The 57,671-nt window shown below is 56.7% G+C and carries 41 protein-coding genes and 1 tRNA gene (2 of these 42 running past the window's edge); 21 read left to right on the top strand and 21 right to left on the bottom strand.

The window, feature by feature from the left end:
- The 4 genes from wecC to PGR91_RS04270 all read left to right on the top strand — a co-directional run.
- Nucleotides 1-943 carry the 3' portion of a UDP-N-acetyl-D-mannosamine dehydrogenase gene (gene wecC / locus PGR91_RS04285; RefSeq protein WP_118656280.1) on the top strand. It extends 275 nt beyond the left edge of the window, so only the last 943 of its 1,218 coding nucleotides appear in the window; its start codon lies beyond the left edge, outside the window; it ends in the stop codon at nt 941-943.
- Nucleotides 944-947: 4 nt separating this feature from the next.
- Nucleotides 948-2,093 (top strand): non-hydrolyzing UDP-N-acetylglucosamine 2-epimerase, encoded by a 1,146-nt coding sequence (gene wecB, locus PGR91_RS04280; protein WP_101571038.1) that lies wholly within the window; start codon nt 948-950, stop codon nt 2,091-2,093.
- Between the two features lie 186 nt (nt 2,094-2,279).
- The gene (locus PGR91_RS04275) at nt 2,280-3,719 is read left to right on the top strand and encodes a hypothetical protein (protein ID WP_118656278.1); all 1,440 of its coding nucleotides are present in this window, start codon (nt 2,280-2,282) and stop codon (nt 3,717-3,719) included.
- A 10-nt stretch (nt 3,720-3,729) separates the two neighbouring features.
- Nucleotides 3,730-4,941, top strand: a complete 1,212-nt coding sequence (locus PGR91_RS04270; RefSeq protein WP_101571034.1) for a DUF4493 domain-containing protein — start codon at nt 3,730-3,732, stop codon at nt 4,939-4,941.
- Between the two features lie 73 nt (nt 4,942-5,014).
- Here the strand turns inward: PGR91_RS04270 and PGR91_RS04265 are convergent, their stop codons facing one another.
- The 7 genes from PGR91_RS04265 to rpe all read right to left on the bottom strand — a co-directional run bounded on the left by PGR91_RS04265 (nt 5,015) and on the right by rpe (nt 14,470).
- Nucleotides 5,015-5,722 (bottom strand): M48 family metallopeptidase, encoded by a 708-nt coding sequence (locus PGR91_RS04265; protein ID WP_118656276.1) that lies wholly within the window; start codon nt 5,720-5,722, stop codon nt 5,015-5,017.
- Between the two features lie 9 nt (nt 5,723-5,731).
- Entirely contained in the window at nt 5,732-7,063 is a 1,332-nt protein-coding gene (gene argH, locus PGR91_RS04260; protein ID WP_055205502.1) for an argininosuccinate lyase, read from the bottom strand.
- Nucleotides 7,064-7,127: 64 nt separating this feature from the next.
- The gene (locus PGR91_RS04255) at nt 7,128-9,947 is read right to left on the bottom strand and encodes a M16 family metallopeptidase (protein ID WP_118656274.1); all 2,820 of its coding nucleotides are present in this window, start codon (nt 9,945-9,947) and stop codon (nt 7,128-7,130) included.
- 52 nt (nt 9,948-9,999) lie between these two features.
- Complete coding sequence (locus PGR91_RS04250; protein WP_118656272.1) at nt 10,000-11,061, bottom strand: M20 family metallo-hydrolase; 1,062 nt, start codon at nt 11,059-11,061, stop codon at nt 10,000-10,002.
- 4 nt (nt 11,062-11,065) lie between these two features.
- Nucleotides 11,066-11,809: a 23S rRNA (guanosine(2251)-2'-O)-methyltransferase RlmB gene (rlmB, locus tag PGR91_RS04245; RefSeq protein WP_118656271.1), complete on the bottom strand. Its 744-nt coding sequence runs from the start codon at nt 11,807-11,809 to the stop codon at nt 11,066-11,068.
- Nucleotides 11,810-11,856: 47 nt separating this feature from the next.
- Nucleotides 11,857-13,812: a ribosomal protection-like ABC-F family protein gene (gene abc-f, locus PGR91_RS04240; RefSeq protein WP_101571025.1), complete on the bottom strand. Its 1,956-nt coding sequence runs from the start codon at nt 13,810-13,812 to the stop codon at nt 11,857-11,859.
- A gap of 7 nt (nt 13,813-13,819) precedes the next feature.
- Nucleotides 13,820-14,470 carry a ribulose-phosphate 3-epimerase gene (gene rpe, locus PGR91_RS04235; RefSeq protein WP_118656461.1) on the bottom strand — a complete coding sequence of 217 codons (651 nt, stop codon included), beginning with the start codon at nt 14,468-14,470 and terminating at the stop codon, nt 13,820-13,822.
- Nucleotides 14,471-14,580: 110 nt separating this feature from the next.
- On the opposite strand from rpe, the gene PGR91_RS04230 reads away from it, so the two are divergent.
- The 8 genes from PGR91_RS04230 (at nt 14,581) to PGR91_RS04195 (ending at nt 24,296) form a co-directional block, all read left to right on the top strand.
- Entirely contained in the window at nt 14,581-15,924 is a 1,344-nt protein-coding gene (locus PGR91_RS04230; RefSeq protein WP_118656269.1) for a DNA recombination protein RmuC, read from the top strand.
- 263 nt (nt 15,925-16,187) lie between these two features.
- On the top strand, nt 16,188-17,018 hold the full coding sequence (locus PGR91_RS04225) for a prephenate dehydratase (RefSeq protein ID WP_055205506.1): 831 nt from the start codon (nt 16,188-16,190) through the stop codon (nt 17,016-17,018).
- Nucleotides 17,019-17,036: 18 nt separating this feature from the next.
- On the top strand, nt 17,037-18,206 hold the full coding sequence (locus PGR91_RS04220; RefSeq protein ID WP_118656267.1) for a pyridoxal phosphate-dependent aminotransferase: 1,170 nt from the start codon (nt 17,037-17,039) through the stop codon (nt 18,204-18,206).
- Nucleotides 18,203-19,042: a prephenate dehydrogenase gene (locus tag PGR91_RS04215; protein ID WP_055205508.1), complete on the top strand. Its 840-nt coding sequence runs from the start codon at nt 18,203-18,205 to the stop codon at nt 19,040-19,042. Before PGR91_RS04220 ends, PGR91_RS04215 begins: the two co-directional genes overlap by 4 nt.
- Nucleotides 19,043-19,099: 57 nt before the next feature.
- A complete protein-coding gene (locus PGR91_RS04210) occupies nt 19,100-20,161 on the top strand; it encodes a chorismate mutase (protein WP_055205509.1) in 1,062 nt (353 codons plus the stop codon).
- A gap of 251 nt (nt 20,162-20,412) precedes the next feature.
- A complete protein-coding gene (locus PGR91_RS04205) occupies nt 20,413-21,858 on the top strand; it encodes a WG repeat-containing protein (protein ID WP_055205510.1) in 1,446 nt (481 codons plus the stop codon).
- 72 nt (nt 21,859-21,930) lie between these two features.
- A complete protein-coding gene (locus PGR91_RS04200) occupies nt 21,931-22,788 on the top strand; it encodes a hypothetical protein (protein WP_055205511.1) in 858 nt (285 codons plus the stop codon).
- A 5-nt stretch (nt 22,789-22,793) separates the two neighbouring features.
- Nucleotides 22,794-24,296, top strand: a complete 1,503-nt coding sequence (locus tag PGR91_RS04195; protein ID WP_118656928.1) for a WG repeat-containing protein — start codon at nt 22,794-22,796, stop codon at nt 24,294-24,296.
- A gap of 76 nt (nt 24,297-24,372) precedes the next feature.
- On the opposite strand, the gene PGR91_RS04190 is transcribed toward PGR91_RS04195, so the two are convergent.
- From PGR91_RS04190 to PGR91_RS04175, 4 genes are all read right to left on the bottom strand, one after another.
- Nucleotides 24,373-26,547 carry a S46 family peptidase gene (locus PGR91_RS04190; RefSeq protein WP_118656930.1) on the bottom strand — a complete coding sequence of 725 codons (2,175 nt, stop codon included), beginning with the start codon at nt 26,545-26,547 and terminating at the stop codon, nt 24,373-24,375.
- Nucleotides 26,548-26,603: 56 nt separating this feature from the next.
- A complete protein-coding gene (locus PGR91_RS04185) occupies nt 26,604-28,586 on the bottom strand; it encodes a 4Fe-4S binding protein (protein ID WP_118656932.1) in 1,983 nt (660 codons plus the stop codon).
- 125 nt (nt 28,587-28,711) lie between these two features.
- Nucleotides 28,712-29,575: a histidinol-phosphatase gene (locus PGR91_RS04180; protein WP_118656934.1), complete on the bottom strand. Its 864-nt coding sequence runs from the start codon at nt 29,573-29,575 to the stop codon at nt 28,712-28,714.
- A gap of 7 nt (nt 29,576-29,582) precedes the next feature.
- Complete coding sequence (locus tag PGR91_RS04175) at nt 29,583-30,650, bottom strand: hypothetical protein (RefSeq protein WP_228385765.1); 1,068 nt, start codon at nt 30,648-30,650, stop codon at nt 29,583-29,585.
- Between the two features lie 233 nt (nt 30,651-30,883).
- Here PGR91_RS04175 and PGR91_RS04170 point away from each other — a divergent pair.
- The 8 genes from PGR91_RS04170 (at nt 30,884) to ccsA (ending at nt 40,801) form a co-directional block, all read left to right on the top strand.
- Nucleotides 30,884-30,957 (top strand) — tRNA-Arg (locus PGR91_RS04170).
- A 285-nt stretch (nt 30,958-31,242) separates the two neighbouring features.
- A complete protein-coding gene (locus PGR91_RS04165) occupies nt 31,243-32,541 on the top strand; it encodes a hypothetical protein (RefSeq protein WP_118656938.1) in 1,299 nt (432 codons plus the stop codon).
- 40 nt (nt 32,542-32,581) lie between these two features.
- On the top strand, nt 32,582-33,811 hold the full coding sequence (locus tag PGR91_RS04160) for an imelysin family protein (RefSeq protein ID WP_182424254.1): 1,230 nt from the start codon (nt 32,582-32,584) through the stop codon (nt 33,809-33,811).
- Nucleotides 33,812-33,848: 37 nt separating this feature from the next.
- Nucleotides 33,849-35,273: a di-heme oxidoredictase family protein gene (locus tag PGR91_RS04155; RefSeq protein ID WP_101571006.1), complete on the top strand. Its 1,425-nt coding sequence runs from the start codon at nt 33,849-33,851 to the stop codon at nt 35,271-35,273.
- Nucleotides 35,274-35,295: 22 nt separating this feature from the next.
- Nucleotides 35,296-36,546, top strand: coding sequence for a porin (locus PGR91_RS04150; RefSeq protein ID WP_118656942.1), 1,251 nt, complete (start codon nt 35,296-35,298; stop codon nt 36,544-36,546).
- A gap of 12 nt (nt 36,547-36,558) precedes the next feature.
- The gene (locus PGR91_RS04145; protein ID WP_055205520.1) at nt 36,559-37,272 is read left to right on the top strand and encodes a hypothetical protein; all 714 of its coding nucleotides are present in this window, start codon (nt 36,559-36,561) and stop codon (nt 37,270-37,272) included.
- A 10-nt stretch (nt 37,273-37,282) separates the two neighbouring features.
- The gene (locus PGR91_RS04140; protein WP_101571002.1) at nt 37,283-38,431 is read left to right on the top strand and encodes a Rid family hydrolase; all 1,149 of its coding nucleotides are present in this window, start codon (nt 37,283-37,285) and stop codon (nt 38,429-38,431) included.
- Between the two features lie 3 nt (nt 38,432-38,434).
- Nucleotides 38,435-40,801 (top strand): cytochrome c biogenesis protein CcsA, encoded by a 2,367-nt coding sequence (ccsA, locus tag PGR91_RS04135; protein WP_055205522.1) that lies wholly within the window; start codon nt 38,435-38,437, stop codon nt 40,799-40,801.
- Nucleotides 40,802-40,840: 39 nt separating this feature from the next.
- On the opposite strand, the gene PGR91_RS04130 is transcribed toward ccsA, so the two are convergent.
- From PGR91_RS04130 to PGR91_RS04085, 10 genes are all read right to left on the bottom strand, one after another.
- A complete protein-coding gene (locus tag PGR91_RS04130) occupies nt 40,841-43,438 on the bottom strand; it encodes a hypothetical protein (RefSeq protein ID WP_118656944.1) in 2,598 nt (865 codons plus the stop codon).
- Between the two features lie 182 nt (nt 43,439-43,620).
- Nucleotides 43,621-45,258, bottom strand: a complete 1,638-nt coding sequence (locus PGR91_RS04125) for a PCMD domain-containing protein (protein ID WP_101570997.1) — start codon at nt 45,256-45,258, stop codon at nt 43,621-43,623.
- An 8-nt stretch (nt 45,259-45,266) separates the two neighbouring features.
- On the bottom strand, nt 45,267-46,136 hold the full coding sequence (locus PGR91_RS04120) for a hypothetical protein (protein WP_101570995.1): 870 nt from the start codon (nt 46,134-46,136) through the stop codon (nt 45,267-45,269).
- 13 nt (nt 46,137-46,149) lie between these two features.
- Nucleotides 46,150-46,953, bottom strand: coding sequence for a hypothetical protein (locus tag PGR91_RS04115; protein ID WP_055205526.1), 804 nt, complete (start codon nt 46,951-46,953; stop codon nt 46,150-46,152).
- Nucleotides 46,954-46,961: 8 nt separating this feature from the next.
- A complete protein-coding gene (locus PGR91_RS04110; RefSeq protein ID WP_118656946.1) occupies nt 46,962-49,115 on the bottom strand; it encodes a PCMD domain-containing protein in 2,154 nt (717 codons plus the stop codon).
- Between the two features lie 18 nt (nt 49,116-49,133).
- A complete protein-coding gene (locus PGR91_RS04105) occupies nt 49,134-50,951 on the bottom strand; it encodes a DUF4493 domain-containing protein (protein WP_101570989.1) in 1,818 nt (605 codons plus the stop codon).
- A 32-nt stretch (nt 50,952-50,983) separates the two neighbouring features.
- Nucleotides 50,984-51,775, bottom strand: coding sequence for a DUF4493 domain-containing protein (locus tag PGR91_RS04100; RefSeq protein WP_055205529.1), 792 nt, complete (start codon nt 51,773-51,775; stop codon nt 50,984-50,986).
- Between the two features lie 22 nt (nt 51,776-51,797).
- Nucleotides 51,798-53,675, bottom strand: a complete 1,878-nt coding sequence (locus PGR91_RS04095; RefSeq protein ID WP_118656948.1) for a fimbrillin family protein — start codon at nt 53,673-53,675, stop codon at nt 51,798-51,800.
- A gap of 269 nt (nt 53,676-53,944) precedes the next feature.
- Entirely contained in the window at nt 53,945-54,760 is an 816-nt protein-coding gene (gene panB, locus PGR91_RS04090; protein WP_055205531.1) for a 3-methyl-2-oxobutanoate hydroxymethyltransferase, read from the bottom strand.
- Nucleotides 54,761-54,860: 100 nt separating this feature from the next.
- Nucleotides 54,861-55,406 (bottom strand): RNA methyltransferase, encoded by a 546-nt coding sequence (locus PGR91_RS04085; protein ID WP_055205532.1) that lies wholly within the window; start codon nt 55,404-55,406, stop codon nt 54,861-54,863.
- Between the two features lie 175 nt (nt 55,407-55,581).
- On the opposite strand from PGR91_RS04085, the gene PGR91_RS04080 reads away from it, so the two are divergent.
- On the top strand, nt 55,582-57,671 hold the 5' portion of the coding sequence (locus tag PGR91_RS04080) for a sodium-translocating pyrophosphatase (RefSeq protein ID WP_101570984.1). 121 nt of this gene lie beyond the right edge of the window; only the first 2,090 of its 2,211 coding nucleotides appear in the window; the start codon lies at nt 55,582-55,584; its stop codon lies off the right edge, out of view.

Here is a 57,671-nt window from a genome sequence, read left to right as displayed (position 1 = left end):
CGAGCCGGACGTTTCGTACGTGGAGGCCGCTACGCGTTCGGTCGTTCCGTTGCTGAAAGCGGGCGACCTTTTTATCATCGAATCCACTTCGCCGGTCGGAACGACCGACCGGATGGCGAGGCTGATCTTTTCGGAGCGGCCCGAGCTCGAAGGGCAACTGCACGTCGCCTACTGTCCGGAGCGGGTGCTGCCGGGCAACGTGTTGCACGAGTTGGTACACAACGACCGGGTGATCGGCGGGATCGACGAGGCTTCGACGCAGCGGGCGATGGCTTTTTACGCCCGTTTCGTGGAGGGCGCGCTGCATCCGACCAATGCCCGGACGGCCGAGATGTGTAAGCTGACCGAAAATTCGTCGCGCGACGTTCAGATTGCCTTTGCCAACGAACTTTCGCTGATCTGCGCCAAAGCGGGGATCAACGTCTGGGAATTGATCGAACTGGCGAACAAACATCCGCGCGTACATATCCTGCAACCCGGCAGCGGGGTGGGGGGCCACTGCATTGCGGTCGACCCTTATTTTATCACGGCCGATTTTCCGAGCGAGTCGCAGTTGATCGCCAAATCGCGCGAGATCAACAATTATAAGGCCTTCTGGTGCGCCGGGCAGGTCAAAGCCGCTATCCAGCGGTTCAAAGTGACGCAGGGGCGTCCCCCGCGGGTAGCCCTGATGGGACTGGCTTTCAAGCCGAATATCGACGACCTGCGCGAGAGTCCTGCCAAGTATATCGCTTCGAAAGTGATGGAGGGGGAGGATGCCGATTACCGGATCGTCGAGCCGAACGTGCGGGAGCATTCGGTATTCAAACTCGCCGATTACCGGAAGGCTTATGCCGAATCTGATATTATCGCTTTTTTGGTGGCGCACAAAGAATTTAAAACTCTGGAATATCGGGATGACGCCGTTATTCTCGATTTTTGCGGCGTTTTTAAAAAACAGTAACGGAATGAAAAAAATCATGCTGGTTTTCGGCACCCGGCCGGAGGCGATCAAAATGGCCCCGCTGGTCGGAGCGCTCCGGGAGCGTCCCGACCGGTTCGAAACGGTCGTCTGCGTCAGCGGACAGCACCGCGAGATGCTGGATCAGGTGTTGCGTCTGTTCGGGATCGTTCCCGATTACGACCTGAATATCATGAAGCAGGGGCAGGATCTCTACGATATTACGACGGCCGTGCTGGCCGGGATGCGCGGCGTGCTGGCCGAAGCGAAGCCGGACGTGGTGTTGGTGCACGGCGATACGACCACTTCCGCGGCCGCCGCGCTGGCGGCTTTCTACGCGCGGATTCCGGTGGGGCATGTCGAAGCGGGCCTGCGTACGCACGATATGTACAACCCATGGCCCGAGGAGATCAACCGTCAGTTAACCGGGCGGCTGGCGTCGTTTCACTTCGCGCCGACCTCGCTGGCCCGCGAAAACCTGTTGCGGGAGGGCGTTCCGGACGACCGGATATTCGTGACCGGCAATACGGTGATCGATGCGCTCCATGCGGTGGTCGGACGGATCAAGTCGGACGAGGCCCTGGCCGGGAGACTGGCAGGGGAGCTGCGGCGGGCGGGATACGATGCCGCGAGGCGATTGTCCGATCGCCGGCTGGTGCTGATTACCGGACACCGGCGGGAAAATTTCGGGGACGGCTTTTTGCGTATTTGTACGGCGATCCGGACGCTGACCGGCAGGTTCCCGGAGGTCGATTTCGTCTATCCGATGCACTTGAACCCGAACGTGCGGCGCCCGATCGGCGAGGTTTTCGGGACGGACGCGCCGCAGAACCTGTTCTTGATCGAACCGCAGGAATACCTGCCTTTCGTATACCTGATGGAGAAAAGCGCGGTCGTGCTGACCGACAGCGGAGGCATTCAGGAAGAGGCTCCGGGGCTCGGTAAACCGGTGTTGGTGATGCGCGAAACCACCGAACGGCCGGAGGCCGTGCAGGCCGGTACGGTCAAGTTGGTCGGTACGGACGAGGCCCGGATCGTTTCCGAGGTTTCCGCTTTGTTGACCGACCCCGTTTATTACCGGGCAATGAGCGAGGCCGTGAATCCCTACGGGGACGGGGAGGCCTGCGGACGGATCGTCCGGTTGCTGGAATAGACTGTTGGCAAAACCCGAAGTCGGGATATCTGTTTAGCGAAAAGCGCGACTATTTGCGTCTTTTCGGAATAATTTTACGGATGAATTTGTTATTTCAGAAAAAATAATTTAATTTTGATATTAAGGCCGTCTGGAACGGTTTTTGGGTCTGAATACGATATTTGCGCATCCTTAAATTTTTGACCTATGAAAAAGAGAATGAAATTGGTTTTGGCAATGATTCCGGCGCTGGCTTTGGGCGGTTGCAAGTCGGCTCTGGAAATTCCCGTCGTCGAGACGGGGTGGGATATTTACACCGGCGGACAGTACCGTTACGGACCTTCCATCATCGTCAACAAAGACGGCTCGGTCGATGCGTGGTTCGCCGCTCCGGGCGGTTATCACGACGACGGCAATCTGAAATTCGATGCCGATGCCGTCATGAAGCCGGTCGTGCTGGGCAAAGGCATGACGGCCGCCCAGCGGTTCGCCGAAACCAAACCGTTCTATTCGGTACGCGTGATCTGCCCGAATCAACAGGCGAAAAACGCATCGCTTACGTTCAGCCTGTACCGGTGGGATACCGACTATAAAACGACCCTGCGGCACCGTCCGGTGGCCACGCAGCGCTATGAAAATTATAAGGACAACCAGAGCCTGGAGCTGGTCAACAAGGATAAGTTTCCGTACGGCGAATACTTGTGGACGCTCAGCGACGGCAACAACGACCAGTGTATGGTCTGGCAGTCGGATAAGAATATGGAAGGGGTGACCAACTATTTGAACGGAGAAGAGGTCGCCGGTAGCTTCCGGGCACGCGTGTCGCAGGACTTTTCGGACGGAACCATATTCTGGGATCAGGCTTCCTATCAGCATTCGACCGACGGAGGCAAAACGTGGACTCCGGAGCAGATGGTGCTGCTTCCGACCGAATTTGCTTCCGATCATTTTTCGGTATGCGACCCGGCCGTAGCCCAGTGGGGCGATTATTACTATGCGGGTTATACTTCTACTGAAAACGAGGGGATGGTCGAAAACCATGTTTATATCGCCCGTTCGAAATCGCCGGTAGGCCCGTGGGAAAAGTGGAACGGTTCGGGCTGGACTACCGGGACGGACGTACAGCCGATGATCCGGTACACGGACGATCCGAAGAAGTTCGGAGCCGGGGAGCCGTCGTTCGTGGTGCTCGGCGACAGCGTCTATTGCTATTATACCTGGAATGCGACGGGCGACGAGTCGATAACGACCCGGTTGGTTACGGCCGATGCGAACGATCCGAATTGGCCCGCCCATCTGAATTTCCACGGGACGGTGATCAATAAGAGCGACATCAAAGGGGCCGATCATTGCGATGTGAAATACCGTGACGATCTCAAGAAATTTCAGGCGATCCATGCCGCCCAGCGGATGGGTCCCGACAGCTATATCGTGTTGTGGGAATCGGAGGACGGAATCCATTTTACCCGGAAAGGAGAGATTCGTGATAATTTGAAGCCTTACCTGCACAATTGCGGGTGGAGCGGCGACGGCCGGGGACACATGCGCAAAGGGGTGCAGCAGTATATCTCCTATGCGTACGGTACGCCGGAAGCTGTGTGGGGACAATGGAATACGTGGTGGAGTCCATTGAAACTGACCGAATAACCAAACTACTATGAAAAGAAGGAACCTGTTGTTCCCATTGCTGATAACGGCAATGGGCTGGGGATCGTGCGCTAAAAACGATCCCGGAAATGTCGGAAACGGATCGCTTGTTGTCCGCCTGGATGTCGATCCGACCGTGAGAGTCGTAACTGCGTCGGCAACCAAAAGTGCGGATGCCGCCACCTTCACGCTCGAGATCCTGCAAAACGAAACGGTGATTAAAAAGCTGTCGCCCATCGGCGTCGATCCGGGGCCTATCGAATTGCCTTCGGGAGTTTATACGGTGCGGACCTATTCGCAGTCTTTTACTGCGCCGGCTTTCGATACGCCCGTTTACGGCGGATCGGCGGGGGTGTCGATCGCCGTTGACAACGAAACCCCGGTTTCGATCGGCTGCAAGCAGACCAATGCCGGCGTCCGGGTCAGCTATTCGGAAGCTTTTCGCGCCAACCATTCGACGCGTTCAACGACGATCCGGCAGATCCAGGGCGCTCTGACATTTACTGACGACGACGTTTCCGGTGGGCGAATCGGCTATTTTCCGGCCGACCGGGCGACGATCGTCGTTACGGCCGACGGAGTGGAATACGAGCAGGAGCTGACGCTGGATGCCCAAACCGTCTATAACGTGAGCGTCGACGACGCGCCTCAGTCGGTTTCGGGAAACCTGAAACTCGATATTACGGTTTCGACCGATGTGAGCGAGCAGGACGTGGCGGTCGTTTTCCCTTCCGGCGTGGTCGATTATACGGAGACGATGGGCGGCGTTCCCGTTTCGGTCGAGCAAAATGTCAGCGGGTATGCGAAATGGTCGTACCTGAAAGCTTCGTATGCGGGATCGGGCGCTTTCGTTTCGTCGGCCGCTCCTTCCGATTACAACGGCGCTTCCGGCGGAAATTACCTGTTGTTCAAGACGTCCGGCGCCTATTTTACGGTTTCGGGCCTGAATACGTCGATGGCGGCGAACGATCTGGTGCTGTCGTTCGGATGCTGTAGTTTTTCGCAGGCTTACGATGTGAATAACCTGACGGTCAGCGTGAGTCAGGATGAAGGGGCTAATTTTACGCAGCTTCCGATCGCGTCCGATGCTCGTCCGGCGAATAAAAAATGGGCTCAGGTCTCCGTTACGGAGGGAATCCCGAAGACCAAAAATCTGGTGATTCGTTTCGATTGTCTCGGAACGAATTACGGAATCGACGACATCCGATTGAAAACGCTGTAAAAAGCAGCGAAAACAACGGGCGTTCCTCCCACAGGAGGAACGCCCGTTTCATGCCGGATATCGTTCCGGACGATTATCTCCAACGGGTCGTATAATTTTTCAGTTCCTGTCTCAATTGCGGATGTTTACCGCCGGTCAGCCGGTCGAGAAGCTGGTGAAATTCGGCCCCGTGGTTTTTATGTAGCGTGTGGCAGAGTTCGTGAACGATGACGTAGTCGATCAGGTGGTCGGGCAATTTCATCAGATGGATGCTCAGCGACAGGTTGTTTTCCGACGAGCAACTGCCCCAGCGCGACCGGGTATTGCGGATCGTCACGGTTCCGCAACGGAATCCGAATGTTTTACAAAGTGCGTCGACCCGTTGCGGCAGGTAGGCTTTCGCTTCGATACGCCATGCTTCCTCGATTCCCTGCTGGATGATCCGCTGAACCTCCGGAGCGTCGTATCGCAGGGCGGCGGGATAACTGACCCGGATGATTCCGTTTCCGATCCGAGCCGAAGGGCTCAAGCAGGGACAGGGGTTCAACTGCAATACGTGACTGCGCGTAGCGTAGGGCAGTTCGATCGTTTCGTGCGGGTAGCGCCTGGCGAGCCGTTCCCGGGTACGGACGGCCCATTGTTCCTTTTCGTTCAGAAATTGGATCGCCTGCCGGTCGCTGACCCCCGAAGGGATCGACAGGCGTATTTCACCCGTTGCCCGGATGCTGATGCCGAGCCTGCGTAACCGCGACGAGCGGACGACCGTGATCGCACCGAGCGACGGATGGTGATATTCCGCCATGAACTTTGCTTATTTAACCAGTTCCGTTTCGGCCCGGTCGACCCGGTCGAAATGGAACTTATCGAGCGTTTGCTGCATCAGGGCCGAAATTTCGTCGGTACACAGGTTGCCGATACTCCCTTCGTGGGTGTGGTGTACGGTTTTTTCTGCTTTAAAATTCCCGTTTTCGATGTCGATCCCTACTTTTTTGTAGGCTTCCCGGAATGGAACTCCGTTGAGCACCATGTTGTTGACCACTTCGACACTGAACAGGTAATCGTATTTCGGATCGTCCAGAATGTGCTCTTTAACCTGCAGGTTTTCGAGCATGTAAACTGCCATATGAATGCAGCTCCGCAGTTCGGCGATGGCCGGGAAAAGCACTTCTTTGAGCAACTGCAGGTCGCGGTTGTATCCGCACGGCAGGTTGGTCGTCATCATTGCGATCTGGTTCGGAAGTCCTTGGATCAGGTTGCATTTGCCCCGGATCAGTTCCCATACGTCCGGATTTTTCTTGTGCGGCATGATGCTCGATCCGGTGGTCAACTCGGCCGGATAGGAGATGAATCCGAAGTTCTGGTTCAGGAACAGCGTGTTGTCCATCGCCAGCCGCGCCAGCGTAGCGGCGACCGACGACATGGCCTGCGCCATGATCCGTTCGCTCTTTCCGCGCCCCATCTGGGCATATACGACGTTGTAACTCAGCGTGTCGAAACCGAGCAACTGCGTGGTCATCGTACGGTTCAGCGGGAACGACGAGCCGTATCCGGCGGCCGATCCGAGCGGATTCTTGTTGCAGATGCGGTAGGCGGCGTGCAGCATTTCGGTATCGTCCACCAGGCTTTCCGCATAGGCTCCGAGCCACAGCCCGAACGAGGACGGCATTGCGATCTGCAGGTGGGTGTATCCCGGCATCAGCACCTCTTTGTACTTTTCCGAAAGTTGTTGCAGCCGGTGGAACAACTGCTCCACGTCCGCTACGATCTCCCGGATCTGCCGCCGCAGGAAGATCCGCAGGTCGACCAGCACCTGGTCATTGCGCGAACGGCCGCTGTGGATCTTTTTGCCGGCGTCGCCGATGCGCTGCGTCAGCAGGAATTCGACCTGCGAGTGCACGTCTTCGACGCCCTCTTCGATCGTAAATTTTCCGGCCGTGATGTCCCGGTAAATGTTTTTGAGTTCGCGCTGCACGTTCGCGAGGTCTTCGCTGCCGAGCAGTCCGATGGATTCGAGCATGCGCGTGTGCGCCAGCGATCCCAGGACATCGGCTTCGGCAAGAAAGAGGTCCATCTCGCGGTCGCGCCCGACGGTGAACTGTTCCACCGCCTTATTCACGTCGTTGGTTTTTTGCCACAACTTCATCTGTCTGTCGTTTTTGGGTTTTAAACAGGGAGCGTACGGGCATTTGCGGGTACGCCCCGTAATTCTATTCTTGTTTGGCGATTCCGTTCATCACTACTTCCACCCGGTTCGGCGAATCGGAAATCTTCTTTGCGAGCCGGGCGATGTCTTCCGGGGTGATCGCGTTCAGCGTTTTCAGGTATTCGGTGTGCGAGTCGGTTCCGTAGCGGTAGAAAGAAGTGAGCTGCCCCAGCCAATAGCCGTTTTCCTTGATCGACTGCGCATAGCTTTTCTGTAAGAACTCTTTCACTTTGTCGAAAGCGGCTGCGGTCGGGCCTTCGTCGCCCACTTTTTTCAGTTCGGCCAGCGCCCGGTCGGCCAAAGCTTCCGATTTCTCGTTGCTCGTATCGAAACTGATCGTGAACGCATACCGGTTGTACGGTTCGCGTAGCAGCGAAGCCTGCGTGCTGACCCCATAGGTACCTCCCTCCTCGGCGCGGATCGTTTCGACATAGACGATGTCCATGATCTGTTTGAGAAAGGTCATTTCGAGTTGGTCTTTCAACGAATAGCGTTCGTCGCCGCTGATCGTGACGACGACCGTCGCTTTCGGTGTGGATACTTCTTTGTCGAAGCGGGATTCGCGGTTTCCCGGCACGATGAATTCGATGTGCCGAGCCGTTTCTTTCTGCGCTGAACCCGGCAGCGAGGCGATATACCGTTCGATGTCGGGACGTATGCTCTGCGGATCGACGTTACCGACGAAGATGAACGTGAAATCCGCCGCATTGGCGAAACGCTGTCTGTAAAGTTCCAGAATCCGGTCGTACGAGTAGCCGTCGAGACGCTGCGGCGTCAAGCGGCGGTAGCGCGGGTTGTTCCCGTATATCGCCCGGTTTAACGTATCCTGCATCGTTATCGAAGGATTGGCTTCCTGGTTGGCCAGGACGGTGCGCGTCTGGTTTTTCCAGGCCGAGAACAGGACGGTGTCTTCGCGCGGTTCGGTGAACAGCAGGTGGGTGAGTTGCATCAATTCCGAAAAATCTTTCGGCGAACAACTGCCCGAAACGCCTTCCGACGTGCTGCCGATATAGGGTTGGTAGGAGATCCGTTTGCCGGCGAGTTTCTTTTGCAAGTCGGTCGGCCGGAATTTGCCCAATCCGCCGACGAGCGCCGTACCGGTCGGGAAATTCATGTACAACGAATCGCCGTCTCCGTAGGCGGAAGTTCCTCCGAGGCTGATCGCTTCGAATAGGATTTCGTCGCTCTTGAAATCGGTCGGCTTGAATACGACGCGCGCTCCGTTGCTCAGCGTCCACACTGTCGTGCCGAATACCGGGTCGGTCTGCTCGGAAACGACGGTTCCCGCCTGCGGTTCGCGGTCGAGAAATCCGCCTTCGTCCAGTTTCTCCTCGTACGGGGTCACCGGGGCTTCGTACGCTTTGCGGTAGGCTGAGACGAATTCTTTTTCGGTCGGGAAGTTCAGCGAGTCTTTGGACGGGGCCATCATCATCAGCGCGATGTTGTGATCCGGGAACATCGTCCTGAAGATATCGTTGATGCTGTCCAGTGTGATCTCCGGAGCGCGTTTCAGATAGTAATGATACAGGTATTCGGCGCTCGCAAGCGGTTCGTTTTCGAGGAAATTATCGAGGCTCTCCTGCACGTAGGTATCGTTTTTGACCTTGTTCCGTTCGTTGTATTTATTCTCGAAGTAGCTGGCCAGTTTCGCCTGCGCCCGCTGGTATTCGGGTGCGGTGAAGCCGTATTCGCGGGCCCGCTTCAGTTCGCCGATCCCGGCGTCGAGCGCCCGCTGCCAAGCGTCGTCCCGGAAGGCCACGTAAAGCTGATAAGCGCCCTTGGTTTTGGCCAGGAAATAATCGTCGTCGCCGAATCCCGCATACAGGTACGGAGGGTCGGCCTGTTGGGTCAGTTCGGCCAGTCGCGCGTTCAGCATGATCGAAAACGTAGACTGAATATAATCGTTGTCGAGCGCTTCGGTCGTTTTCATTCGTTCGGGCGTCAGCTTGTCGTGTTTGTAGAAAACGGCCAGCGACGAAGAGGTCGCTTCCGGATCGGTGGCGATGGCTGCGATCGGTTCCGCATTGTCTTCTACCGGGAAATATTTCCGTTCGGCGGCGCGCTTGTGGCGCGGGATATCCTGCCACATTGTTTTGATCCGCGCCTCGACGCTGTCCACGTCGATGTCGCCCACGACGACGATCGCCTGCAAATCCGGACGGTACCATTTTCTGTAATAATTTCTCAGCACTTCGTACGGAAAATTGTCGACCACTTCCATCAATCCGATCGGCATTCGGCTCGCATAACGATTGCCGTTCGGGTAGAGTTTCGGCAGCAGGCTGTCGTACATCCGGAGCGTCGCGTTGCTGCGCGTGCGCCACTCTTCGTGGATCACTTTGCGCTCGCGGTCGATCGCGTCGTCTTCGAGCAGGATGAATCCCGACCAGTCGTGCAGGATCAGCAGGCAGGAGTCCACCAGTCCCGGCTTTACGGTCGGCACGTCGGTAATGTTGTAGACCGTTTCGTCGACCGAAGTGTAGGCGTTCAGATTCGCGCCGAACTTGATGCCGTTCTGTTCGAGGTAACCGGTGAGTTTCCCGTCCGGGAAGTTTTTGGTTCCCGCGAAAGCCATGTGTTCGAGGAAGTGCGCCAGTCCGCGCTGATTCTCCTCTTCGAGAATCGATCCGACCCGCTGGGCGATGTAAAAGTTGGCCCGTTCTTTCGGCAGGTCGTTGTGCCGGATGTAATAGGTCAGACCGTTCGGCAGTTTTCCGACGCGCACCGCCGTATCGACCGGAACGGGCTGGTATTTCGGTGCGCGGTGGCCGTACATACTCGCAGCGGCGAGCACGACGGCGGCAGTCAGAATCAGTTTTTTCATACGTCCGAATTTTAGGTTTGTCCGATCCGTTTCGTCGGCGTGGTCGGATTCGTTACAATATCGCGGATAACATCTTTATATACAGTTCGATCCCTTCGCGGATTTCGCTCAAATGGACGAATTCGTCGGCGCTGTGCGACCGGGCGCTGTCCCCGACGCCGAGCTTCAGCGACGGGATGTCGAGCAGCGCCTGATCCGACGTCGTCGGCGATCCGTAAGTCGTGCGTCCGAGCGCCAGGCCCGCTTGTACGATCGGATGATCCGGCCGGATGCTCGACGGTCGCAGGCGCGTGGAACGCGCTTTCACTTCGCAGCTCACATGCTCCTTAATAATCTCTAAAACCTCCTCGTTCGTGTAACGGTCGGTGACGCGGATATCCACCGTGAAGCGGCATTCGGCCGGAACCACGTTGTGTTGCGTTCCGGCCGAGATGATCGTCACGCTCATCTTGACCGCACCGAACAGGTCGGACACCTTCGGGAAACGGTACGTGCGGAACCACTCGATGTCCTGCATCGCCTTGTAGATCGCGTTGTCCCCCTCCTCGCGCGCCGCGTGTCCGGCTTTGCCGTGCGCCGTACAGTCGATGACCATCAGTCCGCGTTCGGCGATGGCCAGTTGCATCAGCGTCGGTTCGCCGACGATCGCGAATTCCAGCGGCCCCAATTCCGGGATCACGCATTCGAGTCCGTCGTGCCCGCTGTTCTCCTCCTCGGCCGTGATCGCTACGCATAAGTTATACTTCAGGTCTTTCCGGTCGTAAAAATGCAAAAAGGCTGCCAACAACGATACCCCGCTGGCCCCGGCGTCGTTGCTGCCGAGCCCGTACAGCCGGTCGCCCTCGACGGTCGCTGCGAACGGGTCGCGCGTGTAGGCGCCGTTCGGTTTGACGGTGTCGTGGTGCGAGTTCAGCAGAATGGTCGGTTTGGCCGGGTTGTAGTGGCGGTTGAACGCCCAGACGTTATTCTTTTTCCGGTGTACTTCCACGCCGCGTTCTTGCAGGAATTCGGCCAGCAGCCCGGCGGTTCCGGCTTCTTCTTTGCTGAACGAAGGGGTTTGGATCATCTGTCGCAACAGAGCGACCGCATTTTCGTATAATTGTTCCGTTTCCATAGCGTTATCGATTGTTTATCCGTTGCCGCGCCGTTTCGAACAGCATGACGGCGGCGGCGGCCGAAACGTTCAGCGACTCGATGCTGCCGACGATCGGGATCGCCAATTGGAGATCGCACATCTTGAGCACCTCTTTCGAAATGCCTACGTCCTCGCTGCCCATTACCAGCGCGGTCGGCTTGGTCAGGTCGGCCTCGAACAGCAGCGTGTTGCTCTTTTCGGTGGCCGCTACGATCTGCAGTCCTTCGCTTTGCAGTATTTTCAGCGTGTTGCGGACGCTGCCGACCCGACTGACGGGAATGACGCTCAGCGCTCCGGCCGAACTTTTCATCGACTCGGCGTTGACCGGCGCGGAGTTCTTGACCGGCATGATCAGCCCGTGCGCTCCGGCGCATTCGGCGCTGCGGGCGATCGCCCCGAAGTTGCGCACGTCGGTCACCCCGTCGAAAACGACGACCAGCGGCGTTTCGTCCTCCGGAATCCCGGCCAGCATGTCGTACACGTCGACATATTCGATCGCCGCCGTCAGCGCGACGGCTCCCTGGTGGTTGCCGTTGCGGGTCAGGTAATTCAGTTTTTCGATCGGAACCCACTGCACGTGGATGCGCTTGCTGCGGCACAGTTCGGCCAACTCGTTCAGCAACACGCCGTCGGCGCCCTTTTTCAGGTACACTTTTTCGAGCTGTTTGCCCGCCTCGATCGCCTCGATGATCGGGCGTAGCCCGAATATCATGTTTTTCTTTTCCATCGTTTTTCTTTTTTCGGGCTTTGGTCGCCCCGGCGTTGCCGCCGGGTCTACGAGGCCAGCGTTTCTTTCAGGTTTTCCAGCGTGATGCTGAGTTCTTCCCAGCGGTACGTCAGTTTATTGAGTTTGTCTTTCAGTTCGTTGTAATGCGCGTAGAAGCTGCCGTCCGCCAGGTCGATGCCGTGTGCGGCGGGGTCGGCCAACTGCCGGTCTTTTTCGGCGATCTCCTTTTCGAGCGCCATGATCTCCTGTTCGGCCTTTTCGACGTCGCGTTCCGCTTTGCGGAGCTGTTTTTCGGCCTCCCGTTTCTGTTCGTACTGCGCCTTGCCGGACGGCCCTTTGGGCTTTTGTTCGGCTGTAACGACGGGAGCTTTCTGTTCGATTTCGCGCATCGACTCGATTTGCCGGTCGCGTAGGAAATCGTAAATGCCGCCCAGGTGCTCCTTGACCCGTCCGTCGCGGAATTCGTATACCCGTTCGACCAGCCCGTCGAGGAACTCACGGTCGTGCGAAATGACGATTACCGTGCCGTCGTATTTTCTGACGGCGTCTTTGAGGATGTCCTTCGAACGCATATCCATGTGGTTGGTCGGCTCGTCGAGTACCAGCAGGTTGTACGGTTCGAGCATCAGCCGGGCCATAGCCAACCGCGCCCGTTCTCCTCCGGACAGTACGCGCACCTTCTTGTCGATGTCCTCGCCGCGGAACAGAAATGCCCCCAGGATATCGCGCAGTCGCGTTCGAATGTCGCCGACGGCCACCCGGTCGAGCGTGTCGAATACCGTGAAATCGCCGTTCATCAGGTCGTCCTGATTTTGTGCGTAGTAGCCGATGCGGACGTTGTGTCCGATGCGGACGCTGCCTTCGGTCGGCTCCAGTTGCCCGATCGCCATCCGCGCGAACGTGGTTTTCCCTTCGCCATTGCGGCCGACCAGCGCGATTTTTTGTCCGCGTTCGATCGTAAACGTCGCGCCCGAAAAGACGTGCTTTTCGCCGAAACTTTTGCCGGCGTCTTTCGCTTCCACGACGATCTGTCCCGAACGCGGGGCCGGCGGAAACTTGATGTTCAGCCGGCTGAGGTCCTCCTCGTCCACTTCGATCCGTTCGATCTTTTCGAGTTGCTTGATGCGCGACTGCACCTGGTTCGATTTGGTCGGCTTGTAACGGAAGCGTTCGATGAAGTCTTCGGTCTGTTCGATCATCTTTTGCTGGTTCACGTAGGCCGCCATCTGCTGCTCGCGCCGTTCGCGCCGCAGCTCGACGTACCGGCTGTACGGCACGCGGTAGTCGTACACCTTGCCGAGCGATATTTCGATCGTCCGCGTGGTGACGTTATCGAGGAATGCGCGGTCGTGCGAAATCAGCACGACCGCGCCGTTGTACTCCTTCAGGTAGTTTTCGAGCCATCCGATGCTCTCGATGTCGAGGTGATTCGTGGGTTCGTCGAGCAGGAATACCGACGGCCGGCGAAGCAGCAGCTTCGCCAGTTCGATGCGCATCCGCCATCCGCCGCTGAACTCGCTGGTCGCCCGTCCGAAGTCGCTTCGTTGGAAGCCCAGTCCGAGCAGCGTCTTTTCGACCTCCTCCTCGCGGTTCATCCCGCCGAGAATGTGAAAGCGGTCGGTCGCATCGTTCAACCGGTGCAGCAGCTTTTCGTACCCCTCGCTTTCGTAGTCCGTCCGCTCGGCGATCTCCCGGTTCAGTTGCTCGATTTCGCGTTCGAGTCCGATCACTTCCGAAAAGGCCGATTCGGTTTCGGCGAACAGCGTGGTCGTGTCGGCCACCTTCATCTGTTGCGGGAGGTAGCCTACCGTGCAGTCGCCGTTGCGCGAAACGGTTCCCGACGAGGGCGGCTGTTCTCCGATCAGCACTTTCAGCATCGTCGATTTTCCTGCTCCGTTCTTGCCCACCAGACCGATCCGGTCTTTGGCATTGATCAGGAACGATACCTCCCTGAACAGATCCCAACCCCCGAAGCTGACCGTAAGATTGTCTACCGATATCATCGTTTGTCTATACGTTCAACAGTTTGTGGATTGTCTCTTCCGGATCCGGGCTGGCGAATACCGTGCTTCCTGCAACCAGTACTTCGCATCCGGCGGCATACACCTCGGCGGCGTTATCCAGCGTGATTCCGCCGTCGATCTCGATCATCGCCTGCGACCCGCAGCGGTCGATCTCCCGACGCAGTTCGGCCACTTTCTCGGTCGATCCCTCGATGAACGACTGTCCGCCGAAGCCCGGTTCGACGCTCATGATCAGCACCAGATCCAGTTCATTGAGATAGGGTACGATTGCCGACACCGGCGTTTTCGGCTTGATCGAAACGCCGGCTTTGACGCCCGCCTTTTTGATCGTCGCGATCGCGCCGTGCAGGTCGTCGGTCGCTTCGAGGTGGATCGTGACGATGTCCGCGCCGGCCTTGGCGAAGCGTTCGATGTATTTTTCCGGATTGACGATCATCAGGTGCGTGTCGAGCACCTTTTTCGTTCCTTTGCGGATCGGCGGCATCAGCGGAAATCCGAACGAAATGTTCGGCACGAATACGCCGTCCATCACGTCGATGTGCACCCATTCCGCTTCGCTGCGGTCGAGCATCGCGATGTCGTCGGCCAAATGTCCGAAGTCCGCCGAGAGCACCGAAGGGGATATGATTCTTTTCATGTTTTCTGAAGTTTTGGTTTTGTAAATGTCAAATTTGTACAAAGGTAATGATTTTATAGCTATTTTTGTTCTGCGGCCGGCGTTGCCGGCTAAATTTAAAGGACAGGAGAATGATCGAAGCGGGTTTGTTGTTCATCGGATTGGTTGCGGGAATCGCTGCGGCGGCGTTGGCTTTCCGGCCGGCGTTCAGGCGGTATGCGCGGACGGAAGAGGCGTTGAAAGCGGATAATGAAGCCAAAAACGCACAGTTGATCGACCTGAACCGCCAGGCCGCCGAACGGGCGGCCCGGTGTGCGGCCCTCGAGGAGAAATTGCTCTATCAGCAGGCCGAAGCCGAGCGCGAGCGCGCCCGCCGCACCGAAGAGATCGCCGCGCTGCAAGAGCAGCAGCGTCTCGCTTTTAAAAATCTGGCTAACGACATTCTGGAGGAGAAGAGCCGGCAGTTCAAGCAGAGTAACCGGGAATCGCTGGAGTCGTTGCTGAAGCCGTTCCGGGAAAATATCGAAGGATTCCGCAAACGGGTCGACGAAGTGTACGACAAGGAGGCGCAGCAGCGTTTTTCGCTGAAAGAGGAGATTCGCAGCCTGAACGAGATGAACCGCCGGATGTCCGAGGAGGCCAACAACCTGACGCGTGCGCTGAAGGGCAATTCGAAGGTGCAGGGCGATTGGGGCGAAATGATTCTCGAAACGATCCTCGATAGTTCGCACTTGGTCAAGGGGATTCATTATTTTACGCAGGAGAACCTCAAAGACGCTGCGGGCAACAACCTGCGTCCGGACGTGATCCTGAACCTGCCCGACCGCAAGCAGATCGTCGTCGACTCGAAAGTGTCGCTGACGGCTTATGTCGCCTATACCGAAAGCGCCGATCCGGACGAAGCGTCGCGCGCGGTGAAGAATCACCTGCGGTCGGTGCGCAGTCATATCGACGAGCTGGGCAGCAAGCGTTACCAGGCGCTCGTAGACTCGCCGGATTTCGTCATTATGTTCGTGCCGAACGAGCCGGCGTTCTTGCTGGCGATGCAGTACGACCCGACGCTGTGGAGCGACGCTTATAATAAAAAGGTGATCGTCAGCAGTCCGACGAACCTGTTCGCGTTGCTGAAATTGGTCGACGACCTGTGGAAGCGGGACAAGCAGAACAAGAATGCGATCGCGATCGCCACCGAAGGGGCGAATCTGTACGACAAATTCGTCGGTTTCGCCGAGACGCTGACCGATCTGGGGCGCAGCGTTTCGGCTGCCGGGGAGAAATACGAACGGGCGATCAAACAATTGAAAACCGGCAGCGGCAACCTGATCCGGCGTACCGAGCGGTTGCGTGAGCTGGGGGTGAAAGCCACCAAAGACCTGCCTGCGCAGCTGTCCGATTACGACGATGGGGACCCGTTGCCGGGGGCGCAGGACGGCCGCTCGGGGCTTCAGGTTGAAAAAAATAACGGTATCGGTTAAATTTTTCTTGTTTTTTCCCGTTTTTATCGTACATTTGCACAGATAAAAAATAAAGTATAACAAGCTAATCAGTTCAGAGGGACGATGAATCAGCTTTCGCTTTTTTGGGGTTATTATTTTTACTTCTACTTTTTTACCAAAAGCGGACTGGGGTTGCGTTGCCGATAGCGAAGATAAGTGCTTGTGCGAAAAATAATAAAAATCCCGGTCCGTAAGGAGCCGGGATTTTTTGTCGATACGGAAGATGTAAAAGAGACAGGAAGATGAACGGAAAGATGAAAGTGGCCATACAGGGTTACGAGGGGAGTTTCCACCACATTGTCGCCGAACGGTATTGGGGCGAAGGGATCGAGATCGTGCCGTGCCCGACATTCCGCGAAGTGGCTCGCCAGGTCGAAAGCGGCGACTCGGACTGCGGCGTGATGGCGATTGAGAACTCGATCGCCGGCAGCATCCTGCCGAATCTCGGCATCCTGCATAACAGCCGCCTGCAGGCGGTCGGCGAGTATTACCTGCATATCAGGCAGAACCTGATGGCGCTGCCCGGCGTGCGGTTGGAAGATATCGAAGAGGTGCACTCGCATCCGATGGCGTTGTTGCAGTGCGTCGATTTCCTCGATCCGCACGGCTGGAAGCTGGTCGAAACCGAAGACACCGCGCTCAGCGCCCGCCGGATCGCCGAACGGGGCACGCGCAACGCCGCCGCGATCGCCGGCGAACTGGCGGCCCGGCTGTTCGGACTCGAAATTTTGGCTCCCGACATCCATACGATCAAGAACAACTGCACCCGCTTTATGATTCTGCGCCCCGACCACCAGCCGATCGACGAAAAGGCCGATAAGGCGTCGCTGTGCCTGATGACCGACCACCGGCAGGGATCGCTGCTGCAAGTGCTACGGGCGATGGAGGATTCGTCGATCAACATGACCAAGCTGCAATCGTCGCCGATCCCGAGCGAACCGTGGCACTATATGTTCCATATCGACATGGAATTCGCGTCGATGGACGATTATAACGAAGTGATCGAACGTATGCGCCGCGCGAGCCGCGAGCTGCACGTATACGGCGTTTACCGCAGAGGAGAACATTCGTAAATTTTAAAATAGCAAAAAATGAATCCGATCAAAGTGGAACTGGCCGAACGGCTGGGCAGCGTCGAGGAGTACTACTTCTCGAAGAAGCTGCGTGAGATCGACGAGATGCGGGCCGCCGGACGCGAGGTAATCAACCTCGGCATCGGAAGTCCCGATCAGCCTCCCCATCCGGAGGTGGTGGCCACGCTTGCCGCTGAAGCGGCCAAACCTGGGAATCACGGTTATCAACCCTATAAAGGCGCCGCCGTGCTGCGCAACGCATTCGCCGCTTGGTATCGGGATCGTTACGGCGTAACGCTCGATCCTGTGAGCGAGATCCTGCCGCTGATCGGCTCGAAAGAGGGGATCATGCACGTTTGCATGACCTACCTGGACAAGGGCGATAAAGTGCTGGTGCCGAATCCCGGTTATCCGACTTACCGCTCGGCGGCTACGATTGCCGGCGGGGTCTGCGTCGATTACAAATTACGCGAGGCGACCGGCTGGATGCCCGATTTCGACGAGATCGAACGGCAGGGGATACAGGGCGTCAAAATGATGATCGTCAATTATCCGCACATGCCGACTGGGGCGATACCCCAAGAGGGTTTGTTTCAGAAACTGGTGGATTTCGCGAAAAAGCATAACATCCTGCTGCTGCATGACAACCCGTACAGTTTCTTGCGTAACCCGCGTCCGGCGAGCCTGCTTGCGGCCGACGGGGCGATGGATGTGGCCATCGAACTGAACTCGCTGAGCAAAAGCCACAGCATGGCCGGTTGGCGTATCGGGATGATCGGAGCGGCGAAACAGCGGATCGACGAGATCATCCGATTCAAGAGCAATATGGATTCCGGAATGTTTTACCCGATGCAGGCGGCTGCGGCCAAAGCGTTGAGCCTCGGCGACGACTGGTACCGTTCGATCAACAAGTTGTACGGCAGCCGCGAAGCGAAAGCCTATGAAATCCTGAACCAGATCGGGTGTTCGTACGATGCGGGCCAGGCCGGTCTGTTCGTCTGGGGACGCCTGCCGGAGGGCGCGGGCGACTGTTACGAGTTTTCGGATAAAATACTGAACGGCTGCGGCGTCTTCCTGACGCCGGGCGGTATTTTCGGTTCGGAAGGGAACCGGTACGTCCGGATCAGCCTTTGCGCGACGGAAGAGCTGTTGCAGCGTTCGATCGATAAAATCAAGTCATTGCTATGAAGGCGGCGGTAATAGGTATCGGGTTGATCGGGGGATCGTTCGCACTGACCTTGAAAGATAAAGGCATCTGCGAGGAAGTGATCGGAGTGGATAATTCCGAGCGCAACCGCGCCAAGGCGGTCGAATTGGGACTGGTCGATCGCACGCTTCCGCTGGACGAAGCGATTCCGGCTGCCGATCTGATCGTGCTGGCCACGCCGGTAGATTCGATTCCGCTGCTGGCCGTGAAGGTGCTGAACAAGGTCGACCGGCAGGTGGTGATCGACATGGGATCGACCAAACAGGAGCTTTGCGAGGTGATCGCCCAGCATCCCAGGCGCGGGCGCTTCGTAGCGACCCACCCGATGTGGGGTACCGAGTACAGCGGCCCGGAAGCGGCCGTTCACGATGGATTCGAAGGACGTACGGTGGTGCTTTGCGACGGTGCGGAGAGCGATCCGGACGCACTGAAACTGGTCGAGGATATCTACCGGAAAATCGGAATGCCGATTAAATACATGAGTTCCGAGGAGCAAGATACGCATACGGCTTACGTCAGCCACATTTCGCACATCACGTCGTTCGCGCTTGCGCTGACCGTGCTCGAGAAGGAGCGCGAAGAGGAACATATCTTCGATCTGGCGGGCGGCGGTTTCGAGAGTACGGTGCGTTTGGCGAAAAGTTCGCCGGAAACCTGGGCTCCGATTTTCATGCAAAATAAATATAATGTGCTCGACGTGTTGCGCGAGCATATCCATCAGTTGCAGATTTTCCGGCGCCTGCTCGAAAAGGACGACACCGAAGGACTGAAACAGATGATGCAGCGCGCGAACCGGATCAACCGGATTATAAAATAGGGCGTCCGGCGCCCGTTCGCCGGAATGAAAACAGAAAACGTAAAAAAACATAAGGATATGAAACCGTTTGATATCAAAGCGAAACGTCCCCTGATTATCTCCGGCCCGTGCAGCGCGGAGACGGAGGAACAGACACTCGAGACTTGTCGGCAAATCGCTGCGACCGGCCTGGTCGACGTACTGCGCGCCGGCATCTGGAAACCCCGGACGAAGCCCGGTTCGTTCGAAGGAGTGGGCCTCAAAGGACTGGCGTGGATGAGCAAAGCCCGCGAACTGACCGGCCTGCCGATCGGAACCGAAGTGGCCACGTCGAAACACGTCGAAGCGGCTCTCGAATTCGGCGTAGACGTGATCTGGGTGGGGGCCCGTACGACGGTCAATCCGTTCAGCGTGCAGGATATCGCCGACGCGCTCAAGGGGGCCGACGTGACGGTGCTGATCAAAAACCCGATGAACCCCGACATCGAACTGTGGAGCGGGGCGATAGCCCGGATGCAGAATGCTGGAATTACCAAGCTCGGCCTGATCCATCGGGGTTTTTCGGCCTACGGAGCCTCGCTGTACCGCAACAATCCGATGTGGCATCTGGCTATCGAAATGCGGAGCCGTTTCCCGGAACTGCCGATGATCTGCGATCCGTCGCATATCTGCGGTTGCCGGACGTATCTGCAGGAGGTTGCGCAGAAGAGCGCCGACCTCGACTACGACGGGCTGATCATCGAAAGCCATATCTGTCCGGACAAGGCGTGGAGCGACGCTTCGCAGCAGGTTACCCCGGACGGGTTGAAGGAGTTGCTGGGTAAGATCGTATGGCGTCGTTCGACGACCGACAGCCCGGATTACCAGCAGGCATTGGCGAAACTGCGCAGCCAGATCGACCAGATCGACGCCGAAATTTTCGAATTGATCAGCAAGCGGATGCGGGTGGCCGAGCAGATCGGACTCGTCAAACGCGACAACAACGTAACGATCCTGCAGGGCGGCCGATGGCAGAGCATCGTAGACCGCGTGGTTTCGCAGGCTCCGAAGTTGGGCGTCAGCACCGAATTCCTGAAAACGGTGCTCGAAGCGATCCACCTCGAAAGCATCAACCGCCAGAATATGGTGATGAACCGGTAGATTGCCGGAATCCGGTCGTGACGGGGCGTTCGGCATACGGTCGGACGCCCCGTCGCGTTTTGGGTGGAAATAATATTGTGTTATCGTGTTTGTATTCAGGATAATGACTTGTGAGATCGGCGATGCGTCAGACAGGAAGGATCTTCCGCGTCATGTATAAATATTCGTTATTTTCACGGTTTTTATTTTTCCTCGCCGCAATTTTTACATAACTTTAAAAACTTTATCGTAGATCCCGAATTTGAACGATTATGTTGAGAAATCCGATTATCGGCCAGTATGTAGAAGCGTTGACCGATCCGTTTCGTATTTTCAGGACGCTGGGGGAGGTTGTCCCCGAGCGGGATGCATACGGAGAACCGTTGTTCTGGTCGGGGAATTATTCGGCGATTTTCAAAGTCCGCTGCGCGGACGGAAAATATTACGCCCTGAAATGTTATACGCGCCTGCCGCGTCATGCCGCTGCGGTCTATGCGTCGCTCGGCGGCGGAACGGTTCCTTATTTGGTGCCGGCCCGTTTCCTGCCGGACGAGATTTATCTGTTCGAGCACTCGGGCGGAGGAGCTTATTATCCGGTAACTTTGATGGAGTGGGTCGAAGGCGAGTCGCTTGGCGGCCGGTTGGCTCGGCTGTGCCGTAACGGTGACCGTACGGGGCTCAAGGAATTGGCCCGGGCGTTCGACCGGATGGCGCTGTGGCTGTTGGAATCGGATTTCGCGCACGGCGATCTGAAACAGGACAATCTGATGGTCGATCGGCAGGGGCGGTTGCGGCTGATCGATTACGACGGAGCCTATATCGGAGAACTGGCCGGACGGAAGGCGGAAGTCATCGGCTCGCCGGCTTACCAGCATCCGTCGCGCGATGCGGATTTTTTCGGGAAGGCGATCGACGATTATCCGATCGCCCTGATCAGCCTGAGCCTACATGCGCTGGCACTCGATCCGTCGCTTTTCGGGCGTTATCACGACGGGGAGAATATTATTTTCGACGCTGCCGAGGTGAATCGGGGGAAGTCGGCCCTTTTCGACCGACTGATGCGGGAGTGGGCGCGCTGCGGCGCGTCGGCTCTGGCGGTACTGGGCAGCCGGATGCAAAACCCGATGCCGGAAGTGGACGGATTGCCGGGGTTGCTGCGGGGATTGTCGGGGAATGTGCAGGACGGTTTGCCGTACGGAACCGAGATCATCGACGACGAGGACCCGCGTTGCGCCGTATTTCGCTGCGACGGGCGGTTCGGGTACGCCGATTTGCAGGATCGGCGCATCCTGTTGCAGAACATCTATCTCGACGCGAAACCTTTCCGTGAAGGATTGGCCGTCGTGCGTCTCGAAGAGGGGTTTTGGATGATCGACCCTCGGGGACATTGTCGGATCGATTGCCGCGATTACCGGAGCGTGGAACCGTTGAGCGAAGGCCTGGCCCTGGTTTCTGACGGGAGTCTGTACGGTTTTATCGACCGGGAGGGCAGACGGGCGATCCCGCTGCGGTACGTGTTCGCAACCAGTTTCCGGGAAGGGCTGGCCGCCGTGCGGATCGGGGATAAATTCGGATATATCGACGTGTCGGGTGAGCTGGCGGGGCCGCCGGTTTTCGACTATGCCGGTTGTTTTCGGAACGGTCGTGCGCGGGTCGAAAAAAACGGAGAATCGTTTTTTATCGGGCGTTTCGATCGAAAGTGGCAGATTCGGGTCTGAAATGATCGCTACGGTTTGTTTATCCGGACAGGAATTGTAATTTTGTTAGAGCCTTAGCTAAATCGCAATTCTATGTATTCAGCCAGAATCAGCCGGAACTCTCCGGCAGCTTTCATTATCCTGATCGATCAGTCCGGATCGATGGCCGAAACGGTGGTAATCGATCGTAAAGAAGTTGTCAAAGCCAAAGCGGTGGCTTTTATCGTCAATATGCTGATCGCCGAGCTGCTCAACCGCAGCAGGCGGGAAGAGGGGTACCGCGATTATTTCGATATCGCCGTACTGGGGTATCACGGAGACGAGGTTGCTTCCCTGTGGAAGAACCCGAATAGAATGTTTATGCGTCCCAACGATTTGATAGGAAACGAACTGTCTCGCGTGCCCGTTCAACGGGAGCGCCGGTTGCCCGACGGCAGTACCGTCGTATCGTCGGTTTGCCAGAAGATCTGGGTGGAGCCTTATGCGGGCGGCAAAACGCCGATGTATCATGCGCTGACCGAGTGTTACCGGCTTTGCAAAGCGTGGTGCGGCGCGAAGGCGCACCGGAAGAGTTATCCGCCGACGATCTTCAACATTACCGACGGGGAGTCGTCCGACGGGGACGATTTCAAGTTGCAGGAGATCGCCGACAGTATCAAAGGACTCTCTACCGAGGACGGTGCTGCGCTGCTGATCAATATCCACATCTCTTCCGATGCGGAGCGTTCGCCCGTGTTGTTTCCCGAATCGAAAAAAGAGCTTCCCGATCAGCGTTACGCCCGGTTGCTGTACGATATGTCCAGTGAAATGCCGGCAATCTATAACGAAAGCATCGTCCAGCTGCGGGGACGCGACGGGGAGCGTTTCAGGGGGATCAGTTACAACGCGGCGATGACCGATCTGGTCAGTATGATGAATATCGGCTCCGTAAGTGCGAACCTTTTATTCTAAAACCTATGGCTTTATCGATATATAATTTGATTGAATCCGTTTGCAATCCGGCGGGCCGTTTCAAAACGCTGCGGGAGATCGGGGTAAAGACGGACGAAAAGGGCGATCCCGTTTTTTCATATTCGGGAACGACGATCAGTTTCTCGGTCGTGTGGAAGGGCAGGAGCTACCTGCTGAAATGTTCGCTGCGCGAGGAGCAGGAGAATACGTTGTCGTGGCGGCGGATTGCCGCCTATCTCCAGAGGATACGTTCCTCGTTTCTGGTCGGTTATTATTATCTGAGCGGAGAAATGTTGGTTTTCAACGACCGGGGAGCTGCCGGTTACATCGACGTGGTGTTGATGGAATATCCCGATCATATGCAGCCGTTGGATGAGTTTCTCGAAAAGGCCTGCATGGAGGGCGACAAAGAACGTATCCGTAAATTACTGACGGAATTTTGCCAGATGGCCGTGTGGCTGATCAACGACAACCTGGTTCACGGGGCGATCCGCGCATCGAACGTGATGATCGACAAGGATTGTTCGGTGCATCTGGTCAATTACGAGTACATGCAGATGCCGCGATCGGACGCTCCGGATTACGAATCGATTCGGGACGCCGACAACGTGATGGTAGCCAACCTGGCGTTGGGTATAAAAGCGGTTGCATCCGATCCGGCCGCTTTCCGGTATTTGAGGGGCAATGCGATATTCCGGTTTCCCGTGGTGCGTTCGCCCCTGCTTCCGATGTTTGCCGATGTCGCCAGGGAGGCGGGATGCGAACCGGTGTTGCGGATCGTCGAAATGCTTTCGTGCAGCAATCATACGTTGCACGGTCGTTTGGCGTTGAGCGAAGCGTTGCGGAAATTGGCAGGCGACCGTACGGAATTGGGTGTCGATTTGTCGGTAAAACTGGCGAACGAACGGAAACCGTCCGCTGCGGAGCCGGACGACAGCGATGCCCGGCGGGAGGAGTACCTGCTGAACCGTACGCAGCTTCAGTCGTTTTATTGTTGGGTCGGGCCGGTTTGCGAATCGTTGATCTGCGTCCGCAAGGGCGATCTGTGGGGTTATGTGGATTGTTCCGGGAATGAAGCGCTTCCATTGCGTTACGAGTGGGCGAGCGATTTCATGGAGGGGCGCGCCGAGGTCATGCGCAACGGTTGTTACGGGTTAATCGACAAAACCGGAAAGGAGATCCTGCCGGCGATTTACGAATTGGTCGAATGGAACAGCGAGCGCGGAATCGCCAAAGTCGCTTGCGACGGGCTTTTCGGATTATGCGACCGCGACGGGAAAGAGTTGGTTCCGTTTATTTACCGTTGGATGGGCGGCACCGAGAACGATTTGATTCTGGTCTTTTCCGAAAAACATTACGGTTATATCCGTCAGGACGGGACGGCCGTTATCCCGTTCCGTTATGACGATGCTTATGACTTTAAGGATGGAACGGCATTGGTCGTGCGTGGCGGGAAAAGTTACAAGATCGACATGCAAGGCCGTGAGGAGGAGACGACCGAAGAGTAGGCCGCGGGCATAAGGTACTGAGAATAAAAAGCGGGCGTGTCGACAGACACGCCCGCTTTTTCAGGTACTCGGTCATTTATTTCACCAGGCACATTTCTTCGATCAGGCCGGAGGCGCCGGCGTACCGGTCGATGATCCAGAGAACGAAGCGGATATCGACGCAGACGGTCCTCGCATATTCGGGATGGAAATAGATGTTGCCGGACATCGATTCGCGGTTGCCGTCGAAAGCCAGCCCTACGAGGTTGCCCCGGCCGTTGAGAACGGGGCTGCCCGAGTTCCCTCCGGTGATGTCGTTATTGGTGATGAAGTCCGTGTAAAGGACTCCCTTTTCGCCCCATCTGCCCCAGTCTTTGGCCCGGATCAGCGAGAACATCTTGTCGTCCACCCGAAATTCGAAATCTTTCGGGTCGTTTTTTTCGAGGTATCCGTCTACCGTCGTGCGGAAGTCGTATTTTACCGCGTCGTACGGGCTGATCGACTCTACGTTGCCGAACGTGATCCGCATCGTGGAGTTGGCGTCCGGGTATTGCGGGAGCCCTTTCGATTCCCGCATCCGGTACAGCGCTTTGGCGTACAGGGATTCGGTTTTGTCGACGTCGGTTTCCGCCTCTTCTTCGGCGTTGCGGACTCCGTCGCTGAACGTCATCGTCGAAACCGAAGCGGCGAGAGCTACCAGCGGATCTTGCATGATCTGGTCGGCCGTGTGCGGGGTTTCGAAGTATTCGCAGAGTTTTTCGAGGGTGGCGCACGCGCTGTTACGGAACGCGTAGTCGGCGATCGCTTCGGCATTGCCGTCGTAGCGGGTATAAACCTGTTGCAGATAGTCGCCCCACATCTGCGGCGGTACGTTGTCCGTGAATAGTTTCAGCATGGCGGCGAAAATCTCCTGATCGGTGGCCGGATCGTAGGCCGCGTACATTTTTTTCGTCAGGTTCAGCGCGTAGGCGAACGCTTTGTCTGTGACCCGCACGCTGTCGATCTTCTCTTTCCGCATCCGGTTGACCATCGACGCTACTCGGAAACCGGTCATCAGCGCGTCGCTCGGGCTGATCCAGGCCTCCTGGAAGTAGTTTTTCCGGCGGACGGCCTCCGCACGGGCCGCATACCCTTTTTTCAGGTCGGCCAGAACGCGGCCGTATTCGGTCTGCCGTTCGGGCGTTTCCGCGATCCACCGTTGCAGTTCGGTTTCTTCCGCTTCGCGGATGCCGGCGACGTCGTAACGACGCAGGCAGATGTTCTCCCAGGTCGCGTAATCGGCGTAATTGCTGAGGTTGAAATATTTGTCGCTGTACAACAGGCGTACTTTCGGATCGGCTTCCATGTGCTTTTTGATGATCTCCATCCGCTCGTGCCGCGCCCGGATCACGACCGGGTTGACGACCTGCTGTTTTTCGGCGACGGCGAACGACGACATGTACCGGTTGGTACGTCCCGGGAAGCCCAGCACCATCGTATAGTCTCCTTCGTGGACGCCGCCCGTCGATATGTCGAGGACTTTCGCCGGTTTGATCGGAACGTTGTCTTTCGAATACGGGGCGGGCTTTCCGTCTTTGTCGCCGTATACGCGGTATAGGGCGAAATCGCCTTTGTGCTGCGGCCATCCCCAGTTGTCCTGGTTGCCTCCGAACGCTCCGATCTTTTCGGGCGGAGCCCCGACGAGCCGGACGTCCTTATAGACTTCGTAATAGAACAGCAGGTATTTTTCCCCGCGCCACATCGAAGCGCAGGAGACTTCGTAGGGAGTGTCCTTCCCGTATTTCTTTTCGATTGCGCCGTATATCTTCCGGGTGCCGAATACGCCGAATTTTCCTTCCCGGATCATGCTGTCGCGCATTTCCATCGCTTCGTCGGTAACGTCGGCGATCCGGCGCAGGAACATCACCGTTTTGCCTTTGACCGGGAGTTCGTCCTGTTCGGTCGCCGCCCAGAATCCGTTTTCAAGGTAGTTGTTTTCCGGGGTGCTCAGATCGTGTATGTCGCCGTAAGCTACGTGGTGGTTCGTGATGACCAGGCCCCGGTCGGAAATCACGCTTCCGGTTCCCATCCCGTAGTCCACCGCTACGATCGCGCCGCTGAGTGCGGTACCCCGCTCGTTGTAGATCTCGCCCGGTTTCAGCTTCAATCCCTTTTTTTTCATTTGGGGATAGATCGAACTTTCGAACAGGTTCACCAGCCACATCCCTTCGTCGGCCATGGCCGACGCGGGAGCCAGCAGCGCCAACAGGGCGTAAATCAAGATTTTTTTCATCGGTTTTCTCTATTTTTAAACGGGAGAGTCTGCGAAGACTCTCCCGTCCGTATCGGTTACTCGGCCGGAGCTCCGGGAGATTCCGGAACTGTACGCCCTTCGTTTTTGAACTTGAGTTTGGGTTCCTCCTCCTTTGTCGAACCGTCCGTGTATTTGATCGTCCATTTCGGAGCGTTGAAAAGTTCGGTCCAGATTTTGGCGTCGTCCCACATCCCGGTAACGTAAGTGATTCGCAGTACGGGGGTGGTGTCTTTCAGTTGCACGTCGATGCGCAGGATGCCTTCCTGCGTCGAAAGGAAACTCTTGAAATAAGGAAATCCCTTTTTAATCAGCGTTTTTTCGATCGCCGGGTATTCGACTTCGTAAACCGCCGTTTCGTAATTCCGGCCGTCGAGTTTTTTCATATTGTCGAGGAACTTGCCCGACATCGCCGCCGTAGGCTTGAACATCAGCTCGACGAATTCACGACTCGAAATCCGGTCTCCGTTGCGTTCGTACGAAACGAGTTTGTAGTCCACCGGGAACCAACGCACTTTGCCGCCCGCCGCAAGCATGTGCGTCTGTTCGACTTCGATCGAGTCTTTCAACAGTTTTTCGGAAAGTTCGGCCGACGGGTCGGCGTAAAGTTTTACGGTCACCGGGCACGAATATTCGGCGTCGAAGCCGTAAATCCCCGGGATCTGTTTCAGGATATTCCCGAAATAGACCATATCCATCCGGTCGAACAGCTTGTCGACCCCGAGGGTCAATACCTCTACCGAATCGACCTGCGGTTCGGGATTCGAGAATTTCATGATGGTTGGGATGAAAATGACCTCGCGTATCTTGTCTTCGTTGGTCTGGGCCGGGTCGTACGAGATTACTACCGCATGGCGCTTGACGAATGTTTTGACGCCGTACACACCGGGCACTTTCTGCATTTTGGCGGAGAAGGCCTTCGAACTGCCGTAACATTTGATCGAGGTGAGCCCTTCCATTTCGAATGTCTTCATCTCTCCGACCTGTTCGGTATTGCCCCACCGTTCGTCGATCGTAGGCAATTCCCACTGGTTCCCCAGGATCAGCGCGAGTACGAACAGTACGATCGTCAGTATGCCGGGCAACCAGCGCAGCGACTTTTTGCCGCCGACCTGCAGGGAGCCTTTCGGACAACTCGATACGCAATCGCCGCACAGCGTGCAGTCGATGTGCCGGACGGTTTTCAGCTCCTTCAGATCGATGTGATAGGGACATTTTTTCGTACAGGAGCCGCAGCCGTTGCAGCTCTCCGCGTCGCGGACGATGCGCAGCAACGGGAATACTTTGCTACGCAGGTAGATCATTTCGTACAGGTAGCCGATCAAGCAGGCTGCGCCCAGCGCCCATACCCATGCCGACGGAAGCCCGGCCCATCCGAGCAGCCAGAACAGCAGGAGGAGCCCCACGAACGTGATCGTGAATTTGAAAATATTGCTCAGCGCTCCGAGCGGGCAGATGTATTTGCACCAGAACATTTTGATGAAGAAACTGCCGAGGAACAGCAGCACGATCGAGATGCTGGTCATCCAGGCCGTGATTTCACCCTTGAAACCGGTCGCCATTGCGTAGTAAGGGTCGAAATTCTTGCAGAACAACTCGCTCGAAGAGACCGACATGTAGAATACCACGAACAGCAATCCGTATTTGACGATCCGCAATCCCCGATCGGCGATGCCGCCCGGTTTCAGGTCGAAGTTCATTTTCAGCTTGCGGCCGCCTTTGCCGAGGTATTCCCCGATTGTCCCCAGCGGACACAGATAACCGCAGAATAGCTTGCTGAACAGGATGACGCCCACGGCCAGTACGACTCCCATCATGATCTGCGCCATCGACATGCTGCATGCCAGCGAATTGTTATGCAGGTAACTGCCGATAGCCTGCAAGCCTCCGAACGGGCAGTAGGCTTCCGGATCGGCGCGTTGTTCTCCGAAAAAGATCCCATAGAGAATAAATGCCACGATCGCCAGCAGCGTGCCGCCTTGCAGCGAAAGTTTCAGCCAGTTGCGTTTTTTTGATTTCATTGATCGAATTTATTAGAATATAAAAAGTGCAATCCCTGCCACAAACATAAAGATTCTTGCGAAGAATTACAACGGAAGCGTTATGAATCGCCGTAAAAACGCCCTTTTCCGGTCCGACCGGGGGATCAGTAGGCGGCGAGATCGATCTTCGTCGGCTGCCAGCGTCCGCCCGTCAGTTGCATGACCGTATCGATGCCGGCTTCTTGCAGTGCAGCGAGCGCTTCCCGGCGGCCGCTGTCGATCGTTTGGGGCAGGTGGGCGTCCGAATTGACGAGCACGGGAATGCGCAACTCCCGCAGCAGCCGGAAGTGCGATCTGTTCGGGAAAAACACGCCGCCGGCATGGTATTTTTTCGTGTTGATTTCCACCATTGCGCCGTGCCGCGCGATCGTTTCGAAATATTCCCTGATTTTCTGCCGGTACCATGGCTGTTCCGCAATGTCGGGCTGGCATTGGGAGGCATTGTAGACGATCTTGTCGGCATGTCCCACGAAGTCAAATCCTCCGGTCGAGACCATCCGCATCAGTTTGTCGAAATAGTCCGTAACCAGCTTGCGCAGGTCGTCGCCGAAATGAAGGCGCAGGTTTTCTGCAAACGTCTCCGCGTCGGTGTCTATATCGACATATTTCCCACGGGACTCGATCAGGTGCACCGATCCGATCCGGTAGTCCAGCGGCAGTTTCTGAAAGTAGTCCGAAGCCGGATTGCTCTGTTCGTTCAGGTAGTCGATTTCGAGTCCGGCGTACAGTTCGATCCGATCCGCGTATGCGGCTTTCAGCCGGTCGATTTCCGCAAGGTAGGCCGCCATCCGTTCCGCTTCCAGCGTCCAGCGGGCCGGGAAAGGGAGCGGTGCGTGCGACGAGATTCCGTAAGCGGCGAATCCTTGCCGCACGGCCTCCTCGACGAAATCCTCCATCGGAGCTTTCCCGTCGCAGAACGAGCAATGGCTGTGGTAGTTGGTGCGGTTGTTCGGTCTGTCGGTAGTCATGTGCGGATTACTGTTTTTGTTTGAAAAGGCGGCGCTGTCCGAGGTTTACCGAGAAAAGCACTTTTTGCTGCCAACCCCATTTCCTGCCGTCGTAATGGTGCACCGATGCCACGCGCAACTTCATGATTTCGGTATGTACCGGCTGCCAGTAGATTTCCAGCCGGTCGTAGATGTTATGCCGGGTGCGGTACCACGGCTCGCCCCAATAGAGTCCCGGGCCGTAATCGAGCGACGGGTCGGCCATGTAGTAGGGCATCAGATCCTTGCCGGCGTACAGCGTGTTGAAGATCCCGAAATTCCATTTCTGCACTTTCAGCTCGATCTGTACGCCGCCGGGCGTGACGTAGTCGCCGACGTATTTGCGGTCGTTCTGGAACGCCTGGAGCCACCCGGCTTGCAGCGACAGTTCCTGCATACCCGTTTTTCCGCTCAGGTCGATCCCTACGTGCGGATGCAGCAGTACGTTGTCCACTACGCCGTCGTCGAGGTAGGTGCCCGCATGGTGGTACATCGACAGGTGGTAACCGGCATAGAAAAGCCCGTGGCGGATGCGGCCTGCCGAGAAAAGTAGGAATTTTTCGCGTTTTTCGTTAGTTATCATGCTGTTCCAGTCGCATCCGAATTCGACGTAACCCTTTTCGCCGACGTATTGCAGCAGCAATCCGGTCAGATTCGGGTCGTAATATTTCACCGAATCGCTGAAAAAGGCGCTGGGGTAGTCCCCGATCACTTTACGGCGCGGAACCACGCCGGCGAACGCCTTGAATTTCGGGGCGTTGTATTGGTAGTAGCCGAAAATCTCGTTATCGGTCTGGAACGGTTTCGCTCCGAAGTTCGCCAGCAGATCGATCCCCATCATCAGCGAATGACGTTCCGCCCACCGGATACCCAGTTCGGGTGCGATGCGGGCTCCGAATAGCGTTTGCGGCCAGTTGATTTCGCTTTTGTATTCGCGGTTGTCGAAAAAGAAGTCGAACGACGCTCCCCATACCACTTCCTGGGCCATGGATTTGGGTGCGGTCAGCAACAGGGCGGCCAGAGCCGTCATCAGTAATCTGAGTGTAGATTTGATCATCGGGTTATTGTTTTTAGTGGATTTTATCGTCGTTTGAAAACCGAATTCTGCAAATATACGGGATAATCCCGAAGAACGAATCGTGTCGACGGGTAAATTGTTGTGAAGCGTCTGCCGGAACGTTCTGTGCGGGGATTGAAAAATCCGGAAGGACGTTCGTGTCGCGCAAGGAATTATGGATTTCGTTTTTTGGAGAAGTTAAATAAAAATTCTACTTTTGGGGCGGAAAATCCGGTTCCGTAGCTCAGTTGGATAGAGCAACAGCCTTCTAAGCTGTGGGTCGCGCGTTCGAACCGCGCCGGAATCACCGAGTTAATTGACGGGTTGCAGTGGAACTGCAACCCGTTTTTTATGAATACGCGTACGATTTTCACGCGATTTTCCGATTCTTCGTTTTTTTCAAAAAACGGTTTATTCCGGCCGGATGTCCGGTTCGGCAATGTTGCGCCGAGGGGCACACTCCGGGCGATGCAGTGCTGGAAATCAATACGGAATCCCGATATTCAGGTATGCCGTCCGGTTTTTTACTGGATATTGGGGATTGTCGTCTCTTTGCGGGCGCTCTAATTTTGCAGCGATTAAAAAGCTGTAAATGAAAAACATCTATCCCATTCTTATTTTATCTGTTTGTTGCAGCGTTTGGGCGCGCCCGGTATGCTCGCAAAAACTTACGGCCGATTCGGCAGCCCGTAAAACGCCGTTCGAGTGGAACTTCAAAAAGTATCGTGTCGGCGGATACGGGGAAATCTTGTTCCAATACATGACTTACGGAACGAACCGGTATACGAATCCGGTCGGGGCGACGCGCGATAACCGCGCCGAGGTGTCGTTGCCCCGGGCCGTCTTTGCATTCGATTATCACTTCGGCAAAGGGTGGTACCTGGGTACCGAGGTTGAGTTCGAGCACGGCGGAACCGGTGCGACCAAGGAAATCGAGTACAATAAAGAGGGCGGCGAGATCGAAACCGAGATCGAAAAAGGCGGTGAAGTGGCTCTGGAACAGCTTCATATCACGAAACATTTTTCGAATGCGTTCAACCTGCGGATCGGCCATATGATCGTACCGGTGGGGTTGACGAACTCGCACCATGAGCCGACTCTCTTTTTCGGGACGGTGCGGCCCGAGAGCGAAACTTCGTTGCTGCCATCGACTTGGCACGAGACCGGCGTTTCCGTACTCGGTTATCTGGGGGACTTCCGTTACGAGGTGATGCTCGTCAGCGGACTCGACCCGAACGGTTTCTCGTCGGAGAATTGGGTCGGAAGCGGACGGCAGAAGATTTTCGAGATTTCGAAAATGACCAATCCGGCCGTTGCGGCGCGGGTCGAATATTCCGGCGTGCGCAACCTCCGGCTGGCCGTGTCGGGTTACTGCGGCAATACGGCGAAAAACTCGTCGAAACCTTATGCGATGACCGGCGTGAAAGGAACGGTGGCGATCGGTTCGTTCGATGCGCAGTACGTGGGACGCAACCTGATCGCGCGGGGTAATTTCCTGTACGGAACCGTTTCGGATTCCAAGGCGATTTACGATATCAACCGCAAGTATTTCAATAGCACGGGTTATCCGATCACGCCGTTCGGTAAGGCTGCCATGGCTTACGGCGCCGAGGTCGGATACGACGTGCTCTCTTTTGCCCGCACGAACAACCGCCTGTTTCCTTTCGTGCGTTACGAATACTACAATACCGGTCAGAAGATCGAGCGGGGAGCGCAGGAGTTGCCGCGTTACAAACGCGATGTGTTTACCGTAGGGCTCAACTATTTTCCGATCCGCGACTTGGTCATCAAATTCGACTACTCGTACCGCCGGATCGGCGGCGACCGGTACAACAGCGAAGATACGTTTGGTCTGACGGTGGCTTATTCAGGGTGGTTTTGCTCCAAATAAATGAATATCAAACTTTTAATTTTAAATAATCATGTACGGAATGAAAACGAAATGGATGGGTGCGGCTTTGCTGGCCGCACTGATCGGAGCGACGGGATGCAGTAAAAATGAAGACGGCGGCGACGGTGGAGACGGCGGCGGAGGCAGTAACGCTTCCAAACTGGAGAGTTATGCGATGACGCCCGAGTGGATCAACTACGCGACGGCCGTGTCGTCGGAACTGCTCGACGACTGTGTCGGCCTGTGGGCTGCGTGGAACGGTCCGACGGGGATTCCGGACGAAGACTGGGAACGGATCGGCCGCGACTTTTTCAGCAAAAATACGGTTGTCGGCGCGAACGGTTACGCCGAGTACATGAGAACGGCCGATGCGGGCAATGCTAAATTCACCAGCGGAGTCGATGCGATCCGGACGATTCTCGTCGACGGTTTCGCCAACATTTCGAACGAAGTCGGCTCCTCGAAGATCGGTAATCCGAACACGTTGGCCAAAGACGGCAAAACGGCGGAAGCCGTGTTGCAGGTTGAATCGTGGTATAGCTGGAACTCGATCACCGACTATTCGGACAACATCATCAGTATCAAAAACGGATACGCCGGCCGGATCGGCGCGATCGGGGACGCAGCCCATGCGAACAGCATTTCGGCCTATGTCAAGAGCCGGAATGCCGACTTGGACGCACGGATGACCGCGGCGATCGACGGAGCTTACAATGCGATCAAAAGTATGCAGTCGCCTTTCCGTAATAATCTGACCGGAACGAAGGTGGATGCCGCGATCGAGGCTTGCGCCGATCTGACCGAACTGACCGAGGGCGAGCTGCTCGGCGCGTTCCGCGATGCGGGCGACTACGATTTTACATCGATACTGACCCAGTATGCCGACCAGGTCGTAACTCCCACCTACAAGGATATGAAGGAGAAAGCCTGGACGCTTTACAAGGCGATGCAAGCTCTGCAAGCCGACAATAAGAGCCAGGCCAAAGTCGATGCCGCCTGTGCCGCCTGGCGTGCGATGCGCGTGCCCTGGGAACAGAGCGAAGCCGTGCTGTTCGGTCCCGCCGGCGAAGAGACGGGACTCGGATTCGACCCGTCGATGGACAGTTGGCCGCTGGATCAGGAGGATATCGCTACGATCATAACCAACAAGAACCTGTCTACCGTAGAACAGTACATCGCGGCGATCGGCAGCGAGTCGGTTCGCGGATTCCACACGATCGAACTGCTTCTGTTCAAAGACGGGCAAAACAGGAAGGTACTCGCCGAGTAATTCCGGAAGGGAACAGAACTTTTTCATACGCAAGGTTATGTCCGCTTTTATACAGAAGCATTCGGTTTATGTGACGGCGTTGCTATGCGTCGTCACATTTTCCGCATGTAAAGACGGCGATTTTTACGAGATCCGCGACGAATACGGCAATGTCGCCGATTCGCGTACGTTATCGGCCGGTATATCCACCGTTTATCAGTCGGGCGTAACGGCCTACGATACGCCGGCCGGCTGGGTGACGGGGAATCTGAATACCCGTTTCTACCGGGGGGACGCGCTGTACGACAATCCGCGCGTCAGCGGCGACGATCCCACGCAGGGCGGCAAAGGGCCGCTTTACGCCGGTTCGTCGTGCGGAAGCTGCCATTCCAATGCCGGACGAACTTATCCGACGCTCTATTCGGAAGGCGGCACCGGTAGCGGGGGCTTCTCGTCGCACCTGATCTACATTACGAAGAAAAACGGAGGCTTTTTCCGCAATTACGGCCGTGTGCTGCACGATCAAGCGATCACCGGCGTCGAACCGGAGGGGAAACTTTCCGTTTCATACACCGAGGAGACCTACGCTTTTCCCGACGGGGAGAAGTATTCGCTGATTACGCCTTCCTATTCCGTTTCGGCTTGGTATGCCGACAGCATCGCTCCGCAGGATCTGATCGTCGACGTCCGCATTCCGCTGCGCCATGTCGGCATGGGGCAGATGATGGCGCTTGACCCGATCGAGCTCGAAGAGCTCGCCCGACGCAGCAACTATCCCGAATACGGGATTTCCGGCCGGCTGAACTACATTACCGAGCGCGGCCGGCAGTATATCGGCGTGTCGGGCAATAAGGCGCAGCATGCCGACCTGACGATCGAACTGGGATTTTCGTCCGACCTGGGCGTCACGAACGACCGTTATCCGCTGGAAGTGGCCGAAGGGCAGTCGCAGATGCTCGGATACAGTCATTACGGGATACAGATTTCGACGCAGGATATGGAACACGTCGACTTCTACCTGCATGCGCTGGGTGTTCCGGCGCGCCGCAATGTTGACGATCCGGTCGTGCAGCAGGGCGAGAAGGCGTTTTACCGGGCCCGCTGCGACCTGTGCCACGTTCCCACGCTGCATACGCGGCAGGACGCTCCGGCGCTTATCAACGGAACCCGACTGCCGTGGCTGGCCAATCAGACGATCCATCCGTACAGCGATTTCCTGCTGCACGATATGGGGCCCGATCTGGACAGCCATTATACGTCGGGATTGGCGCAGGGCTGCGAATGGCGCACGACGCCGCTGTGGGGGATCGGTCTGCAGCAACGGGTCAATCAGCATACCTATTTTCTGCACGACGGCCGTGCCCGCAACCTGAAGGAGGCGATTATGTGGCACGGGGGCGAAGGCGCCGTGTCGCGCGAACTGTTCGCCCGGATGTCGCGGGACGACCGCGACGCGCTGATCAAGTTCCTCGAATCATTGTAAACGACAACCGAACACTATCGACATGAAGATAAAAATTATATTTTTACTGACCCTGTGTGCAGCGGCCGTTCAGGCGGCGGCCCAGATCAAGCAGGCCGAAGTCGCTGCGGACAAATACGACGATGCGGACAAATACATCGAAAGCGCCGTGATCCCGATGGGGGGCAAAAAAGGATTCAGTTTTCAGACCAAGGCGGGCGATTTCATGCTGAAGCCTTACGTGCTGCTGCAAACCGCCGGAAAATTCAACTGGTACGACGACGAACAACTCGGCCTGGACGACCAGGACAACGTGGCGAACAGCGGTTTCGAGATCCCGTATGCGATTTTGGGTTTCTCGGGCCGGGCTTTCAATAAACTGACCTTCAATCTGACGCTGAATGCGGCCAAAACCGGCGGGGCGCTGCTCCAGCAGGCGTGGGTCGACGTGAATCTCAAAGACCAGATCCGGTTCCGCGTCGGTAAGTTCAAGACGCCGTTCAGCCAGGCTTACCTGGTGACGCTGGGCGAAACGCTGTTCCCGATGCTGCCCACTTCGCTCACTTCGTCGGTCTATATGGACCGCAGCCTGAACTCGACCCCGCCGACCTTCGCTACCGGCTTCGACCTGGGCGTCATGATGCACGGCCTGCTCGGCGGCAAATGGGAATACAACCTGGGCGTGTTCAACGGTACAGGCATCGACGTGAACCTGGCCCAGAAAACGCTCAGCGACGACCTGGGCATTCCGTCGCTGCTGTATGCCGCGCGGGTGGCCTATATGCCCAAAGGCCCGATCCCGTCGCATCAGGGCCGTATCGACGACTTGCATAACGATAAGATCATGTTCGCGCTGTCGGCTTCGTATAACGTAGAGGCTAACTGGCAGACGACCAACGATCTGCGGCTCGGCTTCGAATTCACTTACCTCAAAAATCGGCTTTATTTGTCGGCCGAAGCCTATTACCTGAGTTCCGACCTGGTCAAGCGGCAGCGGGTGAACCATACTTACCGTTACATTGGGGGATACGCTCAGGTCGGTTATTTCGTGACCCGGAAGTTGCAGCCTGCGCTGCGGTGGGATTTCATGGACCGCAACTCGACCGAAACGGACGGTTTCCTGAACATGCCGGCCGTCGGACTGAACTATTATATCATGGGGTATAACCTGAAACTGCAGGCGATGTACCAGTTCCTCGGTCGTTGGGGGCATGCGACGCAGGATGCGCGCGAGCTCGACGATCTGGGACTCGCCCAGCATACGGCCATGGTCATGCTGCAGTTTTCATTCTAACGATGCGCCGAAATGAATAAACGATATCGTCGCCCGGTTTGGGCTGCCGTCCTGTGTTCGCTGTTTGCGGTTTCTTGCGACAGCGGGGATATTTTCGAGAAGGACAAAACGGCGGATGGGGGAGTCGCCGTACGCGGAACTTTCGAATTGCTCAATCCGGAGGTCTTCCCGCAGCAGTACGACCTGATTTTCGGAGTTTTCGCCGCCGACGGCACGTCGGCGCTTTCGTCGGTCAACGTGTTGAAACCGGCCGACGGAGAAAAAGTGCAGTTGTCGATCGACAACGTGCCCGACGAGGCTCGTTCGGTACGGTTCAGCCTGATTAATTCGGGCCGCCAGGTCGTTCATACGTTTTTCGAATACGATCTCGACGACGACCGGACGTCGGATGTCGATCTGCCGGCCGTTCAGATCGACCTGCTGGAGTACGACCGCATTCAGCGGATGGTTTTTCAGCAATATAACTGCATTTCGTGCCATCAGGGAACCAGCGGGGCAGGCGGCTTGCTGCTGACCGAAGGAGACAGCTACCGCTCGCTGGTCGGCGTGCCCGCGACGCACTCGGACAAGCCGCGCGTCGAACCGTCCGATCCCGACGGCAGCTTTCTGTTGGACGTGTTGACTGCCGAAGGGGCGGTCGCCTATCCGCATACCGGCCTGGTTACGCGGAGCGAAGACATCAACCTATTGCGGGTATGGATCGAAAAAGGATGCCCGCAGAATTAACCCTATGCCTATGTGTTTTTCAAGCAAAGTATTGTTTTATAGCGATGTGCGCATCGAAATCGGATATTTCGAACGCAGCGGCGGTATCGGCGAATGCCATGCGATGCTGCACGTGACCGATACGCAAGCCCCGTTCGCCAAGCAGTTCGGGGATATTTCCGCCGCTTATTTTTACCTGCTGTCGAGTTACGGCGGCGATCTGCGTCCCGTTTTCAAACGCTATTTTCTGAGCGATGCGGCCAATCAGATCGCCGTGTTGCGGGCCGGGGAAAAGCCCTATCCGCCCTGTGCGACTTCCGTAGTGCAGCAGCCTCCGCTCGACGGCGGTAAGATTGCGCTGTGGGTCTACCTACAGTCGGATGTCGAAGTCGCTGCGATTCCGTCCGGAGTCACGGCCGATCATAACGGTTACCGGCATATTTGGACAGCGGGAGGAACCTCCCTGTGCGGCGCTTCGGCCGATCAGACCGAGACATTGCTGGCGCGTTACGCGGACTTGCTGGCCGGACTCGGATGCGCGTTGGAGAACGATTGCGTCCGCACCTGGTTTTTTGTGCAGAACGTGGACGTCAATTACGGGGGAGTCGTCCGGGCTCGTCGCGGGCTTTTCGAACGGCATGGACTGACGCCGCAGACCCATTACATTACGAGTACCGGGATCGAAGGCCGTCACAGCGACCCGCGATGCACCGTCCTGTTCGACGCTTACGCCGTGCAGGGGCTGCAACCCGGACAACAGACTTACCTGCATGCCCGGGATTATCTGAATCCGACCTACGAGTACGGCGTGACGTTCGAGCGGGGGGTGCGCGTCCGGTACGGCGACCGCAGCCATGTCCTGCTGTCCGGAACGGCCAGTATCGATAACCGGGGAGAGATCGTGGCTCCGGAAGACATCGCGGGCCAGACCGTGCGGATGCTCGAAAACGTCGAAGCGTTGCTCGCCGAGGGGGAGGCGTCGGCGGACGACCTGGCTCAAATGATCGTCTATCTGCGCGATGCGACCGACTATCCGGCGGTGCGGAAGATATTCGACGACCGGTTCGGACCGGTTCCCAGGGTGTTCGTGCATGCTCCGGTCTGCCGCCCCGGATGGCTGATCGAAACGGAATGCATTGCCGTTCGGCAGGAGTGCAATCCGCAGTTCGCTCCGCTTTAGCCGATGAGAGCGCTTACCCGGTTCGCATTCGCGCTTTTCGTCGGCATGACGCTCTGTCTGGCCGCCGCGACTTTCGTCGAAAAAGCGGAAGGAACCGAATTCGCCGCCCGGACGATCTATCACAGCGGATGGTTCGTCCTGTGGTGGGCTTTACTGGCCGTTTCGGCCTTGACGGTCGTCGCGGGCCGGGCAGTTGCCGGCCGCCCGGCCGCCGCGGCGCTGCACTTTTCATTCGGTTTGATTTTACTCGGGGCGTTGCTGACCTTTATGACCGCGCGGAAAGGATACGTCCATCTGCGGGAGGGGAGAACCGTAAACGCTTATTTCTGCGAAACGTCCGCCGAGTCGCGGTCGCTTCCGTTCGGACTCCGGCTCGACCGGTTCGAAATTGCGTGCTATCCGGGAACGCAGGCTCCGGCGGACTACCTCAGCCGGGTGACGGTGGTCGACGGACAGGATACCCGCGCCGCCGTCGTGTCGATGAACCGCGTGCTGTCGTACCGGGGTTACCGTTTTTACCAAACGTCTTTCGACGAAGACCTGCGCGGGAGCATTCTGTCGGTCAACCGGGACCCGTACGGCATTCCGGTTACTTATGCCGGTTATCTGCTGCTCGGGTTTTCGATGATCGGTACGTTGTGCTCGAAACGGTCGGGGTTCCGCCGGCTGCTCCGTCATCCGTTGCTTCGGCGGACCGGTTGCCTGTTGTTTTTTGTATTCGGCGCATACGGAGCGGCGGCCGCTCCGGCGACACTGAGCCGTGAAACTGCCGATGCGCTGGGACGGCTGCGCATATTGTACGACGGGCGGATCGCGCCGGTACAGACGTTCGCCCGCGATTTTACGCTGAAAATCTACGGAAAACCGTCTTATCGGGGATTCTCGGCCGAACAGGTGCTCGCCGGCTGGATTTTTTATCCGGAACAGTGGCAGTTCGAGCGGATGATCCGGGTCGGGCAAGACACTGTGCGCAGGTCGATCGGGTCGGGAAAAACGGCTGCTCTGGTCGATTTTTTCGGCACAGGAAGAGATTACCGGCTGGCCGGAATGCTCCGTCTTCCGGCCGATCGGAACGATTCTGCGCTGAAAGCGTTTGTCGAAGCGGACGAAAAGGTGCAATTGATAGCGATGCTCCAGTCCGGCCGGATGCTGAAGTTGTTCCCCGTCGTCGTCGGAGACGGTGTGCGTTGGTTCGCGCCGACCGATTCCGTCCGCGGTTTGCCGCGGGGCGATTCGGTTTTTATCAAAGGAATTTTCCCGTTGTTGTACGAGGCCGTGCAAAGCGGTCGTGATGCCGACATCCGGAAATTGATCGACAAAACGGACGCTTTTCAGCGGGAACGGGGCGGCGAACGGTTTCTGCCGGACGCGCGGCTTCGCGCCGAGTTGTGGTATAACCGGTTCGATCCGGTTTCGCTGCTTTGCAGAATCAACCTTTGTTTCGGCCTGCTGGCGTTCGTTCGTTTCGTGTGGAGCCTTGCTGCCGGAAGGCGGCGACGATGGGTCGAAAAGATATTTCTCGTTCCGCTGATTCTGTCGGCAGTGGCGCTGACCGCAACGCTCGCGCTGCGGGGCTATACGGCCGGACACCTGCCGCTGAGCAACGGATACGAGACGATGCTGTTCGTCGCCTGGTGCGTACTGCTGATTGCGCTCGGACTCCGGCGGCGTTTCCCGATCGTGACGGCTTCGGGGTTGTTGTTGTCGGGATTTGCGCTGCTGGTGGCATGGCTCGGGATGACCAACCCGCAGATCACGCCGCTCGTGCCGGTGCTCCGTTCGCCTTGGCTCAGCCTGCACGTGTCGCTGATCATGGCGTCCTATGCGCTGTTCGGATTGATTATGTTGAACGGGACGGCCGCGCTGATCTTTGCGTCCGTCGTCCGTTCGGATGCTGCGGCGAAACGAACGGTTCTGCTGTGCAGGTTGCAACTGACCGGACGGTTGTTGCTTTATCCGGCCGTTTTCCTGCTGGTCGCCGGTATTTTTATCGGAGCCGTATGGGCGAATGCGTCGTGGGGCCGTTACTGGGGTTGGGATCCGAAAGAGGTGTGGGCGCTCGTTACGCTGATGCTGTATGCCTTGCCGTTGCATGGACGGAGCATTGTCCGGTTTCGTGATCCGCTGTTTTTTCACGCTTACTGTCTGTGGGCGTTCGGGGCGGTGCTGATGACTTACTTCGGGGTGAATTATTTTCTCGGTGGCATGCACAGCTATGCGGGGGCATTCGCTTTCGGCTCTGCGCTGACCGTCACGGTGGCGGTTGTCGTTGTTTTTGTGTTGCTGACGGTCGTTGCGCGGGTGCGGTACAAAAATCCGGTTCCGTATTCGAGGCACCGCCGCTATCCGGGATCAGGAAGCGGAAACTGAATTCGTTTTTTCGGTTTCCGCTTCGTTTCGGGTGTAAGGTCATTGCAGGCGGCCCCAATACTTACAGGGTTTTCCGTCCCGGGTGACGCCTTCGATCGCGATGTCGTACCGGGGCGAGTCGTTGTCGTCCGTATAAAAATAGATATCGCCCGTGCCGTCGGAGCCGATTTTCAGGGTGGGATTCCAATAAACGGTTGTCCGGACGTCCGGTTTTTCGCTCTCCCGCATTTGAGGCAGGCTGTAAATCGGGCAATAGAATTGTACGCTTTCGGCATAACCGGCCATTTTACAGATTTCCGCTCCGACGGCCCGCGCCCTTCGCTGTAATTCCGCTTCTGGTTTGAGTACCGCCTCTACGACCAGAGCCTGCCCGTTATGGTCGATTTTTACATAAGAGGCATCCCGGGTCGTAAATCCGTTGTATTGCGAATAAAAGGTCGGGCTTCTCATCCCTGTTCGCGTATTCATCTGAAAGGTTCTGGCCATGAAATGCGGCAACGGGATGGGTTTGAACATGGATAATCTCGCAGAGTCGTACAGGGTACCCTGTACCGATATTCTGGGGCGTCTTTTGTCGATTCCCCGCACGACGGCTCCTTTGAGGTAATAGATTTTCTTGCCGCCTTCGATATAGTATTTTTCTTTCGCATTTTCCAGGTAGATTTCCTGTTCCTTTTTTTGTTCGGAAGTGCGTTCCGTAAACGGATGCATCCTTTCGAATCCGGGCCGAGAATAGTAGCTGTCGATTTCTATTCCCTGCATGGGTTTTCCTTTTGCCGTTTGCGAATAGACGAAAAATTTTGCCGTGTCGTGGAATTCGAGCCCTCCGATACGGAAATCGCCTTTTTTGTCCGTTTTTACGGATTGTGAAATGATACCGTTTTTTCCCGACGATACGGCTATGACCGGGGCGTTTTTGGCTTTCATCCCTACGATCCATTTGACGTGCCCGCTGATGAACAAGTCCCGCTCTACGGGTTGCGTCGGCCGGAACCGGGCGGTGTCGTTGATTTTGTTCAGGTCGAATCTTCTCCATCCGTTGGTCATCATGACCATATCCAGCCGGCGTCGGGTATCCGGAGCGTCGTTTAAGAAGTAATATCCCGGGTTCTCGACGTGTCCTTTGAGGTCGGAACTCAGTAGCAGGTTCGACCGGATGTTGTCGGAAAGGGAGTCCGGTTTTACGGAATTGCTGTCGGTGACGCTGACGGAACAGTCTGCTTCGAGCGGAATCGCGTTGGCATCGGTAAGCGCGATCCGGACGTGAACCTGTTCCCTGCGTCCGTATTTCGGTTTATCAGGAGCGATCGACCATACTTCCCTCTGGTGGGGATGAGAGACGAAAACGAGTCGTTCGCTGCGGGGCTTTCCCCGGGCGTCGAGCAGAATCAGGTGCAGGATTCCTTCTGGAAGAGAATCGGTCGGCCATCCTCCGATGAGATTCCCGGAATCGACGGATACGATTGCCGTGCAGATTCCGCGTACGTGAGTCACGAGAGTCATCGAATCGCATGTCGATCCGGGAGCGGCGGCGATCTTGTATCGTATTTCCCGAGGGGACTGGGAGACGACGATGGCATATCCATCCTCTTTTACGGTGGGTAATTGCGTCCGCAATTTTCTTCCGTCCGAAGCGGTCACTTCGGCCCGGTAGTCTTGTCCGCTTTGGGGCGACATCGTGAATACGCCCATTCCGTCGTGCTCGCTTACGATTCTTGCAACGGTGTCGCCGTTGCTGCCGAATACGGTTCCGCTGAACGATATCGGAGAGCCGTCCGAACTTTCTCCCTTAAAAGCAATCCGTTGCGGTTGTCCTGCGATGAGATCCCCGCCTTCGGGAAAAAACTGTATGCCGAAAGGGGAAAAACTGCCTGGAAAGAAAAACGTGCGTTTGTAATACATCCGGTCGTTGTCAATCTCCAGATCTATACGGCCGCCCTCGCAGGCCGAGATTACGGGCAGTTCGGCGAAAATGGAGCCTGTGGCGGAACTTCTTTGCTGTCCCGAAGAGAGACGCTTCCCGTTCCTATCGAAGATTTTGAACTGGATGTTTATGTCGGAATACGGCCTGTCGTTTTCGTCACGGAATCGTACGACGGCCTGTTTTTTTGCTGCGCTCAGATCGGTATAGCTGATTTCCGCGTCGATCTGGTCTGCAATCGGGTTTCCGATCGGGATGTTTTTTTGAAAGAAAAATGCCGGATCGAAATTCAGCATCCATCCGGTGTATGCTCTAAGAGTATAGTCTCCTGTCGGAAATGTTGCCGGAATTATGAAATTATTGGTAAATCCGTACCGGTCGCGTTTGACTTTTTTTGAAAATACGATTTCTCCTTTCCGGCCGATCAGGTCGACGTAGATAAAGTTCGACAAGGTGTCGCTACAGTGGTTCACGGCGTCGACGAGGTACGCTTTGAACCACATTTCGTCGCCTGCGGCATAATAGGGCTTGTCGAGGTGCAGCCACAGTTTTTCCATGTGCGCCGACCGCTGCCTTTCGAAGAAGGAGTCGATCCGTGCCGTCAGGCACGGCAGACTGTCCGCGGCCGAAGATTTTTCCCCTTTCGCGCAAAGCGTCGTCGTCGTCCACGATATGGCGATCAATAAAATACTTTTGAAAAAAAGTCGCTTTGTCATGCCGGCGCGGTTTTTTAATGATGCTTTCGTTTTATAAAGTTATTTATATAATTCGGTTTTACCAAATAGTTTTATGTAGAAATTGCGATAATGGCGGACGGATTATAAAATAAGGCTTACGGAATATTCCGTAAGCCTTATTTTCCCGGCATTTTTCGCCGGACGCAACTGCCCGCCGTCCGTTATTCGTCGTAAATCAGTTCGAAATCGTCGACCCACATTTTACTGTCGCGGCTACCGGTGAAGTAGTCCCCGTATCTTGAGGCCGAGCATACCAGTACGAGGTGGGTCGGAACGATGTTCGTCGCGTTGTATTCCAGTTTGATCGTGAACTCCTGCCAGCCTTCGGTGGATTGCGAGAATACCAGTTCTCCGTAAGCGACTACCGCCGGGCTGTTCGGGTTGAAGAAGGTGTTTTTGTCCCGCGTGTCGATGCAGATCGGTATCTCGTCGGTGCCGACCAGCGGATCGCCGTCTTCTTTCTCGCAGACGCCGTATTCCTGGGGAGTCCACGTGCCCAGCGCGAAATAAATGATTCCGTTGTCGGGATCGCCTTTGGCGATGGTCGTTCCCGGGGGCTGGGTCGTGCCGACGTCGGTAATGTTTCCGCAGGTATATTTTACCCATCCGTGCAGTGCGGTGGGCCGCAGCGTGAACGGGCGGCCGAAGCCGACGATGCCGTTCGTGCCCCTGGTGCCTATATACTTGCCTACGAACAGGTTGCCGGCGGCCAGCTTGCCTACTCCGGCGATGCCGACGAGTTTCGATTCGAGCCGGGCGGCGTATTGCCCCGGGCTGCCCGGCCGCGTTTCGGCGACTTTGTCGGTCAGCGTCGTGCCGGCAATGGCGGCGCCCGTATTGCCCGTGCCCCAGTAGGCCCCGTCCCTGGTCGGACCCGGGTAGACGATGTCTTTTTCCGTGCACCATTCTTCGAACCCTCCGCCGGTCAGTACGGCTTCGGGATCGGTCGTCAGCGTCGTTACCGGCGAGAGGTCGTCGTCCGAAACGGCCACCACTTCGTAGGCCGTTTCGGGTTCCAGCCCGGCGATGCGGGTATGGAACGCCCCGCCCGACACCTGGATCTTGTCGGAGGGCACTTCGATCCACTGAGCGTCGCCTTGTTTGCGGTAACGGAATCCGAGCGCCGCGCCGCTGCGTCCTTCGGCATAGAGCCAGATGATCCGCGACCAGGCGTCGGTCTGCGTGAACTGCACGGTCACTTCGGTCGGAACGACGTACAACATCCATTGTTCGGTGAAGTCGTGGTATTTGATTTCTACCGACCGGAACGTTTCGAACGAAGTCAGTTCTTCGGCCGCGGGGGTCATGGTCGTGATGTCTTTCGGGCCGAGTTTGAGTCGGGTGATCCGGATGTGCTGCATGTCGGTTCCGGTAGGGACGTACGCGCGGGCGATTCGTTTGTCGGGGTCGAATTCGGCGGCGCCGATCTGCGACTCGACCGTGAAAAAGCGTTCGATCGGTTGGTCGGCCCGCAGTGTCCAGTCGTAGTCCTGGTAGAGCGACAGAACGACGGACAGGTCGGCCCGCAGGTCGAATTCGCCCGACAGCGGAATCGACGAACGTCCTCCCTCGGTAATCGTTATTTCGCTGATCGGAACCCGGCTGATGTCGGTCGTCTCGTCCAGGTGTAGGGTGACGATCCGGTTTTTGGTGTCGATGTCGGAACTTTCGCAGGTGAAGCCCTCGCCCTGTACCGACAGGATGTCGATGGATACGACCGGATACGGGATGTCGTTGCGGATACAGGCCCCCAGCGTCAGCGTCAGTAACAGGATACAGTAGCGTCGAATGTTCATCATGGTATCGTTTACAGGTGTATGTTCAGCCCGATCCGGATGTTGGCCAAGTTCAGGCGGAAAAGCATTTTCGAGGCGTGGCGGGTTCCGACGACGTTTCCTTCGGGGTCTTTCTGCGTCACTTTGTTGAACTGGATTCCTCCGAGTCCGAACGAGAGCGTGCCGCACACGTTGGGAAAAATATAGACGGCCACGCCGGGATTGAACGAAAAGCGGAACTGCAGGTTGTCGCTGTTGGTGTATTTCATCTTTCCGTCGGATTCGTAGGCCAGGCTCGTCGAACCGGTCTTGACCGCGAACTCCAGTTCGGCGAAGAACCCGAAATGGCCTTTGGCATCGATCCCGGCGTACGAACGTAGGAACGCCCCGTAGGAAGCGGAGTGGCTCTTGAGGCTGACGTTTGCGAAAGACATGTTCACGTCGTTGACTTCGCCCAGGTCGAGCGTGGCGCTTCCCAGATTGCCTTCCATCTGCGTATAGCCGAAACGGGCGCCGACGCTCAGGTTGTCTTTGATGAAGTAGCCGAACGACGGGTTGACCGTAAAGATGCTGCCGCTGAGGTTGATCCCGTCGAGGATCAGCATGTAGTCGGTATCGTCGCTCGACAGGGTGCCGTACGAAACGGTGATACCGGCCGCCATCTCGCCTTTGTAGACGAACTTGATCTTGTTGATCTCCCGGTCGATGCGACGACGGGTGGGTAAAAACGGTTTGGTTTGGGCCGTTGCGGATTCTGCGGGCTGCAACCCGGCCTGCGGGACGGGGGACAAGGCGACCGTATCGTTTTCGGCTGCGGGCGTTTCGGGGGAAGCCGCTGCCGCGGGCGACCAAACGGCGCCGAGTCCGGCCAGTATGCTGAGAAAAAGGATTCGTTTTTTCATCGTGTCTGCCGAATTAAAGATAGAACGCCACCCCGAGGCCGATGGAGAAAATATTGACCTTGAAATTCATCATGCTGCTCGACCGTTTACCGACGGTTACCTGGTTGTGCACCTGCTTGATGCTGCTGTAACTGATCCCCATGACGCCCACGTTGACCTCGAAGGCCATGTTGTTGGTGGCGAATGCGACCAGCCCGGGCGAAATACCCAGCGACAGCAACAACCCCGTTTCGTAAGTTCCCTTTACCGGAGAACCGGATGCGAACTTGGCCTGCGAGCCGCCGATGGCGAACTGCATCTCGTTGAACAGTGCGAAACGCTTGTTGTTGCCCAGCGGGATATACTGCCGCCAAATCAGCGCCCCTTCGTAGACATGCTTCAGCGAGTAGTACGAATCTGCTTTCAGGTCGATGCCGGTGTCGTCGTCGCCGAGCTGGATGCTGCCGCTGTCGATCCGCAAGTAGGTGCGCGAGTAGGTGAACCGGGCGCCGAGGGCCATATTGTTCGCTACGGCGTAGGCCAGTACCGGGGCGATCTTCACGGTATGCCCTTCCGAGTTGATTCCTTCGATCACGACGAACGTGTAGTCTTTGTTCGAGTGCGTCGAAAAGGAAGCGGTCATTCCGGCGACCCACTGGCCTTTGGGAACGAACGTGTTGGATAGGCTGATGAGCCCGCGTTCTTTTTTCAACGGCTGCCCGGAAATCCTATCCGCGGTCTCATACGCCGCCGGAGCGGATGCCGGCGACTCTTGCGCCAGCATCCGCCCCGGGCAGGACAGACATAGCAGGATCAGGGTGAAAATTCCGCCTTTCATGCTATGATTTAATAGATAAATTCGACATCGTCCAGAAACAGGTTACTGTCGGTGCTTCCCTCGAAATAGTCGCCCCGGTAACTGGCCGACGCCGTTACCATCAGGACGTTTGGTTTTTCGGAATTGTACTGTTCGCGGTAGTTGATCGGGATGGTCACTTCGGTCCACTGCGCTACCGACGATTCGATCATCAGGTCGCCGTAACCGAGGATGTGGCCTTCCAGCGTCGAAGCGTCCGACTTTTTGGTATAGAGGAATTCGTCCGAGGGCGAGAAGGCCGTTTCGTCGGCATCGTTCGTGTTCACCACGTGGCAGGTGGCTCCGGCTTTGGTCATCCGGATCAGGCAGACGAAGATCCGCCCCTTGTCGCCGCTGCCGACGTTGCATTTGTACCATACTCTGAGTCCGGTCGGCTTTGCGTTGAACGTAAAAGGACGTCCCATGTTGACGGTTCCGCCCATGCCCGACACTGCGCCGAAAGAGCCGACGAAAATATTCCCGGCGGCCAGTTTACCGATGCCCGCCATGTTCGGGAATTGCGTTTGCAGTTTGGCGCAAGTCGTTCCGGAAGATCCCGGTCGGGGGTCGGCTTCGCCGGTAGTGAGATTGAATTTGTCGCCGAGCGAAGTGGCGCCCGGGTTGCCCGTACCCCAGAATTCGGTTCCGCCGCTGGCATAGGGATACCACGCCTTGCCGGACTTCTGCCACTCCTCGAATCCTGCGTTCGGCAGTTGGATGCCGGCTTCGGTGTTGACGCTCCGCACGGCTCCGTTCTCGGCTCCGTTTTCGAGCAACTGGCATTCGTAAGTGCGGCCGGCTTTGAAATCGGTCGCTTGGGCCGTATAAGTGTACCCGTCCGCGCCTTTCGATGCGTTCAGTTCCGTCCAGGCGTCGGTGCCGGCGATCCGGTAACGTATCTTGATATCCGTGCCCGAGGGGTTGGTGACGATGGCGTTCAGGTTCGCCGTGCCGAACCACAAGTCGGTCGACGAAGCTCCCGTCGCACCGGCTACCGCGACGCGCGCCGTGGCTTTGCCTTCGCTGTTGTCCGTATCGGTCATCAGGAAACTCAGTTCATTGACGCCGCTGGTCAGTTTCGCGAAGAAAGTGCCGTCGAGCGACAGCGAACTGTTGTATTCGTCGATTTTTTTGAAGGCGATTCCCTCCGCTGCGATTCCGTCTACTGCTGCGCCCCCGGCCACGACGTCGTACTGCTGCCCCCCGGCCGTCATTTTCAGCGACGAGAGCGGGTTGATCGAAGCGATTTTGAACTTCACCGGGTCGAGATAGTATCCCGTAACGTTTCCGATCGGGAATCCGTCCCCGGTCAGCGTCGGTTGCGGGCTGAACGTGAAGCTGTCGTCGTGCGCGCTCTCATACTCCCGCACTTTGACGTTCACGGTCAGGTAACCGTCCGGGGTTTTCGAATATTTGAGCGTCAGCGTGTACTGCATACCTTGCTGCGGCAGTTGGATTTTTCCGGTTTTCGTGCCGTTCTTGTCGATCTCCGGGTCGGAACTTTCGCCGAAAAATCCCCAGCTCAGGTTCTGCGTCCCTTCGGGCAACAGGAAATAGCCTACCGTGTCCTCCGTATATTCCAGCGTCGGAACCAGGTTGTTTTCAGCGTCCGTCCGCGAAAATTCGTCGGATGCGCAGACGTAAAGCCGGCGGCTTTTGTCGAATTTCTGCGTGATGGTCGCATCGAATACGGCACGTACCACGATGTTCGTTATCTTGCATACCACCGGGACGATCTTCGTCTCGTGCGCCGCCAGGTCGAACTCGGACGCTCCGGCGTAACTCTTGTGCGTGAAGGAGGCTTCGCTGTTGTCGCCCGCTTCGACGGTTACCTTGTATTTCCCGGCGGCCAGGTAAAGGTTGGCGGGCACGTCGGTGGCGGGTTTGTATTTGCGGATCAGACTTTCGGTCGCGCCACCCTGGCCGTCCGGTTCGACTTTGTACAGCCGCAGCGTGCTGATGGCCAGTGCGTCGTATTCGGCGGCTTTGGATTGTCCCCCGTATCCGGGAATATCGAAACTCAGTTGCAGCATTCCCTGTCCGTTTGTCGGCAGGCTGCCGTCGGCATCGCTTTTACCGCACGATGCCAGCGCCAGCGCCAGGCAGGAAATCAACGCGATGACGGGATTGATATGTTTTTTCATCTTCGTATCGTTGTCCGGTTAATTTTTCGTTACATACAGTCGGATAGTCTTCGTATTGGTGCCCGACGCATCGGTGACCGTCAGACGGAAGTCGCAGTTGCCTTCCTTGTTCAGCAGCGACAGCAGATCCATAAATCCGGAGATGTCGAACGATAACGTTTTCTGTCCGGACACGGCCGCTCCGGTCGGGAATCCGAATCCTTCCAGTTTGGACTGGAATTCTCCCGGATTGATCAGGTCGAGATGCGAAGCCAGGCCTACGCTTTCCAGTTCGCTGGCCGGAAGTACGTTTTCGCTGATGATGTCCACCGTGAATCCGGTAAATCCGGTTTGCGAGGTCACTCCGATCAGGATCTCCATGCCGATGTGGTTGTAACGGGTGTCGAAGTCGTAGGTCTTCGAACCGCTTTTGTTTGTCCATACGATGCCCGGTCCCGATTCGGTGGAACCGCTTTCGGTCACGCGGATATTCAGTTTCGTGTAGGAAGTGCGGCCCTTCGAATCGACGGTCACGAATTTTGCGGTATGCGTTCCTTCGTATTGATAGAAGCCCGACATGCCGGCGTCTTTCACGGTGGCCGTCAGTACGGAGGTAGAGGCCTCTTTCATCACGACATACGGCGCGTTCGCTTCGTTCTCGGGCCACAGGGGTACGGTGCGGTTCTTGTATCCTGCGGCATCGACGGCGGCCAGGAAGTCGGCGTTGTCCGACTCGAAGACGAGGTTGACCGATTTGACGGTCGCGCCGTCTTCCGGCGTAACGACGGCTTTCAGGTTTTCCGTCCATTTGCCGAGCAGCTCGTCGTACATCGACCCGGAAATGGTGTACCCCTGCGCGATGTCCTTGCCGTCGAGCGTCACAACCGGCGATCCTTCGTCGGAGATATCTTCGTCCGGGATCGTCTCCTCGGCGAAGGCGTACAGTCGCATCACGTCGACGTCGATCTTCTGGTCGTACACCCAGTTTTCGACGGTGATCTGGAATTGCACGTTCCCTTCGTTGGCGTTCAGTACGTTGATGGTGATTTTGCGCCATTGTCCGGCCTTGCAGTTGGTGATCTCTTTCGACCAGTTGACCGTCACGTATTCGGGCGTCGCGTCGCCGGGCGCTTTGTTATATTGGCCGGATAACAGGATTTTCAGCGTATTCGCCGTTTCGACCGCCTTGAAATAGCCCGCTTTGCCGGCGTTGGCCGCCTCGCGGTCGAAAACCAGCGCGTTGTCGCCGATCGACAACGTGACCGCCAGCTTCTCTTTACCCGCGGCTTCTGCATCGGCGTCGGACATGAACAACTTCTGGAGATCCTGCGTGAGAGTTACCGTCGTGCGGATGTTCGCCAGCGTGCAGACCAGATCGTCGACCGTCGTTTCGTTGTTTTTGATCACGCTTTTGGTCACCGAACCGGCGTAAACCGGTTTTTCCCAGTCGGCATAGGTCGTGCCGGCCATGTAGTCGGCGTAATCCGGCGATTCGGCGGAGACTGTGTAGGAGCCCGGTGTCAGCGGCATACGCTGGTTTTCCGCTTTTTTGAGGTCTGCATAGACGTGGTTCGTCTGTTCGCCGGTTTTGGCGTTGCGGATGCTCACCTTGTAGTTGTCGGGGGCTTCCGAAACGGAACCCGCTGCACGGGTCATCGCCGCTTTCGTGCCGTTGGAGTAGGGGATTACTTCGGCATCGTCCGCCACCGTAACGCTCATCGCGGACATGACCAGATAGCCCGTTTCCGTCTGCGGGTCGCCTCCGTCGCCGTTGCCGCCGAAATCGACCGATTCGTCCTTGCAGCCGGACAGCATCAGCGTCATTGCCGTCAGCGTTACTAAGGTAAAGGTTTTCATATCGTGTCAGTTTTTTATTGTTTCGTTTTCGGTCAGGCGTCGGGGTTCAGTTCCACGTCCACCTCTTTGATTTCGATCGGGGAGTCGTCGAGCGAAACGGTGATGCTCGCCTGTCCCACCGCCCCTGCGTCGAGCAGGATCGTATGCCATGTCCGGGCCGCGGTCGTGCCGATTTCCGTTTCGGGGAATTCTACTTTCACGCCGTTGGTTTTCGTCGCCGAACCGCTCAGGAAGAGTTTGGTGGCCGCTTTCACGAAAACGGGGAGCGTGCCGGTAAGCGGTTTTGCGGTCGATCCGGAAAAGCCCGACCGGAAGCCCGATTCGGTGCGGACGGTCAGGTCGTAATCGGTATAATATTGCCTGAACCATTCGGAACAGCTCAGCGAATAGACCGAGTTGACCAGCGACAGCGAAACCTGCTCGGTCGTGGTCTTGCGCGCCACGACGGTAAATTGTTTGGTTCCCTTGAAGCAACCGGCGTTTTCTCCTTCGGTATCCGGATTTCCGTAAGAAAAATCGGCCTGATAGTCGCCCGCCTGTAGCAACGGCTGGTCGTAGTCGGACATTACGTCGTACGAAGCGACGGTGCCGATGCCGCTCGAAATTTCCAGCCGCAAGTTTTCCGTACCCGGGATATATTCGGCGGGTAGCGTCCGGGTATCTGCTTTGCTGGTTTCCGCGATGTCTACCGCCGGTGAAATCGTGCAGTAGAAACCGACCGAGCCGTTTCCTGTCGCCTGCGGACCGGACCCGACGTCTTTCGAACAGCCGGAGGCCCATATTGCCGTTATGGTCAGGATCGTTAAAAGTTTGCTTTTTTTCATTATCCTAGCTGGTTTGGTTCTGTTATTTTATGGAAACCCGTATATTGTCTATGTAAACGTAGGTATCGCCTGCTGTTATCGTGGATAAGCCTTGCCCGTCTACCCGAAATGAAGCTCTCCACGATAGGCGGTGTTTGTTGGTGCATCCGGTTACGGTGATGTTCCTGTGAACAGGCAGATTCGTATAACTGCCGTTCGTACCGGGTTCTTCGGTCAGAAATATGTTCTCGATCGCATTGCCGTCCCCTTTGATCGTTCCCGTCTTGGTGTCGGTGCCGAAGTCGTATTTGGAATACATGACGGTTGTTTTATTCAGTATTGTGTTTCCGTTTTTTTTCGTTCCTCCCACGTCGTATGAAACGAGCAAAGAGACATTCGCGCCTTCCTTGAGACCGGTCAGGTGGGGAGTGTCGATCCGCCCCCGGTGATTGTCTCCTTTGTCGGGATCCGTCACAATGGATGATCCCAGGTAACCGAATATCATGGCCGAGGTGTTGGCCTGGATTCCGAACCGGGAAGCCGACCAGCCCGTAAGGTTGTATTTTCCCAAGTCTTCCGTGTTGTTGTTCCTGTCGCTTCCGCCCGCTCCGCCGAAGTCTTCATAAAACAGATACGGTACGGTCAGGCTGATTTCAGTGTGGGCTTCCGCTGTGAAATCGACGGCCTTGTGTGAAGTTACGATGGCATGTTCCGAATCGTATGAAAAAGATAAACCGCCGTTGCGGATCAGGTCGCCGTTGGCCCGGCCGTCCACTTCGTTGTAGAAGCCGAGCATGTATTTATTCTCCGCATTGACCGTGAACGACTGTTTGTTCGTTCCGTTGCGGAACGTCGCCCCGTCCGGGGCCGTTACGGTGAAAGAATTCGGTTCTTCGCCGAGGTTGTTGCCCGTGATCGAGAAGTCGAGCCACGTGACCGGCAGTTCGTCCGGAACCGTCAGCGTGACCGGCGTGATCCGTCCGGCTTCCAGCGTTCTGTCGATCGGCACGCTGAGGCTTCCCGACTGGTAACCGTTCTCGTCGTAAGCCGTGAAACGGACGTCGCCGCTGATGTTGCCCGGACACAGGAATAGCCATACGTAATTTCCGTCCGGATTATCCTCGGTCGATTCGGTCAGCGGATTTTTCAGTTCGGCGATGACCGTGTTGCCGCCTTCGGTCAGCTGCGGCGCAGCGGTCGGGTCGGCCAGATCCATCGTCATTCTTCCCACTACGGCTGCGGGAAATTCGACTCTCAGCCGGCTCACCCGTTCGCCCCATTGGTTGCGGCCGACCGGAACCTGTACTCGCATGACGTGGCACTGGTGAATGAAGTGCATCGCCAGGGTTTCGCTCCCGGCCGTCAGCGCCGCTGCGGTTACCGGACGGGCCAGCATGAAATCGCAGTTTCCTTTATAAGCGCCGTGCGAGGTTTGATCTTTGATGTCGTAATCGCGCATGTCGTAGGTTCCGTCCTGCACGGCGGGCAGCGTATAGGTCGCCCGGGTGCCGTCCACGGATTCCGGCGCGGGATAGGCGGCGTAATAGGTATAGTCGCCGGCTTCGAGGTCGGACATCTGCGTGGAAAACAACGCTCCCCACGGGTAGGGACGGAAACATTCGAACGTCTGTCCGTTCAGCGCTTCGTCGCTTCCCGCCGGCCGCCAGTAGACCCGGATCGCATCCAGTTCCGACCAGTATACTTTATCGAGATTGTCGCCGCCGATGATCGTTTTCGAATGACTTTCCTGTTCCGGGGGTGCGAAAGAGGCCGTTTCCTGAGCGGCGCGAATGAAGATTTCGGTTTTGCCCGGTTTTTTGTCGGACGGACAGTCGTCTTTGGCGCACCTCGTGGCAAGGAGTGCTACGAGCGGCAAAATAATAAACGGCAGCGTTTTTTGTCTGGCAGTTTTTTTCATCATCTGGTTTCACGTCGGAAAGCGAATCCGGCATTCGCTGTCTTTCCGAGGTTTTGTCGATACGGACTTCGGGCTTTTGTCTGTATGAATGTGTAAGTTACACTGTCAAATTTATTTATTATAACGGAGTACGCTCGTAAAAGTTACAAAAATGATAGAAAATGTCTTGATGTCTTGTGAGGGGGACGCAACGATAAAGCCACGATCGTTTCGATCGTGGCTTTGCATAAAAACGCGCCGTTTGATCTATGCGGCGGGAATGGATGGAACGATCAGTACTGCTCCTTTTCGTTCGGGAAATCGCCGCTTTTGACGTCCGACACGTAACGGCTCACCCCGTCCGTCATAACCGAATACAGGTCGGCGTAGCGGCGGAGGAAACGCGGCGAAAATTCGTTGTTGATCCCCAGCATGTCGTGAATCACCAGCACTTGTCCGTCGACGCCGTTTCCGGCCCCGATGCCGATCAGCGGGATTTTCAGTTCCGAGGCGACCTGCGCGCCGAGCGTCGCAGGGATTTTTTCGAGGACGATTCCGAAGCAGCCGACCGCTTCGAGCAGGTGCGCGTCGCGGATCAGCTTTCGGGCTTCGGCTTCCTCTTTGGCCCGGACGCTGTAGGTGCCGTATTTATGGATCGACTGCGGGGTAAGTCCCAGGTGTCCCATGACCGGAATTCCGGCGCAAAGGATGCGCTGTACCGACTCAAGGATCTCTTCGCCCCCTTCCAGTTTGATGGCGTCGGCTTCGGACTCCTTCATGATCCGAACGGCCGAGGCGAGGGCTTCCTTCGAATTGCCCTGATAGGTTCCGAACGGCATGTCCACCACGACCAGCGCTCGTTTGACGGCCCGGGTTACGCTACGGGCGTGATAGATCATGTGTTCGAGCGACATCGGCACGGTGGTTTCGTAACCGGCCATTACGTTGGCGGCCGAATCGCCGACCAGCACCACGTCCACGCCGGCGCTGTCCACGATCCGCGCCATCGAATAATCGTAGGCGGTCAACATGGCTATTTTTTCCCCGCGGCTTTTCATCTCCTGCAGGCGGTAGGTGGTCACGACCCGCGTTTTATTATCTGTCGACATAATTTTCACAGTTTAGACAGGGCAAATGTAAAATTATAATTTGCAACGGGCAACGATTTTTCGTTTTTTCGAACGGACTTCGTTTCCGTGTCGCCGCCGGTTACTGTGCCGCTTTCGATGCCCTCCATTGCCGGAAAACTTCCCACAGCACCACGCCGCCCGATACCGAGACGTTCAGCGAATGTTTGGTTCCCCGCTGCGGGATCTCGATGGCTCCGTCGCACAAGTCGACTACCTGCTGCCGTACCCCGTTCACTTCGTTGCCGAAAACCAACGCATAGCGCTTTTCGGGCTTGTAACGCCAGTCGTCCAACATGACGGCGCCTTCGACCTGTTCGACGGCCAGGATCGTATACCCCTGCGCTTTCAGTTCGTTCACCGCATCCGCGGCATCCCGGAAATACGTCCACTCTACGGTCGTTTCGGCTCCCAGCGCGGTCTTGTGGATCTCCCGGTCGGGCGGGGTGCCGGTGATCCCGCACAGGCAGAGCCGTTCGATGGCGAAAGCGTCGCCGGTGCGGAAAAAAGAGCCTGTGTTATTGCCGCTACGCACGTCGTCCAGCACGACCGTGACGGGACATTTTTCCATCGCAGCGAACGCTTCGGCCGAAGGACGCCCCAATTCCTGATTTGAAATTTTACGCATATTTTCGATTGAATATCCGCTGCAAAGATAGTTTATCTTAAAATAATTTATTAACTTTGAGCAATTTTGTTCGTTCGACGAAACGGTTTGGTGCGTAACGGGTCTGAAAAACGGCGGACTGAAGAGTATCGGAAATTTTCATAAAAATTCAGATAATCTAATACTATTAACCGTTATGAGTAACACACCACTTATTTTCTGGCTCGTGCCGGTCGCCTCGCTGATAGCGTTGGGCTTCGCATGGCACTTTTTCCGCTCGATGATGAAAGAGAGCGAAGGCACTCCCCGTATGAAAGAGATCGCCGCGCACGTCCGTAAAGGGGCGATGGCCTACCTCCGGCAACAGTACCGGGTGGTTGCGATCGTATTTCTGATCCTCGTGTTGTTCTTTGCGTTTCTTGCCTATGGCCTCGGTGTGCAGAATCCGTGGGTGCCGTTCGCGTTCCTGACCGGCGGCTTGTTTTCCGGGCTGGCGGGTTTTATCGGGATGCGTACGGCGACGTTCGCTTCGGCGCGTACGGCCCATGCCGCCAGCCAATCGCTGAATAAGGGGCTGAAAGTCGCTTTCCGCAGCGGAGCCGTGATGGGACTGGTCGTCGTAGGACTCGGTCTGTTGGATATTTCGGTGTGGTACCTGATCCTGAATCATTTCATCGACGCCACCGGGACGCAAAAGCTGATGATTATCACGACGACCATGCTGACGTTCGGGATGGGGGCTTCGACGCAAGCGCTGTTCGCCCGCGTGGGAGGAGGTATTTATACCAAAGCGGCCGACGTGGGCGCCGACCTGGTCGGTAAGGTGGAAGCCGGGATTCCGGAAGACGATCCGCGCAACCCCGCTACGATCGCCGACAACGTAGGCGATAACGTGGGCGACGTGGCCGGTATGGGCGCCGACCTGTACGAAAGTTACTGCGGCTCGATTCTCGCGACGGCCGCACTGGGCGCAGCCGCCTTCGCGAGCAGCGGTATGCAGATGCAGGCCGTGCTGGCTCCGATGTTGATCGCGGCGGTGGGCATCCTGTTGTCGGTGATCGGTATTTTCCTCGTGCGGACGAAAGAGGGGGCTACGATGAAACAGTTGCTCGGCGCGCTGGGCATCGGCGTCAACGTCAGCTCGGTGCTGATCGCTATCTGTACGTTCGGGATACTGTACGTGTTACAGATCGACAACTGGCTCGGGATTTCGTTTTCGGTGATCGTCGGCCTGCTGGCCGGTATCATCATCGGGCAGTCTACCGAATATTATACTTCCCACTCTTATAAACCGACTCAGAAGATAGCCAAAAGCTCTGAAACGGGACCAGCGACGGTAATCATTTCCGGAATCGGAATGGGTATGATCTCGACGGCGATCCCGGTAATCACGATTGCGGTAGCGATCATCCTCGCCTTCCTGTGCGCGATCAATTTCGACGTGCAGCACATGATTTCGGCCGAGAACATCAGCAAAGGGCTTTATGGGATCGGTATCGCGGCGGTGGGGATGCTCTCTACGCTCGGGATTACGCTGGCGACCGACGCTTACGGCCCGATCGCCGACAATGCGGGCGGTAACGCCGAAATGAGCGGACTCGATCCGGATGTGCGCAAACGCACCGATGCGCTGGATGCGCTCGGTAATACGACGGCCGCCACCGGTAAAGGGTTCGCGATCGGTTCGGCCGCGCTGACGGCGTTGGCGCTGCTGGCTTCCTATATCGAAGAGGTCAAGATCGGGATGCAGCACATCGGGGAGACGACCCTGCAACTGGCCGACGGTACGACCAAAGCCATTGCCGACGCCAATATCCTGGATATGATGGACTATTTTCAGGTGACTCTGATGAATCCGAACGTGCTGGTCGGCGCCTTTATCGGCGCGATGATGGCGTTCCTGTTCTGCGGACTTACGATGAACGCCGTCGGCCGCGCCGCGCAGAGTATGGTCGAGGAGGTGCGCCGCCAGTTCCGGGAAATCAAAGGTATTCTCGAAGGCAAGGCGACTCCGGATTATGCGCGTTGCGTCGCTATTTCGACCAAAGGGGCCCAGCGCGAAATGCTGTTCCCGTCGATTATAGCGATCGTCGTTCCGATTCTGGTCGGCTTCATTTTCGGCGTGGCCGGGGTGATGGGGCTGCTGATCGGCAGCCTGAGCGCCGGATTCGTGCTGGCCGTGTTCATGGCCAATTCGGGCGGGGCTTGGGACAATGCCAAGAAATTTATCGAGGAAGGTAATTTCGGCGGCAAGGGTTCCGACAACCATAAAGCTACGGTCGTGGG

Origin of the sequence: Candidatus Alistipes pullistercoris, from assembly GCF_027665465.1 — a bacterium.
GTDB lineage: Bacteria > Bacteroidota > Bacteroidia > Bacteroidales > Rikenellaceae > Alistipes_A > Alistipes_A hominis.
This window is presented reverse-complemented; position numbering and strand designations above follow the sequence as displayed.

What these genes read in the sequence shown, in the direction of transcription:
- wecB (WP_101571038.1), top strand. Translation starts at nt 948, where the DNA reads ATGAAAAAAATCATGCTGGTTTTCGGCACCCGGCCGGAGGCGATCAAA.
- PGR91_RS04275 (WP_118656278.1), top strand. Translation starts at nt 2,280, where the DNA reads ATGAAAAAGAGAATGAAATTGGTTTTGGCAATGATTCCGGCGCTGGCT.
- PGR91_RS04270 (WP_101571034.1), top strand. Translation starts at nt 3,730, where the DNA reads ATGAAAAGAAGGAACCTGTTGTTCCCATTGCTGATAACGGCAATGGGC.
- PGR91_RS04265 (WP_118656276.1), bottom strand. Translation starts at nt 5,722, where the DNA reads ATGGCGGAATATCACCATCCGTCGCTCGGTGCGATCACGGTCGTCCGC.
- argH (WP_055205502.1), bottom strand. Translation starts at nt 7,063, where the DNA reads ATGAAGTTGTGGCAAAAAACCAACGACGTGAATAAGGCGGTGGAACAG.
- PGR91_RS04255 (WP_118656274.1), bottom strand. Translation starts at nt 9,947, where the DNA reads ATGAAAAAACTGATTCTGACTGCCGCCGTCGTGCTCGCCGCTGCGAGT.
- PGR91_RS04250 (WP_118656272.1), bottom strand. Translation starts at nt 11,061, where the DNA reads ATGGAAACGGAACAATTATACGAAAATGCGGTCGCTCTGTTGCGACAG.
- rlmB (WP_118656271.1), bottom strand. Translation starts at nt 11,809, where the DNA reads ATGGAAAAGAAAAACATGATATTCGGGCTACGCCCGATCATCGAGGCG.
- abc-f (WP_101571025.1), bottom strand. Translation starts at nt 13,812, where the DNA reads ATGATATCGGTAGACAATCTTACGGTCAGCTTCGGGGGTTGGGATCTG.
- rpe (WP_118656461.1), bottom strand. Translation starts at nt 14,470, where the DNA reads ATGAAAAGAATCATATCCCCTTCGGTGCTCTCGGCGGACTTCGGACAT.
- PGR91_RS04230 (WP_118656269.1), top strand. Translation starts at nt 14,581, where the DNA reads ATGATCGAAGCGGGTTTGTTGTTCATCGGATTGGTTGCGGGAATCGCT.
- PGR91_RS04225 (WP_055205506.1), top strand. Translation starts at nt 16,188, where the DNA reads ATGAACGGAAAGATGAAAGTGGCCATACAGGGTTACGAGGGGAGTTTC.
- PGR91_RS04220 (WP_118656267.1), top strand. Translation starts at nt 17,037, where the DNA reads ATGAATCCGATCAAAGTGGAACTGGCCGAACGGCTGGGCAGCGTCGAG.
- PGR91_RS04215 (WP_055205508.1), top strand. Translation starts at nt 18,203, where the DNA reads ATGAAGGCGGCGGTAATAGGTATCGGGTTGATCGGGGGATCGTTCGCA.
- PGR91_RS04210 (WP_055205509.1), top strand. Translation starts at nt 19,100, where the DNA reads ATGAAACCGTTTGATATCAAAGCGAAACGTCCCCTGATTATCTCCGGC.
- PGR91_RS04205 (WP_055205510.1), top strand. Translation starts at nt 20,413, where the DNA reads ATGTTGAGAAATCCGATTATCGGCCAGTATGTAGAAGCGTTGACCGAT.
- PGR91_RS04200 (WP_055205511.1), top strand. Translation starts at nt 21,931, where the DNA reads ATGTATTCAGCCAGAATCAGCCGGAACTCTCCGGCAGCTTTCATTATC.
- PGR91_RS04195 (WP_118656928.1), top strand. Translation starts at nt 22,794, where the DNA reads ATGGCTTTATCGATATATAATTTGATTGAATCCGTTTGCAATCCGGCG.
- PGR91_RS04190 (WP_118656930.1), bottom strand. Translation starts at nt 26,547, where the DNA reads ATGAAAAAAATCTTGATTTACGCCCTGTTGGCGCTGCTGGCTCCCGCG.
- PGR91_RS04185 (WP_118656932.1), bottom strand. Translation starts at nt 28,586, where the DNA reads ATGAAATCAAAAAAACGCAACTGGCTGAAACTTTCGCTGCAAGGCGGC.
- PGR91_RS04180 (WP_118656934.1), bottom strand. Translation starts at nt 29,575, where the DNA reads ATGACTACCGACAGACCGAACAACCGCACCAACTACCACAGCCATTGC.
- PGR91_RS04175 (WP_228385765.1), bottom strand. Translation starts at nt 30,650, where the DNA reads ATGATCAAATCTACACTCAGATTACTGATGACGGCTCTGGCCGCCCTG.
- PGR91_RS04165 (WP_118656938.1), top strand. Translation starts at nt 31,243, where the DNA reads ATGAAAAACATCTATCCCATTCTTATTTTATCTGTTTGTTGCAGCGTT.
- PGR91_RS04160 (WP_182424254.1), top strand. Translation starts at nt 32,582, where the DNA reads ATGAAAACGAAATGGATGGGTGCGGCTTTGCTGGCCGCACTGATCGGA.
- PGR91_RS04155 (WP_101571006.1), top strand. Translation starts at nt 33,849, where the DNA reads ATGTCCGCTTTTATACAGAAGCATTCGGTTTATGTGACGGCGTTGCTA.
- PGR91_RS04150 (WP_118656942.1), top strand. Translation starts at nt 35,296, where the DNA reads ATGAAGATAAAAATTATATTTTTACTGACCCTGTGTGCAGCGGCCGTT.
- PGR91_RS04145 (WP_055205520.1), top strand. Translation starts at nt 36,559, where the DNA reads ATGAATAAACGATATCGTCGCCCGGTTTGGGCTGCCGTCCTGTGTTCG.
- PGR91_RS04140 (WP_101571002.1), top strand. Translation starts at nt 37,283, where the DNA reads ATGTGTTTTTCAAGCAAAGTATTGTTTTATAGCGATGTGCGCATCGAA.
- ccsA (WP_055205522.1), top strand. Translation starts at nt 38,435, where the DNA reads ATGAGAGCGCTTACCCGGTTCGCATTCGCGCTTTTCGTCGGCATGACG.
- PGR91_RS04130 (WP_118656944.1), bottom strand. Translation starts at nt 43,438, where the DNA reads ATGACAAAGCGACTTTTTTTCAAAAGTATTTTATTGATCGCCATATCG.
- PGR91_RS04125 (WP_101570997.1), bottom strand. Translation starts at nt 45,258, where the DNA reads ATGATGAACATTCGACGCTACTGTATCCTGTTACTGACGCTGACGCTG.
- PGR91_RS04120 (WP_101570995.1), bottom strand. Translation starts at nt 46,136, where the DNA reads ATGAAAAAACGAATCCTTTTTCTCAGCATACTGGCCGGACTCGGCGCC.
- PGR91_RS04115 (WP_055205526.1), bottom strand. Translation starts at nt 46,953, where the DNA reads ATGAAAGGCGGAATTTTCACCCTGATCCTGCTATGTCTGTCCTGCCCG.
- PGR91_RS04110 (WP_118656946.1), bottom strand. Translation starts at nt 49,115, where the DNA reads ATGAAAAAACATATCAATCCCGTCATCGCGTTGATTTCCTGCCTGGCG.
- PGR91_RS04105 (WP_101570989.1), bottom strand. Translation starts at nt 50,951, where the DNA reads ATGAAAACCTTTACCTTAGTAACGCTGACGGCAATGACGCTGATGCTG.
- PGR91_RS04100 (WP_055205529.1), bottom strand. Translation starts at nt 51,775, where the DNA reads ATGAAAAAAAGCAAACTTTTAACGATCCTGACCATAACGGCAATATGG.
- PGR91_RS04095 (WP_118656948.1), bottom strand. Translation starts at nt 53,675, where the DNA reads ATGATGAAAAAAACTGCCAGACAAAAAACGCTGCCGTTTATTATTTTG.
- panB (WP_055205531.1), bottom strand. Translation starts at nt 54,760, where the DNA reads ATGTCGACAGATAATAAAACGCGGGTCGTGACCACCTACCGCCTGCAG.
- PGR91_RS04085 (WP_055205532.1), bottom strand. Translation starts at nt 55,406, where the DNA reads ATGCGTAAAATTTCAAATCAGGAATTGGGGCGTCCTTCGGCCGAAGCG.